Source organism: Variovorax raffinosi (assembly GCF_051216615.1).
GTDB lineage: Bacteria > Pseudomonadota > Gammaproteobacteria > Burkholderiales > Burkholderiaceae_C > Variovorax.
Map to the genome: position 1 here is coordinate 1 of NZ_JBPJZR010000013.1, position 57671 is coordinate 57671.

41 protein-coding genes and 1 pseudogene (1 of these 42 running past the window's edge) are annotated in these 57671 nt (G+C 63.4%); 27 read left to right on the forward strand and 15 right to left on the reverse strand.

The window, feature by feature from the left end:
- Nucleotides 1-93: 93 nt before the first annotated feature.
- A pseudogene (locus ACSFB7_RS30005) lies at nucleotides 94-259 on the forward strand (IS21 family transposase); the annotation flags it as partial.
- A gap of 183 nt (nucleotides 260-442) precedes the next feature.
- Here ACSFB7_RS30005 and ACSFB7_RS30010 read toward each other — a convergent pair.
- From ACSFB7_RS30010 to ACSFB7_RS30035, 6 genes are all read right to left on the reverse strand, one after another.
- Nucleotides 443-1561 carry a T6SS immunity protein Tli4 family protein gene (locus ACSFB7_RS30010; RefSeq protein ID WP_435475977.1) on the reverse strand — a complete coding sequence of 373 codons (1119 nt, stop codon included), beginning with the start codon at nucleotides 1559-1561 and terminating at the stop codon, nucleotides 443-445.
- 135 nt (nucleotides 1562-1696) lie between these two features.
- Nucleotides 1697-1873: a hypothetical protein gene (locus ACSFB7_RS30015; RefSeq protein ID WP_435475978.1), complete on the reverse strand. Its 177-nt coding sequence runs from the start codon at nucleotides 1871-1873 to the stop codon at nucleotides 1697-1699.
- An 84-nt stretch (nucleotides 1874-1957) separates the two neighbouring features.
- Entirely contained in the window at nucleotides 1958-3139 is a 1182-nt protein-coding gene (locus tag ACSFB7_RS30020; RefSeq protein ID WP_435475979.1) for a T6SS immunity protein Tli4 family protein, read from the reverse strand.
- Nucleotides 3136-5541, reverse strand: coding sequence for a phospholipase D-like domain-containing protein (locus ACSFB7_RS30025; protein WP_435475980.1), 2406 nt, complete (start codon nucleotides 5539-5541; stop codon nucleotides 3136-3138). Before ACSFB7_RS30025 ends, ACSFB7_RS30020 begins: the two co-directional genes overlap by 4 nt.
- Nucleotides 5542-5548: 7 nt before the next feature.
- On the reverse strand, nucleotides 5549-8938 hold the full coding sequence (locus tag ACSFB7_RS30030) for a type VI secretion system Vgr family protein (RefSeq protein ID WP_435475981.1): 3390 nt from the start codon (nucleotides 8936-8938) through the stop codon (nucleotides 5549-5551).
- A 27-nt stretch (nucleotides 8939-8965) separates the two neighbouring features.
- On the reverse strand, nucleotides 8966-9775 hold the full coding sequence (locus ACSFB7_RS30035; protein WP_435475982.1) for a hypothetical protein: 810 nt from the start codon (nucleotides 9773-9775) through the stop codon (nucleotides 8966-8968).
- A 156-nt stretch (nucleotides 9776-9931) separates the two neighbouring features.
- Between ACSFB7_RS30035 and ACSFB7_RS30040 the strand changes: the two genes are divergently transcribed.
- From ACSFB7_RS30040 to ACSFB7_RS30065, 6 genes are all read left to right on the forward strand, one after another.
- Entirely contained in the window at nucleotides 9932-10774 is an 843-nt protein-coding gene (locus tag ACSFB7_RS30040) for a M15 family metallopeptidase (protein ID WP_435475983.1), read from the forward strand.
- Nucleotides 10775-10830: 56 nt separating this feature from the next.
- Entirely contained in the window at nucleotides 10831-11124 is a 294-nt protein-coding gene (locus ACSFB7_RS30045; protein WP_435475984.1) for a PAAR domain-containing protein, read from the forward strand.
- A gap of 87 nt (nucleotides 11125-11211) precedes the next feature.
- A complete protein-coding gene (locus ACSFB7_RS30050) occupies nucleotides 11212-12705 on the forward strand; it encodes a hypothetical protein (protein WP_435475985.1) in 1494 nt (497 codons plus the stop codon).
- Nucleotides 12706-12729: 24 nt separating this feature from the next.
- Nucleotides 12730-16557 (forward strand): type VI secretion system membrane subunit TssM, encoded by a 3828-nt coding sequence (tssM, locus tag ACSFB7_RS30055; protein ID WP_435475986.1) that lies wholly within the window; start codon nucleotides 12730-12732, stop codon nucleotides 16555-16557.
- Entirely contained in the window at nucleotides 16554-17543 is a 990-nt protein-coding gene (tagF, locus tag ACSFB7_RS30060; protein WP_435475987.1) for a type VI secretion system-associated protein TagF, read from the forward strand. The genes tssM and tagF overlap by 4 nt, the downstream gene beginning before the upstream one ends.
- Before the next feature lie 19 nt (nucleotides 17544-17562).
- Nucleotides 17563-18375, forward strand: a complete 813-nt coding sequence (locus ACSFB7_RS30065; protein WP_435475988.1) for an OmpA family protein — start codon at nucleotides 17563-17565, stop codon at nucleotides 18373-18375.
- A gap of 37 nt (nucleotides 18376-18412) precedes the next feature.
- Here ACSFB7_RS30065 and tssA read toward each other — a convergent pair whose 3' ends face one another.
- From tssA to tssJ, 4 genes are all read right to left on the reverse strand, one after another.
- Nucleotides 18413-19555 (reverse strand): type VI secretion system protein TssA, encoded by a 1143-nt coding sequence (tssA, locus tag ACSFB7_RS30070; RefSeq protein WP_435475989.1) that lies wholly within the window; start codon nucleotides 19553-19555, stop codon nucleotides 18413-18415.
- Nucleotides 19552-20346 (reverse strand): type IVB secretion system protein IcmH/DotU, encoded by a 795-nt coding sequence (gene icmH / locus ACSFB7_RS30075; protein WP_435475990.1) that lies wholly within the window; start codon nucleotides 20344-20346, stop codon nucleotides 19552-19554. Before icmH ends, tssA begins: the two co-directional genes overlap by 4 nt.
- Before the next feature lie 5 nt (nucleotides 20347-20351).
- Nucleotides 20352-21698, reverse strand: a complete 1347-nt coding sequence (gene tssK / locus ACSFB7_RS30080; protein WP_176661955.1) for a type VI secretion system baseplate subunit TssK — start codon at nucleotides 21696-21698, stop codon at nucleotides 20352-20354.
- A gap of 63 nt (nucleotides 21699-21761) precedes the next feature.
- The gene (tssJ, locus tag ACSFB7_RS30085) at nucleotides 21762-22382 is read right to left on the reverse strand and encodes a type VI secretion system lipoprotein TssJ (protein WP_435475991.1); all 621 of its coding nucleotides are present in this window, start codon (nucleotides 22380-22382) and stop codon (nucleotides 21762-21764) included.
- Nucleotides 22383-22612: 230 nt separating this feature from the next.
- Between tssJ and ACSFB7_RS30090 the strand changes: the two genes are divergently transcribed.
- The 18 genes from ACSFB7_RS30090 to ACSFB7_RS30175 all read left to right on the forward strand — a co-directional run bounded on the left by ACSFB7_RS30090 (nucleotide 22613) and on the right by ACSFB7_RS30175 (nucleotide 49295).
- Nucleotides 22613-23302, forward strand: a complete 690-nt coding sequence (locus tag ACSFB7_RS30090; RefSeq protein ID WP_435475992.1) for a hypothetical protein — start codon at nucleotides 22613-22615, stop codon at nucleotides 23300-23302.
- 121 nt (nucleotides 23303-23423) lie between these two features.
- Nucleotides 23424-23939 (forward strand): type VI secretion system contractile sheath small subunit, encoded by a 516-nt coding sequence (tssB, locus tag ACSFB7_RS30095; RefSeq protein WP_435475993.1) that lies wholly within the window; start codon nucleotides 23424-23426, stop codon nucleotides 23937-23939.
- A 2-nt stretch (nucleotides 23940-23941) separates the two neighbouring features.
- Nucleotides 23942-25432, forward strand: a complete 1491-nt coding sequence (gene tssC, locus ACSFB7_RS30100) for a type VI secretion system contractile sheath large subunit (protein WP_187109935.1) — start codon at nucleotides 23942-23944, stop codon at nucleotides 25430-25432.
- 104 nt (nucleotides 25433-25536) lie between these two features.
- Nucleotides 25537-26049 (forward strand): Hcp family type VI secretion system effector, encoded by a 513-nt coding sequence (locus tag ACSFB7_RS30105; protein WP_062474768.1) that lies wholly within the window; start codon nucleotides 25537-25539, stop codon nucleotides 26047-26049.
- A gap of 104 nt (nucleotides 26050-26153) precedes the next feature.
- Nucleotides 26154-26645, forward strand: a complete 492-nt coding sequence (tssE, locus tag ACSFB7_RS30110; RefSeq protein ID WP_435475994.1) for a type VI secretion system baseplate subunit TssE — start codon at nucleotides 26154-26156, stop codon at nucleotides 26643-26645.
- 6 nt (nucleotides 26646-26651) lie between these two features.
- Nucleotides 26652-28502: a type VI secretion system baseplate subunit TssF gene (tssF, locus tag ACSFB7_RS30115; protein WP_435475995.1), complete on the forward strand. Its 1851-nt coding sequence runs from the start codon at nucleotides 26652-26654 to the stop codon at nucleotides 28500-28502.
- Nucleotides 28466-29587 carry a type VI secretion system baseplate subunit TssG gene (gene tssG / locus ACSFB7_RS30120; RefSeq protein WP_435475996.1) on the forward strand — a complete coding sequence of 374 codons (1122 nt, stop codon included), beginning with the start codon at nucleotides 28466-28468 and terminating at the stop codon, nucleotides 29585-29587. The genes tssF and tssG overlap by 37 nt, the downstream gene beginning before the upstream one ends.
- Nucleotides 29588-29630: 43 nt before the next feature.
- Complete coding sequence (gene tssH, locus ACSFB7_RS30125) at nucleotides 29631-32357, forward strand: type VI secretion system ATPase TssH (RefSeq protein ID WP_435475997.1); 2727 nt, start codon at nucleotides 29631-29633, stop codon at nucleotides 32355-32357.
- Nucleotides 32358-32395: 38 nt separating this feature from the next.
- A complete protein-coding gene (locus tag ACSFB7_RS30130; protein ID WP_435475998.1) occupies nucleotides 32396-35269 on the forward strand; it encodes a type VI secretion system Vgr family protein in 2874 nt (957 codons plus the stop codon).
- 12 nt (nucleotides 35270-35281) lie between these two features.
- Complete coding sequence (locus ACSFB7_RS30135; protein WP_435475999.1) at nucleotides 35282-36226, forward strand: DUF4123 domain-containing protein; 945 nt, start codon at nucleotides 35282-35284, stop codon at nucleotides 36224-36226.
- Nucleotides 36174-39626, forward strand: coding sequence for a T6SS effector BTH_I2691 family protein (locus ACSFB7_RS30140; protein WP_435476164.1), 3453 nt, complete (start codon nucleotides 36174-36176; stop codon nucleotides 39624-39626). Before ACSFB7_RS30135 ends, ACSFB7_RS30140 begins: the two co-directional genes overlap by 53 nt.
- The gene (locus ACSFB7_RS30145; protein WP_435476000.1) at nucleotides 39623-40516 is read left to right on the forward strand and encodes a DUF6708 domain-containing protein; all 894 of its coding nucleotides are present in this window, start codon (nucleotides 39623-39625) and stop codon (nucleotides 40514-40516) included. Before ACSFB7_RS30140 ends, ACSFB7_RS30145 begins: the two co-directional genes overlap by 4 nt.
- A gap of 95 nt (nucleotides 40517-40611) precedes the next feature.
- Nucleotides 40612-41490: a DUF6708 domain-containing protein gene (locus ACSFB7_RS30150; RefSeq protein WP_435476001.1), complete on the forward strand. Its 879-nt coding sequence runs from the start codon at nucleotides 40612-40614 to the stop codon at nucleotides 41488-41490.
- A gap of 74 nt (nucleotides 41491-41564) precedes the next feature.
- Nucleotides 41565-42446 carry a DUF6708 domain-containing protein gene (locus ACSFB7_RS30155; RefSeq protein WP_435476002.1) on the forward strand — a complete coding sequence of 294 codons (882 nt, stop codon included), beginning with the start codon at nucleotides 41565-41567 and terminating at the stop codon, nucleotides 42444-42446.
- Nucleotides 42447-42608: 162 nt separating this feature from the next.
- Complete coding sequence (locus ACSFB7_RS30160; protein ID WP_435476003.1) at nucleotides 42609-45602, forward strand: type VI secretion system Vgr family protein; 2994 nt, start codon at nucleotides 42609-42611, stop codon at nucleotides 45600-45602.
- Nucleotides 45599-47224 (forward strand): hypothetical protein, encoded by a 1626-nt coding sequence (locus tag ACSFB7_RS30165; RefSeq protein ID WP_435476004.1) that lies wholly within the window; start codon nucleotides 45599-45601, stop codon nucleotides 47222-47224. The genes ACSFB7_RS30160 and ACSFB7_RS30165 overlap by 4 nt, the downstream gene beginning before the upstream one ends.
- Nucleotides 47225-47259: 35 nt before the next feature.
- Nucleotides 47260-48312, forward strand: coding sequence for a PoNe immunity protein domain-containing protein (locus tag ACSFB7_RS30170; protein ID WP_435476005.1), 1053 nt, complete (start codon nucleotides 47260-47262; stop codon nucleotides 48310-48312).
- Nucleotides 48313-48458: 146 nt separating this feature from the next.
- Nucleotides 48459-49295 carry a PoNe immunity protein domain-containing protein gene (locus ACSFB7_RS30175; RefSeq protein WP_435476006.1) on the forward strand — a complete coding sequence of 279 codons (837 nt, stop codon included), beginning with the start codon at nucleotides 48459-48461 and terminating at the stop codon, nucleotides 49293-49295.
- 87 nt (nucleotides 49296-49382) lie between these two features.
- Here ACSFB7_RS30175 and ACSFB7_RS30180 read toward each other — a convergent pair whose 3' ends face one another.
- Nucleotides 49383-49904, reverse strand: coding sequence for an Lrp/AsnC family transcriptional regulator (locus ACSFB7_RS30180; protein ID WP_435476007.1), 522 nt, complete (start codon nucleotides 49902-49904; stop codon nucleotides 49383-49385).
- Nucleotides 49905-49996: 92 nt separating this feature from the next.
- On the opposite strand from ACSFB7_RS30180, the gene ACSFB7_RS30185 reads away from it, so the two are divergent.
- A complete protein-coding gene (locus ACSFB7_RS30185; RefSeq protein WP_435476008.1) occupies nucleotides 49997-53611 on the forward strand; it encodes an indolepyruvate ferredoxin oxidoreductase family protein in 3615 nt (1204 codons plus the stop codon).
- A gap of 124 nt (nucleotides 53612-53735) precedes the next feature.
- Nucleotides 53736-54173 (forward strand): DoxX family protein, encoded by a 438-nt coding sequence (locus tag ACSFB7_RS30190; RefSeq protein ID WP_435476009.1) that lies wholly within the window; start codon nucleotides 53736-53738, stop codon nucleotides 54171-54173.
- A gap of 56 nt (nucleotides 54174-54229) precedes the next feature.
- On the opposite strand, the gene ACSFB7_RS30195 is transcribed toward ACSFB7_RS30190, so the two are convergent.
- The 4 genes from ACSFB7_RS30195 to ACSFB7_RS30210 all read right to left on the reverse strand — a co-directional run.
- Complete coding sequence (locus ACSFB7_RS30195; protein ID WP_435476010.1) at nucleotides 54230-55147, reverse strand: substrate-binding periplasmic protein; 918 nt, start codon at nucleotides 55145-55147, stop codon at nucleotides 54230-54232.
- Nucleotides 55140-55967: an ABC transporter permease gene (locus ACSFB7_RS30200; protein WP_435476011.1), complete on the reverse strand. Its 828-nt coding sequence runs from the start codon at nucleotides 55965-55967 to the stop codon at nucleotides 55140-55142. The genes ACSFB7_RS30195 and ACSFB7_RS30200 overlap by 8 nt, the downstream gene beginning before the upstream one ends.
- Nucleotides 55968-56121: 154 nt before the next feature.
- Nucleotides 56122-56931 carry an ABC transporter ATP-binding protein gene (locus ACSFB7_RS30205; protein ID WP_435476012.1) on the reverse strand — a complete coding sequence of 270 codons (810 nt, stop codon included), beginning with the start codon at nucleotides 56929-56931 and terminating at the stop codon, nucleotides 56122-56124.
- A gap of 12 nt (nucleotides 56932-56943) precedes the next feature.
- On the reverse strand, nucleotides 56944-57671 hold the 3' portion of the coding sequence (locus ACSFB7_RS30210) for an ABC transporter substrate-binding protein (protein ID WP_435476013.1). The gene runs 346 nt beyond the window's last position; 728 of the gene's 1074 nt are visible here — the last part of the coding sequence; the start codon falls outside the window, past its right edge; it ends in the stop codon at nucleotides 56944-56946.

Consider the following 57671-nt stretch of genomic DNA (forward strand, 5'->3'; position numbering starts at 1 on the left):
CACCTGAACAGCCGAATTGACGATCTCCTGCCACATCGCTGGCAACCGCTCACCTGACTCTGCAGCAGGGGCAACCGCTGATCGGGACCGTCAAGATGGAGCGCCCATCCGCTTACCGAGCAGGTGTCCATTCGCGAGATAGATAGCCGCACAGGACTGTCTCGCAACACCGTAAAAAAGGACTTGTGGATGGGGAAAAAAATTGCGCTACGTCAAGCGAACAAGCTCATGCAAGCTCGATTCATATGCCGAGAAGCTAGAGTGACCTAGCTCGCGATCGAGGCAAGCAATGGATGGGAAAAGCAGCACAATCTGCGACAGATCCACATAAAAGAGAACATCAGGCACTTATCCACACCGCGAAGCCTTCAAGCTCACAAACGGGTGGGTCAGTACTCGATGGGAATCCAGGATCAGAGATCAGTGAAATCCAACAACCTTATTATTCGGCGGTTGGCCGGTGCTTCACGCTTGCCGCGATGGTTTGAGCGAGCTTGATGAATTCGTCTTTGTCTAATGGCTCGATACCCTTGGCCTTAGCGTTCTTCGCATCACGAATCACATAAAGCATGAGATTGGGTGTATCTTCCTCGGCATCTGGATCGCCCTCCGCCACGGCAAGATAACCATAATCAATTTGATCGTCCGAACGGGTGAGCTGAACAAGGCTCGCTTTACCGCTGACATTGGCCAATTTGATTGGGCGTAGAAACTGCCATATGCTTTCCATGCGTTTTGGATCCTGATAAGACTGCCGCCAGAAAAAATCAATCTGCGCTTCTGGTGTGACCTTGTCGGGATTTGTGTCGCGAGAGATCGATTCAGCCTTGCTGTCTCGAAGCATGATCGTGACGTCAGGATGCTCCATCAGTCGATATGTCGTCGAAACATATCTGCGCGCAGAGCCGCCATCTTTGATGAAGACATATGGCAAACAAATGCCAGGCAATCTTGGAACATCCCCGATTGCGCGCAGAGCGGAGCCATAAGCGAGCACTTCGAATTCACCACGCACCGACGACCAGTCCTTGCCTGGATAAGAAACGTCGGCATAAAGTAAATGCGATCCAACAGGGACTGTCAGTGAATAGCTCGCGTTGACTCGAAATGCCACGCCACCCCTTTGTACCAGTTCAAGGTCTTCGAAGCGAGGAGCATCGCTGCTCGGAGGTTTTTGCTTCTTCATGATGAAGTCGCGCGTCCGGGCCTCACCTTTTTTTGCTTGGATAAGCAGGGTTTTTATTTGAGCCTCTGAAAGCGAGTGGGTTACGCGCAGGGGTGCGTTGTAAGAGGACCCCGAATAACCAGCAACTTGCCCATCTTGAAATTCGAAATTGCCATTTTCAACAATTGGTTGAAATAGCTTCTCTAACGAGCTTGCGGAATAGGCGGCAACTTCCACCTGGCCTGGCATGCTCAATTGCATTCGGCCTACACAGTCTGTAATCCAATTGGATGGTGCAGTCTTGGCGTTTTGCGCATGGCATCCGACCGCTGACGTGGCAATGCAAAGCGATGCAGTAGCTGCGCGCAAAAGGGCGGTTTGTTGTACGGTCTTCAATCTCAAACCACCTCGGCGCCAGAGTTAGTGTTTTGTGCTATTGAAGTTGAATCGGACTTCATGCTTGGTAGCTTTTCTCTATCAGCAATCAGTGCGGCGGAGTGCTCAAATCGTATGTTCTCACCCTTGGTCCATTCAATAGGAAATGCCGCAATAAATCCCTTGATCTGATTTGGCCAAATTGCGTGAGTTAAACAGCGTGACGTACTCAAAGAATTTTTCAAGTGGGATACTCTCGTAGTCCTCGTTATCGTCGTGTCGCGCACCGCTGTAGTCGCGGCCCTGAAGCCCACCGGTGCGGTCTTTGCCCATGAGTTCGCGCGTCTTCAAGTATCGGCGTGGGCCGCTGAGCAAAATTTGAGTGCCAAACACCAAGGTCTGCGTGTTCCAAAAATGTCAACTCGCACGCCATGCTCCTGGCCTGCGCTTGATGCTTTGCGCAATGTTTTTCACCAAATCACGAAACTCATTTTCTGTCATGGACGTCTTGGCGAAGCGACCAAAACGCTCGACCTTGAAGATGAGATTGGAAGAAGTACCGGGCGGTGCGTTCTTGTCGCCTGGTATGTAAGCCAGATAGCCCCAGTCCTGGTTCTTGTTGGCTTCGTTGTGGACTGGCGGCTCACTGAGAACGTCGCGTGTGATGAGCGCCATTCCACCAAGACCCTTTCGCCCATCTACATTGACAGGGCGAAGCGGCCGCATGCGACCGTCGAGAGGCTCTGTGAGTTTGGCTCCATAGAAGTAGCCTCGCTGCACCGCTTCGTTGACGAATTTCTCCGGATCGATGCTGTCCGCGCCCGAGGCATCCTTGTCGCTCAAATACACCACGATGTCGGGACGATTTGTGAGACGGAAAGAGACGGCAACATAGGCGGGCTTCTTCTCGCCGGTCATGAAGCCATAGGGGAGACACACACCAGGTTCGGATGGAATTTCGAACGGCATGCGGGCGCGATAGAACTTCAGGAATTTTGCGATCGTTTGTTCCGGCGTGCCTTCAAGCTTCCTACTGGCAGATACCACGTGATTGCCGACCAATGTGGAAAAATTGAACTTACCTGAACCATTGATGAATCCGAAGGAATTTCCACCGTCGTACGGTTGATAAAAACGGAAGGCGGCCGCGTCATCCAGGTCTGCTTGCCTAAGCTTTCCTCCTGGATCCATATCACTATGTCTTGCGAGCATGTCGGCGTGATCAAGCACGATGTCTTTTTGCTGTTGCCGTTTTCTATTGAGTTTCAATAGTTGTGATTGGAGGCCTGCGGCGCTGTTTAAGCTGGAAGAATGAATCGATCTGGAACTTTCATCTGCGTCGAATACCCCCTCACTGTCTACCAATTGGTATGTTTTCCAGACGCCAGCGCCAGTGTCAAATCTATAGCCTCCCCCGTTCGCTGGTGAAATATTTGGGGGCAGAGTCGCGTACTCGATATCTCCCGGGACTTCAATGGTCTGATAGCCCACGCACTCAGTGCGCCGCACTCCAGCAGCATCCTGAGCGTAGACGGGCCCATGCGCCAGTGCGCAAATCAGCATGAGCGAAAGCATTGTGACCGCGTCACGCTTCTTCATGTCGTCCTTTCGCTGGTATCTCCTTGCGGTACTGAAGCTTGTCGAGCTGGAGCATCCTTCGGTTTTGTCTCGTTGTGTACAAATAGGGCACTGTGCATGCCGCTGTTATTGTTCTCGCCCTGCGTCCAGAGGTGAGGATACAAGGTGAGATAGCCCTTGATCTCGGCGAGTTGAGCAACTCCTGCGGCGTGTTGAGGGGTGTTCCAAAATGCATCATCAAACGGCATCAGACCTGAAACTCTCTTGCCGTCTTCCATCCTGATAGTGGGCCAGATCGAGACATTCGGAGGCGAGTCTTCCTCTGATTTCTTGGGTGGCGGATTGTGTGGAATGAACGGGAAAGCGGCGTCGTATATCTTGCTGTTTTTTTCGGCTTGGAGACGTACTCGTTCTCGGCTGGCCTGAGCTGCCGGCTTGTCTATTGCAGCTTGCAACTCGCTGGCCGGCCTTTCGCCACCGGTAATGCCAAATATTTTTTTCCAGACGCTTTTGCGTAACTCGCGCGCGAACTTGCGTGTGACGGTAATCCCCTCGGCAGCTCCGATATCCTCGTATGTGTAGTCAGTGTCCATTACCAGCACCGCCAACTCCGAATCTCGATTGCCCAGCAAACTGCGATCGTTGACGTTTGCGCTGCCCACAATGGCATAGCGGTCATCCACCACCATCATTTTTGTGTGGATGTAGACCTGCTCCGTCACATAACGGTCACCTAGCTTTGCCCAAGTACGCAAGTTCAGCAGCGTGATGTACGGCCAGCAATACTCTATAGGGACATCCTTGTATTCGCTGTTCTTGTCGTCGAACGCACGCAGGTAGTTGGCTTCCTTCTGGTCAAGGAGCTGCCGGGCTTTGATCGCGCGTCTCGTGCGGTTGACAAGGCTCTGACTTCCAAACACCAGCGTCTGTTGTGTGTAATGGACTTGCGTCATCACCGCGGGGTCATTCAATAGACCTTCTGAATGCACTGGAACCGTGATGTAGATATGGAAGTTGGATGTCTTGCCGTCGGGGGAGGGGTTGCCAACATTCAGGATGACATCTTTGAGTTTTGCGCCCAGTGCTTCGCAGATCTTATTGGTCGGTGGGGCACTGGCATCTCCGACAACTGCTCGCGAACCCCACTTCGCGACATAGCCAGTGACTGATGACACGGGTTGCGAGGGGTCAAGTGTGGTGGAAGCCGTATCTCCAAATCCGGGTGTTCCAAACGCAGAAGTGAAAAACTGGTTCTCGATGTAAATGAAGTGATCGGCGTGTTCGATCAGGCGAACCATGGCATGGTGATTGTGGTTGTGTCCGAAAGCCTGATGCACTCTCGACCGATCGGCTGGCTTGGCGGTCTTGGCCTCCAGATCCACCATGACGCGAGAGGCGCTGCGCAGCATCTGGACGCTGCAACTCCCTGCCTTCGAATACGTTTTGGCCTCAGCAGGTAGGGCAAGTTCGCCACTTCCTTTGGCCGTGTTCCACCGTAACACGAAGTTGCTGGCAAGGTCGCTCGCGGCTGGACCTTCAATTTTGAGATGAACGTCTTGCCACGGCATGCGTGGCTGGCGTGTGGCATCGAGCATCATCCCTCCGGTCGGGTACTCGACCTTGCCGGCCTGAAGTCCTTGCTGCGCCTGTTGTGCCAAGGCGTCGTAGGGATTGCTCGACGCCATTCCCGGGGGCGCCGGTCTGTTCCCGCCGGATGACTGCAGATACATGGTGTTGAGCCCTTGTACGTAGTCACTCTCTTTGACCGAGAGCAAGCGTGGGACACAACCGTTGTAAGCATCATTGCCCAGCCGATCCTTGGCATCGAGTGGGAATGTGTTGCCATCGCGGCGGCCGTAGCACACATCGATGCCACCAATGAAGGCAATTTGATTGTCGATAACCACCTGCTTCTGATGGTGGCTGTAGAACATGTTCATTCCTGCACTGGCGTCAGGATGCTCGACAGCAATTCGCGCGAAGACTTGCGGATTGCCCGCCAACTGGGAATTGATTGATTTCAATACCGCGACCGTTTCATCGTCGCCTGTGGTGACAGGCGCTGAATCGTCCCACGGCAATACGTACACCTTGAGCTGAGGGTTCGCGGACGTTGCCTTGAGTACTGCATCGTAGAGCCGAAGCTTCTCGGCGGGTTTGAGCATGACATCCCAGTTGATTTGCCAACCGAGCATGTAGACGGACTCTTTTGCCTGCGCAATAGCATCCGCCAGTTGTTTGTAGTAGTCCTCTCCAGTGAGCAACGGGACCACCGAATTGCCATCCGTCTTTGGATACGGGTCGGATTCGCTGACCCATACACATGAAGTTGCATAACCCTCATAGGGGGTGCCGTCAGGCATACAGACCTGATGCACGGTGCGGTCGATCTCTACTTTGGGTTCTGGCGGAGCGGATGCCATTTTTTCTTCAGCCCTTGATCTTCTTAAGTAGCTTTTCGCCAGTGGAGCTCTTGTGCTCTTCGCGAGAGAGTCCGTTCAGCACTTGATCCTTGATGTTGCGACCGGTCGGTCCCAAGGTGTCCGAATACCCCATCGCATCCAGTGCGTGATCGAAGCGCTGTTCGTCGGTCCAGTCTTCCAATTCATGCGTCAAAGCGACTTCACGCACTTTCATTCCTCCGATCAGCCATAGACGCCCTGGATTCTTGTTGTATGCCTCAAGCAGTTCCTGCTCTTCGGTAGTAGACAGCTTTACCTTTCCGTCATTGCCCGTCTTGCCCATCAAGATTTTTTCGCTCGACATCAATGCTTTTGCTGGAGCACTTGCAACTACGACACGCCAAGGCACGTTGGGCAACGGAGCTCCCAGTGGCCCTGCGGTGTCGATGATCCGTAGATCGAATTTGAAAGGTTGGCCCGGAGGTAATGCGGAGCGCGGAAATTCAGGCAATTTATAACTGCCCCGCGTTGGCCCGGCCAGCTTCCGCTGCACCGCGTGATAGGTAATCTTCCCCGGACACTCGAACGTGATGTCCCCGTTCTGCAGCGTGATCGATGCGCCTTGCGCGGTGGCGATGCGGATCTTCTTTTTCGACGCGAACTCCACTGTCTTGTCAGTACTGGCAATCTTCAACGCATCCTTGGCCTGCACCCGCAGCTCATCGTGCTGCGCCTGAAAGTCCAGATCATCACTGCCCGCGATGATCGAAAGCCCCGCTTCAGCATCCGCCTTCTGCGCGCCAGCCAGCAACCCAATAGCCTGCCCGCTGTGCACCCTCAGCACATCAGCCAGCGCGAGGTTGATGTCCCCACCGCTGGCCAACGTCGCAGTCTCACCCGCCACGATCTGCAACTGCTGCCCGGCCACCATCGCCAGCCCGCCACGCGCAGCCAGCGCGATCACCGCATCGGTCGTATGCGGTACCTTGCCATCGCCGGTTGCAACAGCCTTGCCCGACGCATCCGAATAGGCCGTATCCAGCGCATCCCCGGTCACCATGCCGCTCACCGCATGCAGCATTGCTGCATAAGGTGCGCGCTCCTTGTCCAGCCGCGAATCGTTGCTCTTGTCGGCGCCGATGTGTCCGGCCAGTTGCACGGTCTCGTGCTTCATCGAGGCTTCGCTCAGCGCTTGCCCCAACTGCTGCACCTGCTTGAGCAGCGCCATGCCGGGGGCGAAGTCACCCACAGGCTCAAGGCGCTTTCCACCCGCACCGTGGTACGTACTCAGCAGCACGCCCTTGCCACCGCGCAATGCGGCATAGCCATCGGTGCGAAGCTCCAGTCCCTGGCCTCGGAAGCTGCCGCGGAAGTTGTCGGCCTGATGAATCAGATGCCCCAGGTTCAACTGGCTGTGCGCCGTGCTTGCATGCAACTGCACGCGCAACTGCTGGTTCGAATCGTCGAACACCAACTGGCTGAATCCGTCACCGCCGAACTCCTTGGTCTTGAAGCCGCTCAGCGCAGCCGCGTTGCGATGTCCCTTGTCGTCTGCACTGGCACCGTGCCAGGCCGGCGCATGGCCGGCGGCGAGGTTGGCCTGTGCGCTGGGCGCTGCGTCGTGGGCCTGCGCAAAGACATCGGCCTCCTGGCTTTGTCCTGAGCGTTCCCGATTGCGCGATGCGCCACCGGGCGTGGGGGCGATGCCGCCGTCGCCGCGTCCGTTGTACAGCGCACCGACCACGACGGGCTGGTCGACGTCAAGGTCGACGAACTTCACCAGCACCTCCTGGCCGATGCGCGGCAGCCACTGCCAGCCCATGCCGGGGCCGGCCTGACGTTGGGCCACGCGGATCCAACGGGTGCTGCGGTTGTCCTGTGCGTTGTCGCCGCTGCCACCGGTGTTCCCGGCCGTGTTGTTCTGCCAGTGGAATCGCACGCGCACGTCGCCGCGATCGTTGCAATAGAGCTCGTCGGCGCCGCTGGGCGATGTCTCGCCCGAGGGGCCGACCACGATCGCGCTGTGCACGCCACTGGCCGTGGGCTTGGCGTGCAGCCGCGCGCCGTCGGCGGCCGCCAGCACAGGGCGCCAGGGGCGCGCCACATGCACGGCCGAGAAGCTGTTGGCGTAGCCAAGGGCCTTCGCGGCCGCGAGACTTTGCGCCTGCGGGTGGACGTCGTTCGCGTCTTCGTGTGCATTGCCCGTGGCCGCAGACACCAGCCCGAACACATCGGCCTCGGAGGTGACGGACGCACATGGCATGTCGAACACGAGGTGCTCCGACAGATCGCCCAGTTGCGCGGCAATCGATGCGGCGGTGTCCTTCGGCAGGTTGTTGATGCCCACATGCTCGACGGTGTCCAGCAGCAGCGAGGGCTTCGCCTGCAGGCCGAGCGCGGGCGCATCGTCAATGTCGATGCGGGTGCCCGCGCGCAGCGTTCGCACGGTGCTGTGGCCGAGCATCACGTCGGCGCGGCATTCGGCCGCTTCCATCATCAGGCCGGCGTAGCGCTCGAGGGTGCGGTTGCTGTCCCAGCCGCGGCTGTGGTCGTTCAGGCCGAGCACGTCGTCGTATTCGATGCGCGGTGCGTTCTTGCCGCCCACTGCGAACCGTGCGGCGGCGCTGCCCGCAAGCTGACGCTTGCCGTCGACGTTCCATGCGCTCAGGTGCACCTGCGCCACGGACTGACGCATGCGGCGCACCAGCGCCTGCACGGCGTCGCTGCTCTCCTGCGAACTCTTGCGATGAAAGCGGATGGGTGAACCCGGATCGACCGGCTGCGCATCGTTCGCGGAGAAGATCACGAGCTTGTGCCCCATGGGCGCCTTCTCGTCTTCCTCGATGCGCCAGGCCAAACCCTCTTCGGTCAGCAGGCGCGAGAAGAAATCGAAGTCGCTCTCGCGATACTGCGTGCAGTAGGTGCGAACGGGCGCATCGGCGAGAAAGCCGCTGACCTCGGAAGAGAAGGCCCAACTGCCCGCATCGGCATAAGGCGCGAGCACGCGTTCGATGATGTCGGCCACGGAGCGTTGCTGGAACACCTGGCTGCGGCCCTGCTGCGTGGCCAGCCAGATCCACGGCACGAGCGTGAGCCGATAACGCGCAAGGCCCCCATCGGAGCCCAGCGATTCCACCGCGCGGATCAGCCCGGTACGTTTGCCGAGCGAGCCGTTGGCCAGCACGGTGATCAACGTGAGGGGCTGGTCGATCATCGAAGTGAGCGCGAGGTCCGCGCGCAGGCTCAGGCAGACGATGCGCATCTCGAACGGCTGCGACACGGCCTCGCGCTGCACCCAGCCTTCGACGCGCAAGGCGTCGATGCTGGCATTCGATGAAGCGCCTGGAACCTCGAGACGGTAGAGCCGGTTGGTCTGGCTGAGTTCGGCCCAGAGCGTGCTGCGGTCAGCCGTTGGCATTGTCGTGATTCGCGTTGGCACGGGCGCTCATGGTTTGCATCGCTGGCCGGACTTGCAATCCGCCGCAACCTCGGTCAGCGCCGACGGCTGCGGCGCGGGGTCTGATGTCTTGCTGCGTTTGAGCAGGGCGGTCAGCAGGTCGGTGTCTGGATCGGGCTTGCCTGGGCGCGACGCTGCTTGCGTGCTGTCGCCGGCGCGTCGCGGTGTCTTCGATGCGTTGGCGGCGGTCTTGACGGGCTTGTTGTTGTTTGCCGCACGCGTGGGCTGCTTGGACGCAACGTGCTCCGGCTTCTTTGCCGCAGCAGTGGCCGTCTTGTCGGTGCGTGCAGTCGATTTGGCAGGCGGCTTGGCCGCAACGTGCGCGGACTTTCCGGCGGGCGGCGCGACCATGGGCTGCGCGCCGATCGCCGCGAAGGGTGTGGATTGCTGCTGCTGTGAGGACGCGTCGCTTTCGACGATACGCGCAGGCGTGGGCTCCGGCGTTGCGGGGGAGGGCGCAGTGGCGGCGGCTGCAGGTGCTTCAGGCTTCGAAGGCGCAGCCACAACGGCCGGTGCCGGATCCACCGGCGTGGCGGCTGCAACATTCACCGAAGCATCGGCGCGCCTGGATTGCTGCAAATGGTAGGTCGTTGCACCCCCAACGCCGATCAGCAGCACCAGCGTGGCCCACACGCTGGGTCTCTTGATGAAAGACCGCTTGTCGGCGTTGTGTCCACCGAGTTGCGCGAGCACACGCGTGGATTCGCCACTGGGTGCAGCAGGCGATGCCGCTGTGGTGGCTTCGTTCGAGCCGAGCAGGCTCGGCCGCCCCTTGTTGGCGTCTGGCGCGCCCATCATGGATGGGTGGTCCCGAAAGCAGGCATATCTTCTCTCCCCGCGGCTTTATGGTGTGACTGATAACGACGCAACGTTGCAACATGGATGCAGTTGTTGCGCGCAACGGGTTTGAATGCGTGAGCGACTCATACAATGAATTGCACTCTTCAAACAACGTTGATCTTCTTCACTCTCTTTTGTTATTTTGCCCTGATGGTGGCCGCGCTTGCCATCTTCTTGTTCCCTTCTTTTCGCGATCGTGTGTTGCGAACGACGGTCGCAATTGCCACTGCAATTGCAGTCTTTTTCATCAAGATTGGCCATCGATTCGGATTAGTGTCCGAAGCAAGTTTTCAGTTGGTGCGCGATGGTGGTTCGGGTGTGCGTATTTTTGCAGTACGTCATCGTTATCTGCTGCTTTCTGGCATGGGCCTGCTGATTGTTCCGGTGATGCTGAGCGTGGCCTTCGGAACCGGCCGTGTTCTCTTTTTTGACGACTGGGCGACCACGAGCGATCCGAAGATCGAGGCGCTGCTCAAGGGCGAGCAACTGGTGCCGCCGCAGCCCTTGCCCCCTGAAGTCTTTGCAACGGCCGAGGTCGAGCAGGTGCGTCCGCTCACGAAGGAGGGCAGTCGCGACTGGGCTGTTCTCGATGCGGACTTTCGCAATCGCCTGCTGCTGGTCTACAAGATCATGAAGGAGAAGCATGGCTACGACCTCGCATTGCTCGAGGGTTATCGCAGCCCCGAACGGCAGGCCAAACTCGCTGCATTGGGCAATACAGTGACATTGGCCAAGGCCAATCAAAGCTATCATCAGTACGGACTTGCGGCAGACAACGCGTTCTTTCGCAATGGCAAATTGGTGATCTCTGAAAAAGACCCATGGGCCATGGAGGGCTACCGTCTTTATGGCGAAGTCGCCGAGTCCGTGGGCTTGGTCTGGGGTGGTCGATGGTCCTTCAAGGACTACGGTCACGTGGAGTACCGCAAGCCCGGTTTCAAATTGCCACGCGATTGAATGCCAAAGGCATCTGTTGCATCGACAAACCACGAGGCAAGCAAGGGGGAGTTCGAATGGATGAGGATCAACCCGCAGCGGATGACGATCGGCCATGGATCGTGCTGCATGACAAGACCGACCACGGCGGCATCGTGATCACCGCATCCGAGAACACGAGCATCGATGAACGCCGTGTGGCGCGCATCGGTGATCTGGTGTCATGTCCGATTCCCGGCCACGGCGTCAACCCGATCGTCACGGGAAGCCGCTACGTCACGCTCGATGGCCGTCGCGTGGCACGGCACGGCGACAAGAGCGCGTGCGGCTGCACGCTGCTGTCCAGCCAGATCGCTTCCGCATCCGAATGACAAAGCCTCTCCGATCGGCTGCACGTATGGCTTGCGGCACGGCGACCGTGTGCGCCGTCGCATGACACTGGCATCCGCGAACTTCTGATGCTGACGCGACTGATCAAGCCCGTCCTCATGTTCTGCGCCGTGTTCATCACGGTGTGGGTGATCGTGGTTGTCTATTGGAACTTCACCGCGCGCATGCCGAGCACGAGCGACATCCTGCTCTACCTCATCGTGTTGCCGCTGGCATTGGTGGTGTTCTATGTGGTGCTGCGACGGATCTTCACAGGCGCGCCGGCCGCCGCAGCACTGCCTTCGGCGGCACGCGGTGCATCCGTTGCAGTGGCCGGTGCGAGCACCGGCGCATCGACCGCAAGTGCAGCCGATGCGCAGCAGGAGCGCCTGCAGATGGCCGTGCTCGCCTTCGGCCTTCACACGCCGCGCGGCAATGACGCAGAAGCGGTAGCCGTCGCTGTTGGCCAGGCGCAGATGCCCGACCTGGTCCCCGAGCTTCGCGACAACGAAGGCTTTCCGGTTCTCGCAGGCTGTGTTGCCGACATCGATGCGAACGAACTTCGCGAACACCTGCGCGAGACGCTGCTGTCAACGCCAGGTGCCCTGGATGCAGACACGCTGCCCGACGACAGGCTGCGCGCCATCCAATTGATGTCGGACGTGCTGCAGGAACTGCTGGCTTCCGCTGCCGGTGCCATCGTCAATGCGGGCGATGCACTGCTGGTGCGCGCGCCCGGGCGTTTTGTGTCGAGCGGCGAAGTCATTCCCGGCGCCGCGGCCGCGCCGGTGCTGTGCATCTCGCTGCTACTGCCTGGTGCGTGGACCGAGAGCGAGCGCACGATCGCCACGCAGTGGGTGCAGCAACAGGCCCGCGAGGCGTACCCCTCGCAGCACTGGGCTGTCGACTGCTTCAAGAGCGAGCCCGGCGTTTCGGCCATGGCGCTGCTCGACCGCATCAGCATCGCGCTTCATCGCGAGCAACGGCCCGCACTGTGGATGGCGCTGGCGGCAGACTCCGCGATTTCCGGCGAGTGCATCGCCAGGTGGGAGGTCGAAGGCCTGCTGCATTCGGCGGCGCGCCGCAATGGCCGCGTGCCCGGCGAAGCAGCCGCAGGCCTGCTGCTTGCGCGTGCCGGCGATACGCTGTTTGCACCTGCCAATCCCGACACCGTGCTGCTGTCGCGTTGCGCGAGCGGCCAGCGCGAGGAGTCGGCCGACACGGCACGCGTGCCCAACGCGGACTTGCTCGCTCTCTTCGCCCAACGCCTGCTGGCGGCCTCGGCGCTGCAGCCCGAGGCCATCGACTGGGTGGTGAGCGATGCCGACCACCGCGCCAGCCGCGTGACCGAAGTGGCCAAGCTCGTGCAGGAGCGGCTGCCCCATGTGCCCTTCGAGAGCAACCTTTCCGTCTGCGCCACCCTGGGCTACCTGGGGGCTGCGGCCGACATGACCGCCGTGGCGCTGGCATGCCATCTCGCAACGCGTGAGTCACGCCATGTGCTCGCGCTTTCCGTGCAAGACGCGCTCACGCGAACGGCCATGCTGGCCGGTCGCGCGAGCCCTGCGCCCCAAGTTACTTAAACCGGACCGATTCCAGAAACAACTATGCGGCGATTTTTCAGTTTCCTGGTCGACCCACGCACCCTGTCGGTGATCGGCGCCATCGCGCTAGGCGCATTCCTGCTGATCGGCGCACAGACGCTGGAAATCGGCGCGATCTGGGCCGTCGCGATCTTCGCGGTGCTGCTGTTGTTGTGGCTGCTGGTCTGGTTCATCCGGCGCATGCGTACCCGTGCGGCCAACCGCAAGCTTGGCGACATGCTCGAAGAGCAAGCCGATGCGGCCGTGCGCGACAGCGACCCCGAGCGCAAGGCCGAGATCGACGAGCTGCGCGCCCGCATGGTCGAGGCCGTCAAGACCATCAAGACCTCGAAGATCGGTCAGATGTCGGGCAGCGAAGCGCTGTACGAGCTGCCCTGGTACATGGTCATCGGCAATCCGGCCGCGGGCAAGAGCAGCGCCATCCTGAATTCGGGTCTGCAGTTTCCGTTTGCCGACAAGGGCAATGCGGTGATCCAAGGCATCGGCGGCACGCGCAACTGCGACTGGTTCTTCACCACCGAAGGCATCGTGCTCGACACGGCGGGCCGCTATTCCATTCACCAGGAAGACCGCAAGGAGTGGTTCGGCTTTCTGGACCTGCTCAAGAAGTACCGCCCGAAGGCGCCGATCAACGGGATCATCATCACGGCAAGCATTCCCGAGCTGATCGGCAGCCGGCCCGACTTTGCGATCCAGCTCGCAAAGAACCTGCGCCAGCGCATGCAGGAGCTGACCGAGAGGCTCGAGGTGTTTGCGCCGGTCTATGTGATGTTCACCAAGGCCGACCTGATCACCGGCTTTGCCGAGTTCTTCGGCGACAGCGACAAGATGGAGCGCGACCGCGTGTGGGGCGCCTCGCTGCCCTACGACGGCGACGAAAAGCAGGACGCGGTGGCCCTGTTCGACAAGCGCTTCGACGAGCTCTACCTGGGCCTGAAAGAGATCAGCGTTTCGCATTTCGCGACGAACCGCAGCAGCGACCCGTCGCCCGAGCTGCTGATCTTTCCGCTCGAATTCGCGGCCATCAAACCCGCGCTGCGCGCTTTCCTGGCCACGCTGTTCGAGAGCAATCCGTTCCAGCACAAGCCGGTGTTTCGCGGCTTCTACTTCACCAGCGCGCTGCAGGAAGGCACGATGCGCAGCCTGTCGACCGAGCGCATCGCCAAGCGCTTCGGGCTCACGCTGAACAACGCGGCCACCAAGTCCAAGGAGATCTATTCGCAGAACGGCTTCTTCCTGCGCGACCTGTTCTCCAAGGTGATCTTTGCCGACAAGAAGACCGTGCGGCAGTTCTCCAGCCCGGTCAAGTCGCGGCTGCGCTACCTGAGCTTCTTTGCCTTCGTCGCGGTGCTGGGGCTGCTGCTGGGTGGCTGGACCTGGTCTTATCTCGGCAACAAGCAACTGGTGGAGAACGTGCAGGCCGACCTCGACAAGGTGGTCAAGCTGCAGGCCAGCGACAACGGGCTGCGAACACGCTTCGAGGCGCTGGGCATCCTGCAGGACCGCATCGAGCAGCTAGAAAAATTCCGCAATGACCGGCCGCTGTCGCTGTCGCTGGGCCTCTACCAGGGCAACCAGCTCGAAGACAAGCTCGTGGCCGAGTACTACGGCGGCGTGAAGCAACTGATGCTGGTGCCGGTGTCCGACAACCTGCAGGCCTTTCTGCGCGAGGTCAATGCGCATCCGGAGCGCTTGAAGCGCGCCGATGCGGCGGGCAACCCCGCCGCGCCGGTGGCGGTCTCGGCCGCCACGCCGGCCGTGGCGCCGGTCGCGGAGGGCGGCGGCCTGTATGCGGGCTCTTCGCCGGCCGACGTGCAGGATGCCTACAACGCGCTCAAGACCTACCTCATGCTGTCCGACAAGCGGCAGGTGGAGACGGCACACCTGACCGACCAGATCTCGCGCTTCTGGCGCGGCTGGCTCGAAAGCAACCGCGGCGACATGCCCCGCGCGGCTGTCATTCGTGATGCCGAACGCATGATCACCTTCTACCTGCGCCGCGTGGGCGACGACAACTGGCCTGCGCTGGCCGACACCAACCTCGCGCTGGTCGAGCAGACGCGCGACAACCTGCGCCGCGTGGTGCGCGGCATGCCGGCGCGCGAGAGGGTCTACGCCGAAATCAAGGCACGCGCTTCCACGCGCTTCGCACCGATGACGGTGGCACGCATCCTGGGTGCAACCGCCGGCAGCACCGAGAGCGAAGGCTCCATTGCCGGCAGCATCGCCATCTCGGGTGCATTCACGCGCGAGGCTTGGCAGCAGTACGTGGACGATGCGATCCGCGATGCGGCCAACAAGGAAACCTCGAGCAAGGACTGGGTGCTCAACGTCGCGGGCAATGACGACCTGACGCTCGAAGGCAGCCCCGAGCAGATCCGCAAGACGCTGGCCACCATGTACAAGCTGGAGTACGCCAAGGAGTGGCAGCGCTTCCTGCAGGGCATTGCGGTCAAGGACATGGGCAGCTTCGAGCAGGCGGTGGTGGCGATGAACCTGCTGGGCGACCCGCAAAACTCGCCGATCCGCAAGGTCTTCGACACGGTCTACGACCAGACTTCCTGGGACAACCCCTCGCTGGTCAACGCCGGGTTGCAGCAGGCGCGCACGGGGGCGTTCAACTGGATCAAGAACCTCTTCAGCCGCGCCACGCCGTCGCAGATCAACGTGAACATCGACGCCAGTGGCAACCGGACGGAAATCCCGATGGGGCCGATCGGCAAGGAATTCGCGGGCGTCGCGCGCCTGGTGGTCGAGCGCGACAACACCTCGCTGCTGCGCGGCTATCTGGCCACGCTGTCCAAGCTGCGCGGTCGCTTCAACCAGATCAAGAACCAGGGCGACCCCGGACCGGGCGCGCGCCAGCTCATGCAGCAGACGCTGGAGGGCAACGGCTCCGAACTGGCCGACGCGCTCAAGTACGTGGACGAGCAGATGCTCACGGGCATGGACGCCTCGCAGCGCCAGGCCCTGCGGCCACTGCTGGTGCGCCCGCTGCTGCAGGCCTATGCGGTGACGATCCAGCCGACGGCGGTGGAGGTCAACAAGATCTGGAGTGCGCAGGTGTACCAGCCGTTCCAGCAGTCGCTTGCCACCAAGTACCCGTTTGCTGCAGGCGCGAAGATCGAAGCCTCGCCGGCGGAAATCGCGCAGTTCTTCGGGCCTGAAGGCGGCATTGGCAAGTTCGTGACGACCACACTGGGCTCGCTGGTCATCCGGCGCGGCGACCTGCTGTCGCCGCGCGCCTGGGGCGACCAGGGCCTGACGCTGAGCCCCGATTTCGTGAACGGTTTCGCGCAATGGGTGGCGCCGTTGTCGGGTGCTGCGGCCAGCGGAGGAGGTGGGGGCGCCGCACAGCCGCAGACGCTGTTCCAGATCCTGCCGCAGCCCGTCTCGGGGCTGACCGAATACATGGTCGAAATCGACGGCCAGCAACTGCGCTACCGCAACACGCCGCCGCAGTGGTCCAACTTCGTCTGGCCCAACGCGCAGGGCACGCCGGGCGCGCGCATCACCGCCGTCACCTTCGACGGGCGCACCGTCGAGCTGATCAACGAGCCCGGCAACTTCGGGCTGGAGCGTCTGCTCAGCACGGCCCAGCGCACGCGGCTGCCCGATGGAAGCTTCGAGCTGACATGGTCGAAAGACAACGCGAGCGTGACCGTCAAGCTGCGCGTGATCCAGAACACGCAGGCGGGTGCCTCGGGTGGCGATTCGCCGCAGGGCAAGGGATTGCGAGGCACCGTGCTGCCTTCGTCGGTCGCGGAGATCGGCGTACCCGCGCAAGCGCGCGCACCGGTCACCGCACCAGCATCGGGAGTCGGCAAATGAGCGGACCGCAGACACAACAGCTGTGCTACTTCGGCAAGTTGCCCGCCCGCGGCGACTTCGTGAAGGGGCTGTACAACCCGCAGCTCATCAAGGTGTTCGACAACTGGCTGTCGCAGACCATGGAGATGCTGTCGGAAGACCCGCGCTGGAAGCTCATCTACGACAACGCGGCGCCCATCGATTTCGTTTGCCTGGGCTCGCGCAGCCGCGTGGCGATTGCGGGGCACGTGAAGGCGAGCCGCGACGAATCGTCGCGCCGCTATCCGTTCCTGGCGGCCACCTCGGTGGACGTCGACGAGGCGCTCGATTTCATGCGCGGCGCGCCGATGCTGATCGGCCCCTACTGGGACCGCATGGCGCTGCAGGTCAACGCACTGGCGGCCGGCACCGACCTCGACGGCGAACTGAAGAAGTTCGAGGCCATCGATCCGGCCATCGAGACCGGCTTCAGGAAGTCGGCGGCGCGGACTGCCTATGCGGCCTTCACGCGCGACAACAGCCTGCTGCGCATCGAGCAGATGCTCAATTTCGACGGCCACAAGGTGTCGCTGCGCCGCGCCATCCTGGCGCTGGGCCTGCTGCTGCAGCCAGTGATGGCCAGCGCGGTGTCGCACCTTGAAAAAGGGCTCACGCTGCCGCTGCCGCGCAATCCGGTCGACCGCTCGCTGATTGCCACGTTCTGGCTGGAGCTGGTGTCGCAGTTCCTGGCCAAGGCCGACTTCGAACTGGTGCTGCTGGTCACCGAGATCGACGGGCGCTCGCGGCTGGTGATCGGCTTCAACGGGCTGTCGCCGCGCAGTTTGCAGAGCGTGTTGCATCCGCAGGTCTACACCGAGCACAACATCGACATCGACAATCCGGAATGGGTCGAGGAGACCATCCACAGCAACTATGCGATGTTCAAGCTGGTGAGCTACCTCGACCAGCCGCAGCTGCCGTTGGACATCGTGCTTTCCGCGTTTCGCGAAGTCTTCATCGGGGAATGACACGGCCATGAATTGTTCTTTGCGAATTCTCTCTTTGGCCGTCGGGCTTGCGCTCGCCGCGGCCGCGCAGGCCCAGCAGACGACCGGGGCCGCCGGCGCCCGTGTCGAAACCACCACCGCAGCCGTTGGCAAGGGCGAGCAGGTCGTGGCCGGCGGGCAGGTGCCCGACGAGGCCACGCGCGTCGCGGTCATCGAGGCGCTGCGCCGCATCTACGGGCCCAGCGCCGTGATCGACAAGATCGAGGTGGTCAACAGCGTCAGCATGCCGGCCAACTGGGCCGCCAACGTGCAGCGGCTGATCACGCCCTCGCTCAAGGACATCCATCGTGGCCAGTTCCAGATCGAGGGCACGCAGATGGCACTGAGCGGCGAGGTCGGCAACGAGGCGCTGCGCCAGAAGATCGTGAGCGACATGGCCAATTCGCTCAATCCGACCTACACCATCAAGAACAGCCTGCGCGTGCCCGTGTCGGAGCAGATCACGGTCGACCAGGCCCTGGCCAACCGCACCATCGAGTTCGAGCTGGGCAGCGCCACGCTCACGCGCAAGGGCCGCGACATCCTCGACGAGATGGCACCCATCCTGCAGAAGCTCACCAACAAGTCGGTGGCGGTGATCGGCCATACCGACAACGCCGGCAGCCGGGCATCGAACCTGGCGCTGAGCCAGTCGCGTGCCGAGGCGGTCAAGGGCTATCTGGTGGGCAAGGGCATCGATCCGATGAGCCTCACGACCTCGGGCGTCGGCCCTGACCAGCCGGTGGCGAGCAATGCGAACGACGAAGGCCGCTCGCGCAACCGGCGCATCGAATTCCGGGTCGGGCGCACCTGAGCGGAGCCCGGGCGGGCGGCCTGCGTACGCAGGCCGCTCAATGCGACGTGTCGTCGCTCTTGGGCAGGTCGAGCAGGTCCACCAGTTGGGCCAGTTCCTGCTCGTTCTTGATCACGTTGCGCAGCCATGCATGCAGCGGCATGTCGGCCCAGCGCGCGGCCTTGTTCGCCATGTAGGCGGCGGGGCTGGAAGGCTCGGTCTTCTCGAAATACGCCGCCACTTCCTTGAGCTGTGCGATGGCTTGCGCGCGGCTGTGGATGCCGGCCGGCAGCGCGGCGGGGGCGGCCACCGTCGCGTGATGTGGATGCGGCACCACGACGTCGAGCACCGGCTCGATGCGTGACGGCGTACCGGTGGCGGCCCGCGCGTCGGGAGTGGCCGCAGGAGCCTGCGGTGCGCCGTTGTCGATGGGCACGCCGGCCTCGCGCGCAAAGCGCTCGACCGTCTGCCGAATGGCTGCAGCCGCATCCTTCGCGGTGCGAAAGCTCGGGCCGTTCGATGCGGTGTGTTTGTCGAACACGGTTTCGAATTCGGCCAGCGCCTGTTCGCAGGCCTGCACGTCGCGGTGCGTCTTCAGCAGAAACTTGGCCGGCGTGGCGCGGCGGATGCGGTCGAATTGTTCGACGGTCACCTTGTTGCGCTGCAGCTCGTCGGCCTGCGCCGGCGTGCGGCGGATGCTCTGTTCGAGCGCCAGCGCGGTCTCCCAGACCAGTGCGCCATAGCCGGTGTTGGCATCGCTCACGATGGGCGCGCGTTGCAACAGCTCGACCGAGCGCGCGATCAGCCAGGCGACGTTGCCCACGCGCATCTCGATGTCGCTGCCTTCGGGCAGCGGATGGATGTCGCTCCAGTAGCGCTCGCACAGGCCCGTGAGCAGGCGGTAGCCGTCGGCAAGCCCTTCAAAGCCGCGCTGGCTGGCCAGCGCATCGGTGAGCCACACGGCAAGGCGCAAGTCCTTGGTGGATTCGCGCAGCAGCTTGTCGCACTCGGAAATCACGAAGGGCCAATTGGCCTCTTTCAGTTCGATGACCCACTCGCCTTGCTCCAGCGACGGGTCGTCGTGCTTACGTGCCTCCTGAATGGCGTCGAACTGGCGCGAGAACAGCATATCCTCGCCGCAGGGCGAGGTCTCGGAGATCGGTGCCAGCAGGGCAGGGAGGTCGAGCCGTGCAGTGGTCATGGCAACGAGATGGTCAGGTTGGCCTGGCGCGGACCCAGCTTGACGATGTCCTGGTAGCTCGCGAGCGTGGTCTGCGTGGTGCTGCCCAGGTGGGCCGACAGGCCGATGAAGCCGAGCAGCCCGATCAGTGCGAACAGCGCGGCCACCACCCACTGCGGTGCCTCGCGCTTGAGCGAATGTGCAATCAGGTCGGGCAGCGGCCAGTGCGGTGCGAACGGCGTGCGCTTGCCGCGCGCATTGGCAATCTCGTCGCCCACGCGTGCGGTGAGGTACGAAAGCTTTTCTGTGCCGTCGATGGTGTACTTGCCCTGGAAGCCGAGCAGCAGGCACATGTAGAACACTTCCAGCGTCTGGATGCGCGCGGCGCCGTGGGCCCGCTCGATTTCCAGCATCCTGAAGAAGTTCTCGCCGGCCAGTTGGTCACCGAACAGCGTGAGCTGCAGCGGCCTGCGTTCCCACTCGGAGCGAATGGCGAACTCGGGCGCCGCGAGCACGAACTCGTCGATGGTCGCGCAGAAGGCGTACTTGGCCGCATGGATCTGCTCGGCTGTCACGTTGAGCTTGCGCGCATTGCGCTCGAACTCGGCCAGGTAGTTGCGGATGCCGACGAGAAACTGCTCGGTGGTGGCGGGTTGCTGCTTCTTCTTCAGCAGGAACAGCATCACGAAGCCGTCGTACAGCAGGTCGAGCAGGCTCGAATCGGCGTCGGGTGCAATGCCCGCAGGAGTGAACGACGCGGCGGGTGCGTCGCCGCCCATCAGGGAAGGCGCCTTGGTTGTGGTGGTGTTCATTGCGGTCAGCCGGTCACGGCAATCAGTTCGAGCTGCATGTCGGGAATGCCGGCCGGTGCGTAGATGGTGACGCTCTGCGCCTGCAGCATGCGGTCGTAGAGCTGGCTCTTGCTGTCGATAGAGAAATAGCAGGCGCCTGCGCGAATCGGAATGGCCGGCGGCACCTGCGGCGCATAGACGATGCGCACGCCCGGCATGGCCGAGAGCACCAGCTTGTCGACGTCTTCGGGCGCGCCGATCTTGAAGCGCTGCGGCACCGCCTCGGCCAGCTCTGCGGCCGGCATGCTGGCGGTGACGGACATGTAGAACACCGTCTTCTCGTCGATCTTCCCGGAGTCCAGGCGACCGAGGTAGAAGGCATTGCGCGTCTCGGTCAGCGCGATTGCGAAGTAGCGCGTGGATATCACCGTGTCGAGCAGGTCGCGCACGATGCGGTCCAGTTCGGCGAAGGCGGGGCCCGGCTTCTCGTGGTCGTACACCGGCAGGTCGTTCAGCGAGTAGGTCTTGGCGAAGGTCATCAGCGCACCGGCCAGGCTCAGCAGCTCCTGGAACAGCCGCTCCGGATGCAGCGACGGGTGATGGAACAGGTGCGAGAGCGACGCAAAAGCCGAGTTGGCGGTGTGCAGCAGCCAGAACGAAGCGATATCGCCCGAGCGGAACTCGATGATGTTCTTGCTCGGCTCGCGGTGAATGCCGTAGAGCGAGTTGACCTTGGCCTGCAACACGTCGAGCAGGCGGCGCAATTGCTGGAAGATGGTGGCCGATGCGTCGATGGAGGTGCACGGCGGCACGAAGCTGCGATCGATCTCGAAGCCGCCCGCGGCGGTGCGCCGGATGCGGATCACCGGGATCGACACGAACTGCTCGCGCGGCTCGGTGTCGGCCAGCAGCTTCACGCTCTTGCGAAGGAACACCACCTCGGCGCTCACCGCGTTCGTGTACAGGTCCAGCGACTGCGTCGCGTCGCTGGTGTAGCGCGCGGCAAAGCCTTCTTCGTTGGGGTCGGTGTAGTTCTTGCCCAGTTCCTTCACCGGGTGCAGTACCAGGTAGAAGGTGATCTCGTTCTGTCCCGGGTTGAGCGTGTCCAGCGAGATGGGCGGGGGCAGGGCGTCTGCCTGTGGCGCCGAGTAAGGCTCGCCGTCAGGAAAGACCAGCGACAACTGCGAGGCGCGGAGCATGCCGCTGGCAAGCGCGTCCAGGTCGAAGCTGATGGAGCGCACGCCCCAGAAGTACGGATGCAGCGTCTGCGCCGTGGCGCGCAAGCGTGCCTCGTGGTAGGCGTCCTGGCGCTGGAAATGCTGGGGGCGTAGAAACAGGCCTTCCCCCCAGAGGACCTTTGCGGCATAGCTCACGTCGTATCAGCTCCCCAAATTTTTCGGCAGTATCGCATCGTAGTTTGCTGATGGACAAGCATGTCAGGCGGGCGAAGGCCGGCAGTTCACCGGCCCCAGAAGATTGAGCGCGCCACCGGTCGCCGCGCCTTGCGCGTTCTGCTGGCCGACCACCGCGCCCTGCGTCACCGTCAACGCACAGGCATGCGCGCCCATCACGATGCCGGTCTTCTCGGCCTCTGCCGCGTTGAAGGCGAAGCGCCAGCGTTGCGCGTCGGGCGAATGGAACAGCACCACCACGCCCACCGCATTGGCAGTGCGCGGCACGGTCTCGGTCCAGGTGTATTGCTGGTCGGGAATCAGCGTGATCTCGCGGCTCTCGACGAGGTCGTCGCCGAGTTGCGTCTTGTCTCTTCCGGGGGTGACGAAGGCGTCGAACGACGACTGGTAGAAGCCCGTCGTTTCCTTCAGCTTGTAGATGCGCACCACCACGGCCAGCGGCCGGTTGCGACTGTCGGCATTGAGGTTCTTGCCCGCCGCGATCGACATCGACACCTTGCGCGGCGGCTTCTGCGACTCGGGCAACTCGGGCTTCTTCAGGCCGCTCGCCTCAAGGGCAATGTTGGCGATTGCAAGGGCTGGAGAGCTGCATCCGCCGAGCATCGACGTCATCAGCAGGACGCCGAGTGTGATTAGTATTTTCATGAGACGACGGATGTAACCAAATTTCAAATAAATGCCGTTGGGCTCGAATAATTAGCTAAATAGTTTTCCGATTAAGAAGTTTGGATTACGCATCTTCTGTTAATCAATGCAATCGATATGTAGTATCGTGTATTGTCATTGGTCGTAACTTATTGAATGATTGCGACCAGCTAAAAAAGTCAGATCCAAGCGGAGGGATTGTGTTGATTCGAAATTACATGACTTGCACGATGATTGCTGGTGCCATTGCGGCCACCAGCTTGCTGTCGGCCTGTACCACCACACCAGAGGCCGCAGTGGCGCAGTCCACCGACGCCTTCAACAAGAGCCTTGCGGAGGCCGATGCGGCTGCAGCAGCAGCCACCGGCGACAAGTCCGTCGTCATCCGCCAATACCAGAAGATCGCTACCGACAACCCGACCCGCGGCGAGCCGTGGTCGCGCATCGCGCAGATCTACTTCAACGAAGGCCGCTACAGCCTCGCAATTTCGTCGGCCGAGGAAACGCTGCGGCGCGACCCCACAAGCCGCCAGGCCAAGAGCATCACCGCCGTGGGCGGCCTGCGACTGGCAGCGCGTTCCATCGAAGACCTGGGCAAGGACAGCAGCCTGAGCGGCGATGCCAACGCCGACGCCTACCGCCTGGCCGCATTGCTGCGTGAAACCCTGGGCCTCTCGGTGCTGGTGCCTGGGAGCGCAGACGGCAAGGCGCCCCCGCGCCGTCCTGTGGCGGCCAATCCGGCGGCTTCGTCATCGTCGTCGTCTTCTTCTTCCACAAGCTCGCCGGCCCCAACCCCGGTTGCCGCGGTGCGCCCGCCGCCGCGCCATCCGGCAGCCGCGCCGGCCGCCGGCGCCGCTGCTGCATCGCCCCCGCCCCCGCGCGCGGGTGGAAGCGCCAATCCATTCGACGCACTGAAGTGATTCCGCCGGTGTTCTGAATTGGTTGTTCAACCAAAACATTAATTCACATGCGTGCGGCTTGAAATAAGACGCACAAAGTATTAATTCGTCTTGCAGTTCAATTGGGAAGGTAAAGAAGCTTATGGCGACAAAAAGACAGAGTGTGCAAAAGCGCCTCCAGAAAGTGCGCCCGCCGCGCGTGCAGCTCACGTACGACGTCGAACTCGGCGATGCCATCGAGAAGAAGGAATTGCCGTTCGTCGTCGGCGTGGTCGCCGACCTGGCAGGGCAGTCGGAGGTGGAGCAGCCCAAGCTCAAGGACCGCAAGTTCGTCAGCATCGACCGCGACAACATCGACGACGTCATGAAGGGCCTGGCGCCGCGTGCGGCCTTCCAGGTGCCCAACAAGCTCGACGAGCGCGGCGGCAGCTTCGGCGTGGACCTCACCTTCAACTCGATGGACGCCTTCTCGCCTGAAGCGGTGGTCGAGCAGATCGAGCCGCTCAAGCGCCTGCTCGACGCGCGCACCAAGCTGGCCGACCTGCGCAACAAGATGGCCGGCAACAGCAAGCTCGAAGACCTGCTGGCCGACGTGCTGAACAACACCGAGCAACTCCAGCGCCTGGGCCAGGGCGCCGGCAAGAAGGACGAAAGCTGAACATGACTGCGCAAGCACTATCGGCATCGGGCGCCGCCGCTTCTCCCGAGGCTTCGGTCGACCTGCTCGACCAGATCGTCGAGAAGAGCAAGGTTGCCAAGTCCGACGCGGAACACACGCGCACCAAGGACCTCATCGGCGAACTGGTCAGCCAGGTGCTCGAAGGCTCGGTGATCGTCTCCGACAACGTATCGGCCATGATCGATGCGCGCGTGGCCGACCTCGACGCGCTCATCTCGGCCCAGCTCAGCGCGGTGATGCACGCGCCCGAGTTCCAGAAGCTCGAAAGCACGTGGCGCGGCCTCGAATACCTCGTGAAGGAAACGCCCACCGGCACGATGCTCAAGATCAAGGTCATCAACGCCACCAAGCGCGACCTGATCCGCGACTTCAAGGCCGCCGTCGAGTTCGACCAGAGCGCGATGTTCAAGAAGGTCTACGAAGAAGAGTTCGGTACCTTCGGTGGTGCGCCTTTCGGTGCGCTGGTCGGCGACTTCGCCGTCACCCGCCAGCCCGAGGACATGTACTTCCTCGACCAGATGGCGCACGTGGCCGCAGCGGCCCATGCGCCTTTCATCGGCGCCGCCTCGCCCGAGCTTCTGGGCCTGGAGAGCTTCGACGACCTGGGCAAGCCGCGCGACATGGCCAAGGTGTTCGACACCGTCGAATACGCCAAGTGGAAGTCGTTCCGCGATTCGGAAGACTCGCGCTACGTGGGCCTCACGCTGCCGCGTTTCCTTGGGCGGCTGCCGTATCACCCGCGCGATGGCACGGTGGTTGACAGCTTCAACTTCGTGGAAGACGTCGACGGCACCGACCACTCCAAGTACCTCTGGTGCAACGCGGCCTGGGCTTTCGCCACGCGGCTGACCGCTGCATTCGACGACTTCGGCTGGTGCGCCGCCATTCGCGGCGTGGAAGGCGGCGGCCTGGTCGAAGACCTGCCCACGCACACCTTCAAGACCGATGAAGGCGAGATCGCGCTCAAGTGCCCGACCGAGATCGCCATCACCGACCGGCGTGAAAAAGAGCTGAGCGACCTGGGCTTCATTCCGCTCGTGCATTGCAAGAACTCGGACTACGCGGCCTTTTTCGGCGCGCAGTCGCTGCAAAAGCCCAAGAAGTACAACACCGACAGCGCCAACGCCAACGCGGTGCTGTCGGCGCAGCTGCAGTACATCTTCTCTGTGTCCCGCATCGCGCACTACCTCAAGGCCATGATGCGCGACAAGATCGGCAGCTTTGCCTCGGCACAGAACGTCGAACAGTTCCTCAACCGCTGGATCGCGCAGTACGTGCTGCTCGACGACAACGCGACGCAGGAACAGAAGGCGCAATTCCCCCTGCGGGAAGCGGCCATCCAGGTGGGCGAAGTGCCTGGCCGGCCTGGCGTGTACCGCGCGGTTGCCTTCCTGCGGCCGCACTTTCAACTGGATGAGCTGTCGATTTCACTGCGCCTGGTCGCCGATCTGCCGAAGTCAGTGAACAAGTAAGTAGGGGCGGATCGGGAGCGCGGCCAAGCGGCCGCGCATCAACTCGTTAGTTAGTCAGTCAGTCAATTGGTCAATTAATCAATCAATCAAGTAGGGGAAGAAACATGAAAGATATCTACGTCAAGTTCGGCAGCCCGGCCATCAACGGTGAGTCGCAGGACAAGGACCACAAGGACTGGATCGAAGTCAGCTCGTGGCAGCACTCCATCGTGCAGCCGCGTTCGGCCACCGCATCGACCGCCGGTGGCCACACCGCCGAGCGCTGCGAGCATGGCGAAATGATCTTCACCAAGGACATGGACGTGGTCAGCCCGCTGCTGTACCAGCACGCTTCGGGCGGCACCACCTTCGACGAAGTGACGGTGCAGTTCTACCGCGCCGACGGCGAAGGCAAGCGCGTGCAGTACATGGAGATCAAGCTCAAGTACGTGCTGATCGCCAGCGTGAACCCGAAGGTCGTGAGCACCGACGTGGCCAGCGTGCCCAGCGAAACCTTCTCGCTGAAGTACGCCGCCGTGCAATGGAAGTACACGCAGCAAAAGATCGGCGGCAACCAGGGCGGCAATTCGCAAGGCGCCTGGAGCCTCACGAAGAACGACAAGACCTACTCGGTCTGACGCCAGTCGGGCAATGCTGACCGCGGCGAGAGGCCGCGGTTTCTTTTTGGCGCCGTGTCCACGCGCGGTGCCGTGCCCGACATCCGGACGCACGAGGGGGACCCATGACCGAATTCGAACCGGGCTTGCTCGACAAACTGTTCGATGACGACTGGCGCGGGCCGGCTTCGCCGGTGCTCAGGTATCTGTCGCTCGAAGAAGTCAAGAACATGGTCGCCCGCGACCTCGAATCCCTGCTCAACACGCGCATGGTCTTCAGCGATGCGAAGCTGCAGACCTTTCCCGAGTGCCGGCGCTCCGTCATGACCTACGGCCTGAGCGATTTCTCGGGCCTGAGCCTGGCAAGCCACTACGACCGCTCGTTCATCTGCCGCTCGCTGGAGCAGGCCATCGGCCGCCATGAGTCGCGCCTGCGCGATGTCGTGGTGTCGCTGGAAGTCGATGCGCAGACCAGCACCAACATGCTCTATTTCGGAATCAACGCCTTGCTCGTGCTGCCGGACCTGGCCGAGCCGGTGAACTTCGACGCCATGCTGCAGCCCACGACGTTGCAGTACTCGATCACGCGCGGCACCGGCAAGAGCCGGTTCGCCTAGGACACCATGGACGAGTTGCTGCCCTTCTACGAGCGAGAGCTGGCCTTTTTGCGCAGCTACTCGCAGGAGTTCGCCAAGGGCTATCCGAAGATCGCGGCGCGCCTGGCCATTTCCGCCGACAGCAGCGAAGACCCGCATGTCGAGCGAATGATCCAGTCGTTCGCGCTGCTCACGGCCCGCATCAGCAAGAAGCTGGACGACGACTACCCCGAGCTGACCGAAGCGCTGCTCGAAGTGCTCTATCCGCACTACCTGCGCCCCTTTCCCTCTTGCTCGATCGCGCAGTTCGACGCAGGCGGCGCCGCGCTCGCCAAGCTGAGCAAACCCATCACCATCGCGCGCGGCACCGAGCTGACCTCGCAACCCGTGCGCGGCGGCGCCTGCCGCTTTCGCAGCGTCTTCGACGTGACGCTGGCGGCGGTGCAGGTGTCGAACGTGGTGTTCCATTCGGTGGTGAACGCGCCCGCGCATGCCTCGCTGCCGCGCAATGCCACGGGATGCCTGTCGGTCACGCTGGAGGCCACCGGCGAGCAGAAGTCACTGGGCACCCTGGCGCTGACCATGGCGCGCCTGCGAACCTTCATCGACGCCGAGCCTTCGCTGGCCACGGCGCTGGCCGATGTCATCTTTCTCAAGACGGCCGCCGTCTTCGTGGAACCCGAGCGCAGCGGCAAATGGACGCTGGTGCAGGGCGAGGCGCTGCACCCTGTGGGCTTCGACGAGGCCGATGCGCTCATCGAGTTGCCGCCGCGCTCGCACCCGGCCTACCGCCTCCTGAGCGAGTACTTCGCGTTCCCCGAGAAGTTCAACTTCGTCGACATCGACCTGGCGAATGCCATGCGCCACATCGGCTCGTGCCGCTCGATCACGCTGCATCTGGTGATGACCGGCGTGCGCGCCGACTCGCCCACGGCGCGGCTGCTCGAAGGCGTTTCCAGCCGCAACCTGCGGCTGGGCTGCACGCCCGTCATCAATCTCTTCAAGCAGCGCAGCGATCCAATCCGCGTGACGCATGCGGCTGCCGCCTATCCGGTGGTGGCCGATGCGCGCCGGGCCTTCGGCTTCGAGGTCTACAGCATCGACTCGGTCAAGCTCGTCAAGCAGACCGCCGAGGGCGACGCCTACATCGAGTTCAGGCCCTTCTATTCGCTGCATCACGGCGAGCATCCGAAGGAGGCCGAGCACTACTGGTTTGCGCGGCGCAACGAGCTGGTGGCGCAGCGCAGCCCGGGCTACGAGACGGAACTCTCCATCGTCGACATCGACTTCCAGCCCTCGCTGCCGCAGACCGAAACACTGAGCATCGACCTCACCTGCACCAACCGCGACCTGCCGCATTCGCTGGCCTTCGGCCTGCCCGGCGGGGACCTGTTCATCGAGGGCAATTCGGTCGCGCGCTCGATCCGCATGCTGCGCCGCCCCACGCAGACGTTGCGCATGCCGCGCGGCAAGGGCGTGCAATGGCGGCTGGTGTCGCATCTGTCGCTCAACCACCTGTCGCTGGCCACCAGCGGGCTGCCGGCGTTGAAAGAGATGCTGCGCCTGTACGACCTCGGCCGTTCGGCCGTGTCGGCGCGGCAGATCGAGGCCATCACTGCCATCGACCAGAAGGCCACCACGCAGTGGTTGCCGGGCAAGCCCTTTGCCACCTTCGTGCGCGGCATCGAGCTCACGCTCACGGTGGACGAGGCCGGCTTCGTGGGCAGCAGCCTGCAGGCCTTTGCCCGCGTGATGGATCATTTCTTCGGTCTCTATGTGCACCTGAACAGCTTCACCCAGCTGGTGATCGTTTCGGCGCGCGACAAGGAGGAGCTGGTGCGATGCAAACCCCGCAGCGGCGAATCGATCCTGCTGTAGCCGAGCGGCTGCTGCGCGAACCGTACCGCTTCGAGTTCTTCCAGGCGGTGCGGCTGATCGAGCTCGTGCTGCTGCGGCGGCAGGAGCGCGATGTGCACCATCGCCTGGTGCCCGGCGAGCGCATGGTGCCGCGCTGGGTGCGCTTTCGCAGCTCCACGAGCCTGAACTTTCCGCCCAGCGAGATCGAGGCGCTGGCGGTGCGCGACGCAGTGGGCCAGCTGGTGTCGGCCGCCGAATGGTGCGAGCCCTCGGCGCTGCCGGATGACGACGGCGCGCTCGGCCGCATTGAATTGACGCCGGCCTCTTTCGGCATGCTGGGTGTGTCGGGCGCCTTGCCGATCGTCTACACCGAAATGCTGATGCGGCGCGAGAAGCACCTGCGCGACAGCTCGGCGCGCGCCTTTCTCGACGTGTTCAGCAACCGCGCCGCCGCGCTGTTCTATGCAGCCTGGCGCAAGTACCGCCTGCCGCTGCACTACGAGCATGAGCGCAGCCGCGCCTACCTGCCGGTGCTGCTGTCGATGGCCGGCCTGGAGCACACGGCCCAGCGCGATCCGTTGACCGATGGCACGGGCACGGTGTTCGACGAAACCGTGGCCGGCTATGCGGCGGCCGTGCGGCACCGGCCGATGTCGGCCGCCTACCTGCAGCGCGTGCTGTCCGATTACTTCCGCAGCACGATCCGCATCGAACAGTTTTTGGGCAAGTGGTACGACATGCCCGAGCAGCAGCGCTCCAAGCTGGGCGAGGGCAACGTGAGCCTCGGGCAGAACGCGATGGCGGGCGAACGCATCTGGCAGCGCGACCTGCGCATCCGCCTGTGGATCGGCCCGCTCAAGCGCAGCGCGCTGCGCGAATTCTTTCCGGGCCGCGCGCACGCGAAGGCCCTCGAAAAAATGCTGGCGCTGCTTGCCGGCGTGACCTGCGAATACGAGGTGCGGCTGATCCTGGCGCGCGAGGAAGTCGGCGCCGTGCAGCTCAGCGACGGCGGCGGCAGCCACCTGGGGTGGGACAGCTTCATCAGCACCAGCGAGGCCGAGAGCGACCGCAGCGACACCCAGTACGAACTCCAGCCCCTGCAGTGACCGACCGTTCAACGAAGAAGACCGACAGAAGACACCACAGTACATGAGCACATCGCTGAAAACACTGATCACCAAGCTCAACGGCAGCGCACGCATTGCAACGCAGCGCGCCGCCAACCTGTGCCTGGCCAATGGCCACTATGAAGTGGACCTGGAGCACCTGTTCCTGGCCCTGCTGGAGCAGACCGACAACGACCTCGCGCGCGTGCTGCGCGCCAACCGCATCAGCGCCACCGCGATCCAGTCCGATCTTGAACGCGAGATCCAGACTTTCAAGAACGGCAACACCCGCACGCCGGTGTTCTCGCAGCACCTGCAGCAACTGTTTCAGCAAGCGTGGCTGCTGGCCTCGCTCGATGCGCATGTGGCGCAGATCCGCTCCGGCCATCTGCTGCTGGCGCTGCTGACAGAGCCCGACCTCGCGCAGCTCGCGCAACGCAGCTCGCCGCTGTTCGCGAAGATCCGCCTCGAAGATTTGAAGCACGACTTCGACAAGCTCACCGATGGTTCGAGCGAGGCGGTGGACGCCGGTGCATCGGGTGCTGCCAGTGGCGATGAACCGCAGCCGTCGGCGGATGCGCCGGCCGCGGGCGCACCCGCCAAGACGCCCGCACTCGACCAGTTCACCACCAACCTCACGCAGCGCGCGAAAGACGGTGCGCTCGACCCCGTGATCGGCCGCGACACCGAGATCCGCCAGGTCATCGACATCCTGATGCGTCGGCGCCAGAACAACCCCATCCTCACCGGCGAGGCCGGCGTGGGCAAGACGGCGGTGGTCGAAGGGCTGGCGCTGCGCATCGCGGCGCAGGACGTGCCCGAGTCGCTGCGCGCCGTGGCGCTGCACACGCTCGACATGGGGCTGCTGCAAGCCGGTGCGAGCGTGAAGGGCGAGTTCGAGAACCGCTTGAAGAACGTCATCGCCGAAGTCAAGAAGAGCCCGCACCCGATCGTGCTCTTCATCGATGAGGCCCACACCATGATCGGCGCGGGCGGCCAGGCCGGGCAGAGCGATGCGGCCAACCTGCTCAAGCCCGCGCTCGCGCGCGGCGAGCTGCGCACCATCGCCGCCACCACCTGGGGCGAGTACAAGAAATACTTCGAGAAAGATGCGGCGCTCGCGCGGCGCTTCCAGGTCGTGAAGGTCGAGGAGCCCAGCGAAACCCTGGCCGCGGCCATGCTGCGCGGCATGGTGCCGCTGATGGAAAAGCACTTCAACATCCGCGTGCTCGACGAAGCCATCACCGAGGCCGTGCGCCTCTCGCACCGCTACATCAGCGGCCGCCAGTTGCCCGACAAGGCGGTGAGTGTGCTCGACACCGCGTGCGCGAAGGTCGCGCTCGGGCAGAGTGCGACGCCTGCGTTGATCGAGGAAGCCAATCGCGGGCTTGAGCGCATCGAGGCCGAGAGCGCCGCGCTGGTGCGTGACACCGCAGCCGGTGGACGCCACGAAGCGCGCCAGGCCGAGCTGGCCGAACAGAGGGCCGCACTGCAGGCTGAGCTGGCCGCTAGCCAGCAGCGTCTGGCGGAGGAGGGCGCGCTGGTCGAACGCATTCGCACGCTCCGCGCGCAACGCGATGCGCCTGCAGCAACCGACGCAACGACGGAGCCACCGCCTGCAGAAAAAGCTGCACCGGCCCGCGCCGCCGGCCGCAAGAAAGCGGCTGCCGCCGCAGACCCCGAGCGCGATCAACTCGACGCCCTGCTGGCCGAATTGCGCGCACTGCAAGGCAGCACGCCGATGGTGCCGCTGCAAGTCGACGGCCTCGTCGTTGCGGAGATCGTCTCTGCGTGGACCGGCGTGCCGCTGGGCCGCATGGTCAAGGACGAAATCAAGACCGTGCGCAGCCTCGACACGCTGCTCGGCGAGCGCGTGATCGGCCAGGACCACGCACTCGCCGCAGTCGCCCAGCGCGTGCGCACCGCCAGCGCCCGCCTCGAAGACCCCAACAAGCCACGCGGCGTGTTCATGTTCGTCGGCCCCTCAGGCGTCGGCAAGACCGAGACCGCGCTCGCGCTGGCCGACATCCTCTACGGTGGCGAGAAGAAGCTCATCACCATCAACATGAGCGAGTACCAGGAGGCGCACAGCGTCTCGGGCCTGAAGGGCTCGCCGCCCGGCTACGTGGGGTACGGCGAAGGGGGCGTGCTCACCGAAGCCGTGCGCCGCCAGCCCTACAGCGTGGTGCTGCTCGACGAGGTCGAGAAGGCGCACCCCGATGTGCTGGAGATGTTCTTCCAGGTGTTCGACAAGGGCATGATGGACGACGCCGAGGGCCGCGAGATCGACTTTCGCAACACGCTGATCATCCTCACGTCGAACATCGGTTCGTCGCAGATCATGCAGGCCTGCCTGAACAAGGCCGATGAAGAGCGCCCCGAGCCCGATGCGCTGGCCGATGCCTTGCGCCCCGTGCTCATGAAGTCCTTCAAGCCCGCCTTTCTCGGCCGCATGAAGGTGGTGCCGTTCTATCCGATCACCGATGCGGTGCTGGAGCAGATCATCGCGCTCAAGCTCGGCCGCATCCGCGACCGCATTGCGAACAACCACAAGGCCGTGTTCGAGTGGGACGACGCGCTGGTGGAGGCCGTGCTCGCGCGCTGCACCGAAGTCGATTCGGGCGCGCGCAATGTCGATCACATCCTCAACGGCACGCTGCTGCCCGAGATTGCAGAGGTCGTGCTCACGCGCATGGCCGACGAGGCGCCGCTCGCCAGGATCAAGGCCGGCTGCAGCAAAGGCGGCGAGTTCCGCTACCGGGTCACCTAGGCGCGGCAGCGGTTCGGGGCAAAGGGAGAACTAAAAACATGACGGACTTCAACTCGGCTTCGCTCGGTGCGCTGTTGCGCGCTGGCACCACGCAGCGCGACCGGCTGCTGGTTCTGCACACGCCGCTGGGCGACAACAAGCTTCTGGCCGAACGCCTTGACGGCGTGGAGTCCATCGACGGCGGAGGCTTTCGCTTCGAACTCACCGCGCTGAGCGACGACGCCCACATCGAACTCAAGACCCTGATCGGCCAGGGCGTGCGCCTCGATCTTCAGACCGCACAGAGCCGCACCGAGCTGCGCCCCTTCCACGGGCACGTGACCGAGGCCGAATGCGTGGCCAGCAACGGCGGCATGGCGCGCTACAGGATCGTCATCGAGCCTTGGCTCGCGTTCCTGCGGTATCGCCAGGACAGTTGCCTGTTCCAGCACCAGGGCGTGGTCGAGATCGTCGATGCCGTGTTCGCCCGCTATCAGCAGCAAGGAAAGCTGGCCGTGCAATGGCGCTGGGAGATTGCGCAGCGCGACATCTACCCCGTGCGCGGCATCACCACCCAGTACCACGAGAGCGACTTCGACTTTGTCGCGCGGCTGCTGGCCGAAGAAGGGCTTTATTACTGGTTCGAGCACGCCACCGGCAAGGACGGCGCGCTCGGCAGCCATGTGCTGGTCATCGCCGACCATGCCAGCGCCTTTCGCGCCAACGCGCAGCCCACCATCCGCTTTCACCGTGCCGATGCGAGCGAAAGCGAAGACACCATCCAGCAATGGCGCGGCCACCGCCGGCTGCAGACCAACAGCCTCGACCAGCAGAGCTGGGACTACAAGAGCGTGAGCGCGCGGCCCGTGCAGCAGCAAAACCGCAGCACGGGCGCCGACAACAGCGGCTCGGGCGCATCGTCGCGCGGCCACCGCGTGCTGCAGTGGAGCGACGACCCCGGCGCCTACGGCTGGGAGACCTCCGCGCAGGGCGAACGCCTCGTGGCCAATGCCCTGCAGGCGCTGGAGCTGCGCAACAAGACCTTCGAAGGTCGCAGCGCCGTGCGCACCCTCGCGCCCGCAACAACCTTCACGCTGAGCGGCCACGAACAGCACGACAAGGACAGCGAGCAGGACAAGCGCTTTGCCTTGCTTGCTGTGCGCCATATCGCGCGCAACAACTTCGACGAAGACGTGAAGGCCGGAGTCGGTGAACGCCTGGGCCTGCCCGACGTGGCCACGGAGTTCGATGTACCAGCCGACAGCGGCAGCGGCAATGCGGATGCGAAACCCGACACCGTCACGCACTACCGCAACGAATTCAGCACCGTGCGCGCGGCCATCCCCTACCGGCCCCTGAGCATCGACGGCCACGGCCAGCGCATCCACCCCAAGCCCAGCGTGCACGGCAGCCAGAGCGCCATCGTCATCGGTGTGGGCGGCAATGCGCCGGTACACACCGACCGCGACCACCGCATCAAGGTGCAATTCCACTGGCAGCGTGGCAGCGGTTCCAGCGCGCGACAGCCTCGCAACGACGGGCAAGACAACGCCCCCGCTTCCGACAGCCTGGGCGCCTGGGTGCGCGTGGCCGCCAGCGCAGCCGGCGACAACTGGGGCCAGGTCACCTTGCCGCGGGTGGGGCAGGAAGTGCTCGTCGAGTTCCATCATGGCGACATCGATCGGCCCGTGGTCGTCGCGGCGCTGTACAACGGTGCCGGCCAGACCGACGCGCAACACAACCAGAAGCCCGCCGGCGCGGCGCAGTCCACCGGCAACGCACCCGCCTGGTTTGCCGGTGAAGGCAAGGAGGCGAAGGAACACGCGCACAACGCAGTGTTCTCCGGCATCAAGACCCAGGAGCTGAGCGCCAGCCAGAGCGGCGATGGTGGCTACAACCAGCTCGTGTTCGACGACACGCCCGGGCAGGGCAGCACGAGCCTGGCCACCACGCAGGCGCAGAGCCGGTTGCACCTGGGGCACCACAAGCAGCAGGACGACAACGCACGCGGCAAGGGACGGGGGCACGGGGCCGAGCTGGCGACCACCGCGCAGGGAGCCATCCGTGCAGGGGCGGGCCTGCTTGTCAGCGCGCATGCCCAGTCGAACGCCAAAGGTGCCTTCATGGCGAGCCAGGAAGCACAGCAGCAGACGAAGCAGGCGGAAGAGCTCGCCACGTCGCTGGCCCAGAGCGCGCAGACCCAGAAGGCGCAGATCAAGGGCGAAGGCGCCCCCGACAAGCTGCCAGCCATCGACGGGCTGAAACACGTGGCGGAAGTGCTGGGCGCGAAGCAGGAAGGAAACGCAGCGACCGGCGGTGCTGCGGGCTCGGGGGGCGGCATCAAGGCGACTGAGGGCGGGCAAGGCAGCGTCACCGCGTACAGCGAGCCGCACCTGCAGTTCAGTGCGCCGATGGGCATTGGCTTCGTCACGCCGAAGGAGGCGATTGCAGTGAGTGGAAAGAACACCGCGATCGTCGCCAACCAGGACATCGACCTGCCCGCGCAGGGCCAGATTGCAATGAGCGTGGCCAAGGGCGTGAGCCTGTACACGCTCGGCGCCAAGGCCGGCGCAGGACAGGAGCCGAACCAGGAGCGCGGCATCGCGCTGCATGCGGCCAGCGGCAAGGTGGCGCTGCAAAGCCAGAAGGGCGCCACGAAGATTGCGGCCGACAAGAGGGTGACGATTGCCAGCACGACGAAGGACGTGAACGTCGAGGCCCCGACGCACGTGCTGCTGACAGTGGCCGGTGCGTACATCAAGCTCGAAGGCGCGAGCATCAAGATTCATGCGCCGGGGAAGGTGACGTTCAGGGGGGCGCATAACTTCGTGGGGCCGCAGGGGGACAGCGCGAGCAACAGCGTGGGCAAAGCGCAAGCACAGCCGTGCCCCAAACAGAACGATGCCGCTGCCAGCGGTGCCGTAACCCTTTGAGGCGGAAGTCAGATGCTTCAACGCCTTGTTAGACAGTTGGGCGAGGCGCTGCAGGCGGACGAAACGCTTTCGGCGTACTTGCTGGTCGATCCGATGCTCAGGGAGCCTTTCGCCGTGGACTGGCTGCAGGAAGAGTCGCGCGATGTGTGGCCCGTTCCTGTTCGGCATCCGCTGCTCAAGGACCAGCAACGCCCCCGACTGATCCATCTGGATCCTCACGACACTCATTTGCTCGAGGCTTCCATTGCCTTGGCCATCACCGAGCAATCCGATCCCGATGAGGAAAGCCAACAGGGATTCGCGCTTGGTGGATGGCTGTTGACGAATGCATCCGGGGACGCGCTTGCGCGCCACCTCGCGCAGTGCATGCAACCCGCGTTCATGCCCAAAGCCAGCACTACGCTGCTGCGCTGGGCCGATCGACGGGTGCTCGAATGGATGTGGCCTGTGCTCACAGCACGCCAACAGGCGGGGCTGTTGAAAGCCATACCGCGCTGGTACGTTCTTGATCGTTGTGGCGAACTGGTGTGCTACGAGGCGCCGGCTGATGTGCTGCCGCAAGCACTCTCATTCAGTGCAGACCAATGGGCGCATGCGCAACAGAACGAAGCGGTTCAAGACCTGCTGCGAGGCTGGCTTCGGTTTGCCGGCGCATTGCCTGCCGACTATTTGCGAAGGGCGGCGCAGGCTGCAGGCGCAGTCATCGCAACCGGGCTGACGAATCGCCAAGACCGGGTTCTGCTGGGCGCTTACATCCTGCAGGTGCATCCGCAACTCACAAGCCATCCGGCATTGCACTCGGCCGTCGATCGCGCCTTGAGCGGGGGAGCCACCCTCGCGCAAGCGCTCGAAGGCATCCCCGACCCGGAGGGCTGGGACACCATCCGGGCCGAACTTGAGCGAGATGCCGCATTCGCCCCCACGCGACAAATCGAACAGAGAGAACAACTTGGCTAGTACACCGCCCCCCAGCTACTCGGCAGGCGCGCAGAAAGCGGCTGCCAATACTCCCGCATGCACCGCCGGCGGGTGCCCCGCGTGCGTCAAGGCGGGGCTGCCCGTGCTGCTCGTGCGCCCCGGTCTTGCCGAAGCTGGTTATGCACAGGCCAGGCAGGATGCGGCGCGTCCCATGCTCGACATGCACACGGCCGAAGTGGCGTTGAGCTTCAGCCGCTACACGATGCGAACCTTGCGGACGGGGTTTGTCATGGTCTATTACGAAAAGCCCCACACGGCTCAACTGAAGGCCGACAAGGGATGGGCGTTCTACCGTGTCAGCAATGGGGGTTATCTCAGTCCATTCCCATTGGGGGCGGCGCCGCTCACCAACAGCACCAGTGCCAATGGTGGCTTTGTGTGCCAGCGCTCGGACGCCTATGCCATGGCCATGCTGCTGGTGATTCCAGAAGCCAAGAAGGCCGGCTCGGTCTGGGTCGGCTACAGCGACCATCCCTGGTCCGAGCCCGTTCGCAATACCTACGCGTCGAAGGCGGATCTGCGCAGCAGGCGCATGACGCAGATACAAGCTTCGAGCGGCACGGCCAAGCGCTCCATGCCGTTGACCGCCGGGGCGGTGTTGTCGCTGGTTGCCGACTACGACGAAAAGTTGCCACCGGGTGCCTTGTTGGGCTCGCCATATCCGCCCTTGCAAGTGAAGGCGGGTGTTGCGGGAGATACCACTGTGCGGCCGGAGACGGCGGTGCAAGTCGTGCAGGCTGCACAGCGCCTGGTGGATGCTTCGCAGGGCCAATACACCATGGGCAACGTCCACATGGTCTGCGTACCTGACGCCATTGGAGTGACTTCCGAGTCGGCCTACATGCGAATGGCCCGTTGCAACACCGCGGCCGAGTGGTTGAACAAGGAAGGTCAAGGCCAGTGGAAGTTGCAGACCGCGCTCACCATCGAGGGTTTACTCAAGGAAGTGGATTCAAGCGGCGAGGCGGCCAAGCAGCGCGTGGCGGGGGCGGTGCAACTCAAAGGCAAACCCATCACCAACGAGGAATTTCAGGCCCAGCAGAAGGCGGGCACCTTGCCGCCCGAAGCGCGTTACCAGGGCGTGCGCCGAGGCATCGCCACGGGGCGCGGCGGCACTTACCCGGACCCGGTCAACGGCACGATCACCTTTCCTGACGACAAGGAACTCGACCACGAGACCGCGAACCGCAAGGCCGATCTGCTCAAGAAACTCGGATCTGGCGGACAGTACCCGTTCAGGGATTTCCTGCAGAATTTCAGTACGCGCGCAGAGGCGGACAAAAAGCTTTTGGCCAAAGTCGAGCCCGATCACGGTCATTGGCTCAAGTCGAATGCCCGCAAGCTGGTGACCGGCAACGACTTCGGCCCCAACGAACGCATCGACGGCCTGCACTACGCCTATGCCGTGGCACAGAGCACGCTCGGCGGCCACATGAGCACCACCGGCCTCGAGTGGTACCAGCCCTTCGTGGGAAGCAACCCGCACGACAGCGAAGCGCTGCTCACGCGTGCGCTTCTGGGCAACCAGGTGGCGTTCTTCGATGCCTTCAAGCCCACCAAGGTCCACAAGGAAACCAAGAACATCTTCAAGTTGTTCGAGGAAACGGCGCAGGCCATGAAAGACGCTGGCGCGGGCAAGGGCGCTCCCTTGGCCAGTCAGGTCCTGCTTGCCAGCTATCCGTTCTACGACAAGGTCGTCAGCAGCCTGCCAGCGTTGAAAAACGCCGCCTCGGGTCTGGTGCATCCGCTCATCACCATCGCCGGCGGGATCAGCATGGCCACGACGGGCACCGACCCGGTGTCGGTCAAGACACGGGAATTCCTCACCTCCGTTATCCAGAGCATTACCGCCACGGCAGGCCCGGACGGGGCTATGGCGCAAACGGTCAAGATGACCCTGTCCGAGGCTGTGCAGTACTGGGAGAGCCTGCGCGGCGAATTGGGGCGCCGCGCGGCGCAGGGCGTAGGCGCTGTGGCGGGTGCGGCCAACAAGGCCGGTGCCGCCGCTACAGGCAAGCTCAAGAACGTGGTACTGGCGGGCGGCCTGAGCCTGGCGCTGGCGGGTCATTCGCGCGGTCTCAACACGCTGATCGACGTGTGGGTCTTCACGACTGAATCGGCAGACGACCTGGCGAGAAAGGCCTCCGCCGCAGGGCGCTCCGCGACCGGTGCCGCAGCCCAGGCGGGTCGCTCCGCGGCCAACGCGGCCACCGCCGCAGGGCGGGCAGTCGGCAGTGCCACCGCTCCGGCGGCGCAAGCAGCCACCCGTGCGGCCGGCTGGACCGCTGGACAGCTCTCCGGCTTTGCCAAGGGTTCGGCCGCCGTCATGAGCGGCGGCGCAGCCTCTTTTTCGGCGGCCGGCGCGGTGCTGCATGGATTCTCGATTGCCAAGTCCGTCAAGACACTGGAGCACGGCACGCAAGACCAGCGCACTGCCGCGTGGTTCGGGCTGGCCGGCTCGGGTATGGGCATCACGGCGGCCACCCTCGAGGTCGCAGAGCAGGTGGCCAAGGCGAACAGTGCGTGGGCTTCGAGGGCGACCATGTTGAAGCTGATGGCGAGCAGGCTGTCGGCTGCGGGGTTGCTTGTCGATGCGGGGTTGGCAGGGGTCAATTCCTCGAGACGTTTGGATAACGACGACGTAGATTCAGGGGTGGCATATGGAGTTTCTGCAACGTTTTTTCTAGCGGCTTCTGCAGCCGGATGGATGGCCGCTGCGCAAATCAGCGGGTCCGCCGCGAGCGCGGGCCTGCTAGGCCTGTCTTGGACCGGCTGGGGCCTGATCCTGATCGGCCTGGCCATCGGTGTCGGTTACATCGCCATGCTGCTGCAAGACACGCCCACCGAAGAATGGGTCGCCAAGACCATTTGGGGCAAGGCCAAGGACAAATGGGGTAGTTTGGAATTCGAGCAGCAGGAACTCAACAAACTGCTCATGGGCATCCGCGTCGAATTCGACTACGGCATGAACACCATGGCCACGACCGGGGCCGGTATGGCGCGTGGCAATTCTGGCTTGGGCTCTTTATTCATGAAAGACCCGTTCGGAGACCACAGCGGCGTGTTCAAGTCGGTCGAGTTGCGCCTGTGGATGCCCAAGGCATTGCGTGACAGCCTCGAATGGACCGTCGGCATCACGTTGAGTGGCCGCGACGGCATCTCGACATTGGTCTATCTGCTGGGTCGCAGCGTGCCGCCTGCGGCACCGTTGAGCTTGAAGGGTGCGGAGAACCCGAAGCGCAGCGACGAGGGCGACTTCACTCACATCACCATCGACACCGATGGGTTGCTGTACCCACAAGCCCAGGTCCAGGTCCAGGTACTGGTCGATGCCACCAGCGGGGACTATGTGGTCGACCAAACCATGGTTGCGTCATGAGCAAAAAACCCGCCCCCGAATACAAGGTGCTGTTGCCAGAGTGGCAAGGGCCAGAAAGCCAATTCGACGACATCAGTGACGCGTTGCGCGCGATGCTCAACGGAACGATCACACGCGTGGCGCCCGAAGACAAGAAGCAGCCGGTCCACGAGAGTGCGAGCACCTGCGATTCACTGCTGGCGGTGCACCCGGACGCGATTCAGATCGGTGCGCCGTTCGGAACCGGGGAGACAGTGGGCAATGGGAATACCTTTGTGGTTTTCTTTTTGGCAGGAATGGCAATGGGAGGGTGGTTCCTTCTTGAAGCGCTGCTTCGACCAGACATCGTTCGCTTTCTTTTGGGAAGTCTTTTCTTTGTGGTTAGCTTTTTCCCTTTCTCCCACGTCATCCGCGCCACCTATCTAAGCCCTCGGGATATCCCCGTGGTCTTCAACCGCAAGACCCGAGAAGTCAGCATCAGCGTGTTGGGGCGCTTGCGCTTCTGGCGTTTCTGGGAGCGCGTGAGCATCGACAAGGTGGTCACCACGTCGTGGGACGAGTTGCAGGCCCGCAGCTACAAGATCATGCAACTCACCGGCGAAGCAGCACGCGACACCCATGTGCTGCGCCTGCTCTGGGGCGAGAGCCGCAACCCGCGCAAGCTGGAAGGCATCGCCTTGATCGGCTACCTCGGCTGGTACGAAGACGCCGCGCTTTGGCGACTGTGGGAGCACATCCGGCGCTACATGGAAGAGGGCGGCCTGGCCATCCAGCCGGGCGAGAGCTTGCGCACCAGCGGTGCGGGCAAGTTGCCGGAGTTGCCGGCGGAGGTCATTGCAGCGGCAGGCGGTCCGGCGTTGAGTGTGGAAGAGGTTGCCCGGCTGGCGAGTGTGACCGGTGTGGCGGCGTAGGTTGCAAGCCGAAGTGCTCCAGGCCCCCGTCAATCGGACGCACATGGCCATCAAAACTCAATCGGCGCTGGCAGTGCTGGAGATGACGGAATGACATGAAGAAATTATCTGAATACAACGTGCTGCTGCCGGACTGGCAAGGGCCGGAGACGAGGTTTGACGACATCGATGAGGCGCTGCGGCCGATGCTCAATGGAACGATCACGCGTGTGGCGCCCGTAGACAAGAAGCAGCCCGTTCACGAGGGTGCGAGCACCTGCGATTCGCTGTTGACTGTGCACCCGCATGCGATTGAGATTGGTGCGCCTATGGGTACGGGGGAGGTGATCGGAACGGGAAATACCTACGTTTTCTTCTCAATGGGACTTATGGGCTTGGGGGCATGGATGGCATCAAAAGATACTGATGTCGCGGGATGGACGCTGAGCGCAGTAATGTTTTTGCTTGGTTTTTTTGCGTTTTCTTTCGCCCTTCGCATGTCTCACTTCGCCCCGCGCGACATCCCCGTGGTCTTCAACCGAAAGACCAGAGAAGTCAGCATCAGCGTGTTGGGGCGCTTGCGCTTCTGGCGCTTCTGGGAGCGCGTGGGCATCGACAAGGTGATCACTACGTCGTGGGAAGAATTGCAAGTCCGTAGCTACAAGATCATGCAACTCACCGGCGAGTCGGCACGCGACACTCATGTGCTTCGCCTGCTCTGGGGCGAGGCCCAAAACCCGCGCAAGTTGGAAGGCATCGCCTTGATCGGCTATCTCGGCTGGTATGAAGATGCTGCACTCTGGCGGCTGTGGGAGCACATCCGGCGCTACATGGAAGAAGACGGCCCGCCTATCCAGCCAGGCGAGAGCTTGCGCACGAGCGGTGCGGGCAAGCTACCGGAGTTGCCGGCGGAGGTCATTGCAGCGGCTGGCGGTCCAGCGTTGAGTGTGGAAGAGGTTGCCCGGCTTGCGAGTGTGGCCGGTGTGGCAGCGTAGGTTGCGTGTCAATCGAATGCAAAAATCCATCAAAACTCAATCGGTGCCGACAGTGCTGGAGATGACGGAGTGACATGAAGAAACTACCCGAATACAACGTGCTGCTGCCGGACTGGCAGGGACCGGAGACGCAGTTTGACGACATTGGCGAGGCGCTGCGGCCAATGCTCAATGGAACGATCACGCGTGTGGCGCCCGAAGACAAGAAGCAGCCCGTTCACGAGAGTGCGAGCACCTGCGATTCGTTGCTGGCGGTGCATCCGCATGCGATTGAGATTGGCGCGCCTATGGGTACGGGGGAAGTGGTTGGGAATGGGAATACCTTTATTGCGTTTTCGCTCGGAATAATGGGTATCGGGATTGCCGCGTCCTGGGTCGCTTTGGGGGCTTCAGATTTCTGGACACCACTGCTCCTCGGGGTTTTCATGTTTGGGATGGGATTCCTGTTCGGTTCTTTTGCCCTTCGCATGTCTCACCTTGCCCCCCGGGACATCCCCGTCGTCTTCAACCGAGAGACCCGAGAAGTCAGCATCTGCGTGTTGGGGCGGTTGCGCTTTTGGCGCTTCTGGGAGCGCGTGGGCATCGACAAGGTGGTCACCACTTCGTGGGACGAGTTGCAAGCCCGCAGCTACAAGATCATGCAACTCACCGGCGAGTCGGCACGCGACACCCATGTACTGCGTCTGCTTTGGGGCGAGAGCCGGAACCCGCGCAAGCTGGAAGGCATCGCCTTGATCGGCTACCTCGGCTGGTATGAAGATGCCGCACTCTGGCGGCTGTGGGAGCACATCCGGCGCTACATGGAACAGGGCGGCCCGGCCATCCAGCCGGGCGAGAGCTTGCGTACCAGCGGAGCGGGCAAGCTGCCGGAGCTGCCAGCAGAGGTCATTGCAGCGGCTGGCGGGCCGGCGTGGAGTGAGCAAGAGGTCGCTCGGGTGGCCGGTGTGGCGGCGTAGGTTGCAAACCCAAACACCGCTTGCACCGGCTGGGGCCATGGCGAACAGATTCAACATTGTCGGCAGCGGTAACGAGAGCCTCAGGGATGAAGACGTGATCAATATCGAGTCGGACAAAGACCAGACGTACCGGTCGTGAAACCAGGGAAGGGGGAAGAATCCATGTCAGACACTTCAAACAGCTTCATGCCGACCTATGGCGCAACGCCATGGAAGTCCGACGGCCTGAACGTCGCGCGGCTCTCCGAGCAGGCACGCCTCATCAAGCTGCAACTGCCTGCGTCAGCGCCGCAGAACGCCGTTGTCGTCGAGCGCTTCACCGGCATCGAAGCCATCAACGAGCTCTTCGACTTCACCATCGACACCCTCGCCACGTCGAGCGAGTTCGATCCCTTCGCGTTGATCGGCGAAGAGTTGAGCCTGCGGCTGCTGTTGGTCAATGGCAATTTCCGCACTTGGCACGGCTGCCTCACGGCTGTCGACGCGCTCGGTGGCGACGGCGGCCTTGCGCGCTACCGGCTGCACCTGCAGCCCTGGCTTGCCACGCTGGGCCTGCGCCGCGACAGCTTCGTGTATGCCGCCAAGAACGTGCAGGATATCGTCAGCGAGGTGTTCGCCGACCACACCGCCGCCAGCTTCGGCTTTGAGGTCACGCAGGAGCTGCCCGTGCGGTCCACGTGCGTGCAGTACCGCGAGTCGGACCTCGCCTTTGTGCTGCGCCTGCTCGCGCAGGAGGGCCTGAGCTTTCGTTTCGAGCACGAGCAATCGAAAGGCGGCGAGGGCGGCATCAGCAGTGGCGGCAGCGCCAACAACAACGCCGCGCCCTCGCACCATCGCCTGGTGATCTTCGACCGCGAGGCCAAAGCGCCCGACTGCGCCTTGCCCGAGATCCGCTTTCACCGCGTCGACGCCACCGAGCAGCAGGACGCCATCACCACATGGAGCAGCCGGCGCCAGGTCGCCACCAACTCCGTGACGCTGAACGCCTGGGATGCCAGCGTGTTGCAGGCGCCCACCGGCTCAGTGCAGAGCGCGCTCGAGATGGGCGACGTGCCCGTGCTGGAGCACTACGACGGCGCCGGCGCGCAGCGCTACGCGGACAGCGCCGCTGCAGGCCGTCGCGCCGAGCAGCAACTGGTGGCCTTCGAGTCGCGCATCAAGCGCTACGGTGCCGCGGGCAGCGTGCGGCAACTGGGCGCCGGCGAGCGTTTCACGCTCACGCAGCACGACCGCTTCGAAGGCCAGAAATTCCTCGTGCTGCGCGTGCGGCACGAAGCCGCCAACAACCTGGGCGCGCAGGCCGCGCAGGTGCTCGAAGCCGGCGAGCTTGAAAAGGGCAGCTACCGCAACAGCTTCGAGGCGCAGCCGGCCGAAGCGCAGGTGGTGCCGCACTGGCGCCCGAAGCCCACGGCGCCCGAGGCGATGGTCGCGCTCGTGGTCGGCGCGGATGACGAAGAGGCGCCGACGGCAGTCCACACGGAGCGCGACCACCGCGTACAGGTGCGCTTTCATTGGCAGGCCCAGCGTGCAACGCAGCAACAGCAGCAGTCGTCGTCGTCGTCATCAGATCAGCCGGGCCGCAGCGGACAAGGCAGCCTGGTCGCAGCCGGCCGCCATGCCGGCAACCGCCAGTCGGTCTGGCTGCGCGTGGCCGCGCCTGTGGCTGGCCCGAACTGGGGCGCGCACCATCTGCCGCGCGTCGGCTCCGAGGTGCTGGTGTCGTTCATCGAGGGCGACATCGACCGGCCGGTGGTCGGCCAGCAGCTCTACAACGGACAAGACCTGCCGCCCTGGTCGGCGGGCACCGATTCGTCGGCCAACCATGCGGGCGTGCTCTCGGGCTGGCACAGCCGCGCGCTCGACGGCAGCGGCTACAACCAGTGGATTGCCGACGACGCACCCGGCCAGGTGCGCACGCGCCTGGCCAGCTCGCATGCGGCGAGCCAGCTGAACCTGGGCCACCTCAACGCACAGTCGCCCGACGAAAGCAATCGCGGCGCCTGGCGCGGCACCGGTGCCGAACTGCGCTCGGATGCATGGGTGGTCACGCGTGCGGGCGAAGGCCTGCTGATCTCGACGCTGGCGCAGGAGCGGGCGGCAGGCAGCGTGCAGGACACCCTCAGCGTGCGCGGCCAACTCGCAGGCGCCTTGCGCGAAGCGCAGAACCTGTCGGATGCGGCCGGTGGTGCGAAGGCGCTGGCGCTGGGTGCGACGGCGCTGCTGCAACCGCTCATCGACGACATCGATCCGCAGAAGAACGGTCACTACCCCGACAGCGTCAACGGCCAGGATGCGCGTGAGCCGAAAGGCGGCGAGGGGGCGGGCTCGCGCGAAGGGCAAGAGCCCGTGCCCGCCTTCGCACGGCCGCTGATGGTGCTCGACGCGAACATGAGCCTGAACATGGCCACGCCCGCAAGTGCCACGGTGTATGCGGGCGAGGCGATCCACTGGACTGCGCAGGAACAGGCGCACATGGCCGCGGGCAAGACCGTGAGCTTCGCGGCAGGCAAGTCCGTGGGGCTCTACAGCCATGAAGGTGGCATCCAGGTCATTGCGCAAGAAGGGCCGGTGAGCGTGCGGGCACATACCGATGGGCTCGAATGGCTGGCGAAGGAAGGCTTCACGGTCACCAGCAGCAATGACGAGATCCACGTGCTGGCCAAGCAGAAGATCACGCTCAAGGGGGGGCAGACGAGTATTGAGCTGGATGGGGCGAACATCACGCTGAAGATGCCAGGGCTGCTGGATGTGAAGGGAACGAGCAAGAGTTTTGTGGGGCCGAAGGGGAGTCCGGCGGAGCTGCCGCAATTGCCCATTGGAACGTTCACAGAAACGCCGCCGGACCTTGAGTTGCACTACACCTACGACGACCTGACCCCGGTGGTGCAAGCCACCTACAGGGTGACGTTCGACAGCGGCGCCGTGCTGGAAGGCACGCTGGACCAGGAGGGCTACAAGCTGTTGCGCGGCGTGCCCAAAGGCGGCTACCGCGTCGAGTACGGAGAGGATGCGCGCGATTGGAAGGCGCCCCCGCTGATCAAAGATGAAGCCGACTTTCAGAAGAAGGACGTGAAAGACCAAGGCGTTGCCCTGATTGAAAAAGCCGTGGCCACAGAGCCGCCCATTGATGGCTCGATGCCGGGAGAATTTCTATGAGCGGAACGCGTGGGGAAGTCGAGCGCTTCTTTCGCACCTTGCTGTTGGGCGACTTCGAAGAGGATCAGCATTTCGGCGCGCAGATCGTGGGCGGCCTGATCTCCTTGATTCCCATACTGGATCAGGTGATGGATGCACGCGACATCACCGGCACACTGTTCAAGATCAATCAGCACGGCGGCTTCGACAAGGCCAATGCGGATCAACTGGTCAACCTGGGATTCGCCGCTTTCGGCGCCATTCCCGAGATAGGCAGTGCCTTCAAGACCGTCTTCAAGCCGCTGTGGAGAGAGCGCCGTGTAGTCAAAGGCGCGGTTCACAGCGGCATGCATGCCGTCGAAGGGCTTTTGGGCCTGGGCAAGGGCGGCACCATCAAATGGATACGTCACGAACTCCTGGGCAAATGGGTTGCGCGCAGCAACTCGGCGATCCAGCAAGTCGACGTTGCCATGGCCTCCTGCATCGAGTTGCTGGAGTTCGTCTCCACGGCAAGTGGATGGAAGGGCTGGCTGATCCCCGACTCGGTGCAAAGACTGGCCAAGGAACTGCTGCCAAGCTTGAAGAATATGCGTGGCCAGATTCGGGCTCCGCTGCAGCGTGCCAGCAGGGAGATACGCGAGTTTCTGGAAGACCTGCTGGGTGAGCAGGCCGCGGCCATCGTCATGGCCGCGGGGGAGCGCGCGGTGGCTGCATCTGCCACGGCCGGTACACGGCCCAAGGCGGGGCACAACGCGGCAGAACTTCACCCCAAGGGCACGGTACAGCTGCGCCAGACAGGGAAAAAGGTCGGCGGCCGTCCTGAAACCGATATCAAAAAGGGCGGCGGGCCGCTTCATGTGGCCATGCAACTCACGCGCAAGGCCTTCAAGAGCCTTGCCAACCAGGAGAAGGGCTTGGTGGGCGAGCACATGGCCGACTACAGCGAGCTCAAACGCCTGAAAGGCAGTTGGCCGCACGACAAGCCCAAGGGCACCTGGAAACCGGAGACCATCAGAAAGCTCAACGTGGACAAGCGCCCGGTGAATCTGAGCCTGATCGATCTGCCCAAGGTGAACCATTCCGGGATCGACGCGGTATGGCAACACGGCACCAGCTACACGGTCACCGAGGCCAAGGCCCGCGAGAGTGTCATCGCCGTGTTGGCCGGCGCTCGGGCAAGGGTGAAGAAGGAGTCGGTTGCCCGGTTGAGCGAAGACCAGGAACTGCTGTACTACCTGCTGAGCGATAGCAGTGACAAGCGAGGGGTTGAGTTCCGGATGGTGCAGATGTCAGTCGATTGGGTGAGGGATCGCTCGGAAAAGGAAGGGATACCGGCCGCGGCGGTTGCCGCTCTTCAAAAGGCGAAAAATCGCCGTGTGTTGCTCATCACTATTGAATCCGACGGCATGTTCGATCACATCAAAGCTCTGGCCGACATCCACATGGGCAAGCCAGAGGCCGAGGTTCACCCGCACCCTGAGCACGGCTTCACGCGACAGTGGGAGGCTGCGGCAATTGACACGGTGGTTGAGGCGCGTGATGCGGCTCGCAAGAAAGCCAACGAAGCCAAGAAGGCCGCTTCCGAAGAGAAGGAAGCTACGAAGGCAAGAAGGTCAACCCCACCTCCTCGCAGAGGCAAATGAGCGCGCCTTGAGAACATTCGAAAAAAGAGCACACCATGACCGCTGAAGCATTCCGCGCCAAGCGCCGGCAGAAGTTTCTGACCGAGCAATATTTCAAGCTCAATCAGACTTTCCTGCAACTGCTGCTGGACACCTCCAATGAGACGATGAAAGAGAGCATCCTCGCTCACGAACCAGATCCCTCGAGCGCGGGCGGCATCTTCAAGGACAAGCTGAAGCTCCTCAAGCTTCACTACACCGCCGGTCGCCCCATCGAGGAGTTGAAGCCTTTGTATAGCGATGTGATGAACGCGCTGGGCGAGTGGCATGCTGCTGAGCACGAATATTCGAAGTGGCTTGCAAAAAAACGCAACGAAGATCTTCGGCTCGACATGACGCCTCTCGAACTCGAGGACTTGTATCACTACCAACTTGCCATCGACGTCGTGAGCTTGGGTGTGCTCTTTGGCGAGGGGGATGCGTTGCGCCAATGCGCCCTTTGGATGCAAAGCGCACGCGGCACCGATCTGCTGTTCGAATTCCTGCTTGAGCCCGCCGTGCTCGATCCGCGCGAAAGCACGGAATACTTTCACACCAGTCCGTACGACCCGTTGATCGACGCGATCTACGCGTTGGAAACGCCGCGGGAAGCGAGTGCCAAGGTCAAGGAATACCTCGAAGGCTGGTACAGGAGCTTCGATGGCGCCCCCTGGCACGATGGCCATCTGCATGCGGTCGAAGGCGAGTACATGCCCTATTACGGCTATTGGTCCTTCGAAGCGGCCGCCGTTTGCGTGATCAACGGCATCGACGACAGCACCTTCCGCGACCATCTTCTGTACCCCAAGGATCTTGCGGACTGGGCGCGAGCCAATCACTCGCTGGCAAACCTCAAGCCCGGCGCGTCGAAAGTGCAGGGCATCGACTCACGTCCGACCCGAGTGCCCGGCGGTGAATATTGCCCTCAGGCGGGTTGGTGGTTCACTCCTGCCTCAACGGGCAGTCGCCGTTATTTCAAACAAGGTGAGGTGATGCCGATCATCGAGGGTAGTGACTACGGATCGACGTTCTGGCAGTGGGATTTTGATCAATCTGCTCCTGCACTTTGAGTTCTCGGGTTTCTCGACTCGCTGGCGATGCGGATCAAAGCGATTCCGCAACGCTGCCATTGATTTGAAGGACCGTGGGAAGTACGCGATTGCAGGAAAGCTTGGCGATGGCCTGCTCATTGCCTGAAGAATGCAAGAGTGACGGCATGAGCACATCCGAAATCAAACCCTTCCATCGGCGCCAGCAGTTTCTCGACGAAAAGTATTGTCTTTTTGTGCAGGACTGGGTTCCCATGCATACGCTGAAGGACATCGAGAAGACGCTTCAACATGGCAATCTTTCGAGTGAGATGCGCTGGCTCGAGCACCTTCGCAAGGCTGGGCAGCTCTTTGAGCTGCTGTCGCTGGACTACACCGCGGGACAGCCGATCGAAGGGTTGCACGAGCGATTCGGCGTTGTTATCAAGGCATATGAAGAGGCGGCTTTTTTCAATCGAGCGCATGAAAAAGAACCGACGATGCCGCTCTTCGACTTCAAGTACAAGGACGACTATGTGCGAGTGGTGGCACTGCTGTCACTGGCCATTCTTCTGCATCGTGAAGACCTGATCCCTGCCGTGCATTCGCTGTTCAAGGGCGGAGGCCCCGACGAAAGCGACGCACTGGTCGAGGATTTTCTTGGCAAGTATTTGCCCAATCGGCCCTTCCTCGAGACCAGTTACCAACAAGTGCATTACGGGATCTTGCTGGATGCCACGGCTGAAACGCCCATGGACGAGAAGCAGGAAGACATCGGGCTATTTCTTAAAGCGTGGTATTTCGGGATGAAAGGGACTGGTTGGTACAACAGCCACAAGAACCAGTCGGCCCGAGGTGCCGGGGGCTACTTCGGCTATTGGGCATTCGAGGCGGCAGCCGTCGCGTACCTCTACGACGTGGACGACACGCCGTTCCGTGAGCATTGGGTCTACCCAAAAGATCTTGCGGACTTCGCACGCTCGATGCCACGGTTGCGGATCGACCTTCTGGCAATGGGACGTTGATCAGTCTTCATTAGGGCTTTGAGATTTCGCGCCAAAGCCCTGTTGACATCCGCATGGGTAACCCTCCGCGCGCTGCCGCAGATGCGCTCAGCGGCGCCGCCCCCCCACCGCACGAGGCTTGTCAGGCAGCAGATGATCCAGCGGCAACGCCGTCTCCGACTTGATCTCGCGCAACACGATGCTCGAACGCACATGTGTGACACCAGGCAGGCTGAACAGCACTTCGTGCAAGAAGCGTTCGTAGTGCTTCATGTCCGGCACCGTCACGTTCAGGATGTAGTCCGCCGGTCCGGTGGCTGATACGCAGCGGATGATCTGCGGGCTCGCGGCCACGGCCTCTTCGAAGCGCTGCACCATCGCTTCGCTGTGCCGGTCGAGGTTCACCTCGGCCACGGCCGAGACATGCAGGCCGACCAGTTCGGGATCGACCAGCGCGGTGTAGCCGCGAATGACGCCGGCCGCTTCCATGTCCTTGATGCGCTTCCAGCAGGGCGTGGGCGACAGCCCCACGGCCTCGGAAATCTGCTGCACCGTCTGCCGGCCGTCATGCTGCAGCGCAGAAAGAATCTTGAGGCAATGCTCGTCAAGAGAAACAGAATCGACGTTCATGGCGAATTTCGAGGGGATTATTCTTCAAACAAGGGTCTGCGCTAGTGTATTGAAGAAGCACTTCCGCAGGGCATCGCAGAACAATTCTGCGCATGAACGCCCCACAACCACATGACACGGCCGCACTCAGACGGCCCGGCTACCAGCTTTCCGACAACCTCTGGGCTCCTTCGGGCTCGGTCTTCATCACCGGCACGCAGGCGCTGATCCGCGTGCTGGTAATGCAGGGCCGGCGCGACGCGACGCGGGGCCTGCACACGCAGGGCTTCGTCAGCGGCTACCGCGGCTCGCCGCTGGGCATGGTCGACCAGGCGATCTGGAAGGCGGGCGAACGCTTCAAGGAAACAGGCATCCGCTTCGTGCCGGCCGTCAACGAAGAGCTGGCGGCCACGCAGGTGCTGGGCACGCAGCGCGTCGAGTCGGACCCGGAGCGCACGGTCGAGGGCGTGTACGCCATGTGGTACGGCAAGGGGCCCGGCGTGGACCGCGCGGGCGATGCGCTCAAGCACGGCAACGCGTACGGCTCGTCGCCGCACGGCGGCGTGCTGGTGGTGGCCGGCGATGACCACGGTTGCGTGTCGTCGTCTATGCCGCATCAGAGCGACCATGCCTTCATGGCCTGGCGCATGCCGGTCATGCAGCCCTCGTGCGTGGCCGAATACCTGGAGTTCGGCCTCTACGGCTACGAGCTGTCGCGCTACTCGGGCGCCTGGGTCGGCATGGCGGCGCTGTCCGAGATCGTGGAGAGCGCGGGCACGGTGGACCTCGACGCGGTCAACGCGCGCGTCATGGCCTGGGAAGACGCCGACACCGTGAGCGCCGCCACCGGCCATCGCGCACCACCGGATGGGCTGCACTACCGCTGGCCCGACCTGCCGTCGCTGCGCATCGAATCGCGGCTCGAAGACAAGCTCGCGGCCGTGGCCGCCTTCACCCGTCGCAACAGCATCGACCGCCATGTGATCGTGAGCGAGCGCGCCAAGGTGGGCATCGTCACCTGCGGCAAGGCGCACCACGACCTGATGGAAGTGCTGCGCCGGCTTGAACTCTCACCGGAGCAACTGGCCCGTGCCGGTGTGCGGCTGTACAAGATCGGCTTGAGCTTTCCCCTCGAGCAGACGCGCATCAAGGCCTTTGCGCAAGGGCTCGAAGAAATCCTCATCGTCGAAGAGAAGGGCGCGGTCGTCGAGACGCAGCTGCGCGACATCTTCTACAACGCACCGCCGCACGAGCGGCCCGTGCTCGTCGGCAAGCACGACCGCAACGGCCAGCCGCTGGTGTCCGCGCTCGGCGAGCTGCGTCCCTCGCGGCTGATCGAGCTGGTCGCGCACTGGCTGGCCGCGCATTTTCCCGACAACCACGACCTGGGCGATCACCTGCAGCATGTGCGCGACTTCACGCCGCCCGAGCTGCTCGGCAATGCGAGCGACTCGGTCAAGCGGTTGCCGTATTTCTGCGCGGGCTGTCCGCACAACACCAGCACCAAGGTGCCCGAAGGTTCCACCGCGCGTGCCGGCATCGGCTGCCATTTCATGGCCAACTGGATGGACCGCAGCACGGCGGGGCTGATACAGATGGGCGGGGAGGGCGTCGACTGGATCTCGCATGCGATGTTCACGAAGACGCCACACGTGTTCCAGAACCTGGGCGACGGCACCTACTACCACTCGGGCTACCTCGCGATCCGGCAGGCAGTGGCCGCCAAGGCGACGCTCACCTACAAGATCCTGTTCAACGACGCGGTCGCGATGACTGGCGGCCAGCCCGTCGACGGCGTGATCAGCGTCGATGCGATCGCGCGGCAGGTCGAATCCGAGGGCGTGAGCAAGGTGGTCGTCGTCAGCGATGCCATCGACAAGTACGACGCCATCAAGAACCGCTTTCCGCAAGGCACCGAGTTCCACGACCGCGCCGCGCTCGACGATGTGCAGCGCTGCCTGCGCGAGATGGCGGGCGTCACGGTGCTCATCTACGAACAGACCTGCGCCGCCGAAAAGCGTCGGCGCCGCAAGAAGGGCGAGCTGGCCGATCCGCCCAAACGCCTGTTCATCAACGAAGCCGTGTGCGAAGGATGCGGCGACTGCACCGTGCAAAGCAACTGCGTGGCCGTGCTGCCGCAGGAAACGCCGATGGGGCGCAAGCGCAAGATCGACCAGACCAGTTGCAACAAGGACTACTCCTGCGCCAAGGGCTTCTGCCCCAGCTTCGTGGGCGTGACCGGCGGCAAGCTGCGCCGCAAGAGCGGTGCGCTGGCTGCGGGGCGCGACGCGTTCCTGCACCGCGTGGCCGCATTGCCGCACCCCACGGCGCACGTGTGGACCGCGCCGTACGACCTGCTCGTGACCGGCGTCGGCGGCACCGGCGTGGTGACGGTCGGGGCCGTCATCGCGATGGCCGCGCACCTGGAAGGCAAGGCTGCCAGCGTGCTCGACTTCATGGGCTTCGCGCAGAAGGGCGGCTCGGTGCTGAGCTTCGTGCGGCTGGCCGATTCGCGCGAGCGGCTGCACCAGGTGCGCATCGACACGCAGCAGGCCGACGCGATCCTGGCCTGTGACGTGGTGGTGGGCGCATCGGCCGATGCGTTGCAAACCGTTCGGCATGGCCGCACACGCATCCTGGCGAACATCCACGAGATTCCGGTGGCCGAATCGCTGCGCAACCCGGATGCCGATCTGCATGTGGACCTGCTGCTGGAAAAGATGCGCTTCGTCGCCGGCGAAGCGCAGGTCGAGACCTTCGATGCACAGAGCCTCGCGGAAGAATTCCTGGGTGACACGCTGGCGGCGAACATCGTCGCGGCCGGCTATGCGTGGCAGCGCGGGCTGGTGCCGCTCAGCCTCGAAGCGCTGATGCATGCGATCGAACTCAACGGCGTGGCGGTGGCCGCGAACCAGTCGGCGTTCTCTTTGGGGCGGCTTGCAGCGGGCGATCCTGCGGCGCTCGATCAGTTGCGCGCAGCGCCCATGGGCATGCAGGCGCAACAGGCGGACGAACGCCCGCTGGAAGCCCTGTTGGCGGATGCGCGCCAGCACCTCACTGGCTACCAGAACGCCGCCTGGGCCGACCGCTACGAAGCACGCGTCCGCGCCCTGCAGACGCGCGAAGCGGCCCTGTCCGGTGGCGACGCCTCGTTGCCCTTCACGCGCAACGCGGCGCGCAGCCTGCTGAAGCTCATGAGCTACAAGGACGAATACGAAGTGGCGCGGCTCTACACCGACGGCGCGTTCCTGCAGAAGCTGCACGATCAGTTCGAAGGCGAGCTGAAGCTCGAATTCCACATGGCGCCGCCGCTGATCGCGCGCAGTGTGAACGGACAGGCACCCGCCAAGATCCGACTCGGTGCATGGATGCTTCCGGCCATGAAGTGGCTGGCGCTGGGCAAGCACCTGCGCGGCACCGCGCTGGATGTCTTCGGCTACACGCAGGAGCGCAGGCTGGAGCGCTCGCTCATTGACCGGTTCGATGCACGTCTCGATGAACTGGCGGCCGAGCTTTCAGCCGACAACCAAAGGCTCGCGGCGCACATCGCCGCCGTGCCGCTCGCGATTCGCGGCTATGGCCATGTGAAGCACGCCAACTTCGAACTGGCGACGGTTCGAGAGGCCGAGCTGATGCACCGCTTTTCGCCGGAGCGCTATCCAAGGACAACCGCGCCGGAAAAAGCAGGGCAGTTCAAGGGGATCGCGGTCGTCGCATCTGGAGGATGAGGCTGGCAGGGCTGAAGAAAACGAGGGTCGAAGTACGAATTTCGAACTTTGAATGCGAGTGGCAGCACCACAGAATTTCAAAGCCTTTCCTTTCTTCAACCAACCTTCCAAGGCTCTCATCGCCATGACCATTCCCAACACAGACCGCCTGGTTCCGCCCGCCCTCTCGGTGCTGCGCATCGTCTCGGCCTACCTGTTGATCCAGCACGGCTCGGCCAAGCTCTTCGGCTTTCCGCACGTAGCGTTCTTCGACAACCTCCAGCTTGTCTCGCTGCTGGGCGCGGCGGGCATCATCGAGTTCTTCGGCGGCATCCTGCTGCTGATCGGCCTGTTCACGCGGCCGGTCGCCTTCGTGCTCTCAGGCCAGTTGGCCTTTGCGTACTTCATCGGCCATGCGTCCAAGGGCTTCGTGCTGGCCCCTTCGCTCAACCAGGGAGAGGCAGCGGTGCTGTTCTCGTTCGTCTTCCTGTTCATCGCTGCAGCCGGTGCAGGCCCCTGGAGCATCGATGCCTGGCGTCGTCGCCCGGTGCATGCACCAACCCCGGCCGATGCGGCCGCATAAGCCTGCGACCAAGCGGCGTTGCGCACGCCGCCTGAGCAGCAGAAAGAACCCGCAGCTCAGGAGTGGCAGACCAGCCCGTCCTTGAGCAGCGTGATCTCGAACTGGAGATTGCCCGCACGCGCGCTGCGTGCCTGCGCCAGCGTGCCGTCCGCACGCCATTGGCGCAGCGCGGCGGCGATGTAGTCGCGCGAAGCGGTGTCGCCATCGGACAGCCGGATGGTCGCGTCCGATGGCGGGCGCAGATCGCTGGCCAGTGGCTTGTAGAAGCGCCATTCCTCGTTCTGCATGAGCCTTTCCAGCACCTCGCCGTCTTCGGCCAACGCCGTGCATTCGCCGGCCATGAAGGCCGATGCCGCATGCACCGACGAGGGGTAGCTGCGCGGCTGCGCACCGTACCGTTGCGACACCGCATCGGCATAGCCCGAGCCTTCGGCCACGCAGACCGGGGCACCGCGCAGTGCCGAGGCTTCCTGCACCGCACCCCGGCGCAAGACCACCACCAGGCCGCGCCCCGCGTCATAGCTGCCCGGGGCTGCGGCGATGTCCGGCATCGACGCGGCGGGCACGCCGGCGATCAGCACGTCGACGCGGCCGTTGCGCAGCGCAGCCTCTTGGTCGGCGGCGTCCAGCCCGACCAGTTCCAGCGGCACGCCAAGTGATTTCGCCAGTTGCCGGGCGAAGGTGGCGTCGAAGGCATCGGGTTCGGGCGGCGTCGGCGCTTGCGGCGGAGCAGGGCGCGGATAGTGGCGCACACCCACGATCAGCCGGCCGCGCTCGATGGCATGGGCGAGCACCGGTCCTTTGGGCAAACCAGCCAGCGAAGCCGATGGTGCATCGAAGACGCGCAAGAAGCCGTTGTGATTCGCGGCGGAGAACCACAGGCCGCCCAGGCTAGCCAGCGCCGCCGTCACTGCCAGCGCCGCGCCCGCCATTGCCAGGGTGCGCGGCGCCACCTTCCGCCACTCATCAGTCATCGAGACTCAGGCCCTTGCGCCAGCGCAACAGGTGCCGCTCCAGCAACGCGAGCAGGTAGTTGAGCAGCAGCCCGAGCACGGCCAGCAGCAGGATGCCGGCGTACATCGTCGGAATCTGGAAGGTCTCTTGCGAATTCAGCGTGAGAAAGCCCAGGCCCGAGTGCGCGCCGATCATCTCGGCCGCCACCAGCGCGGTGATGCTGTACGCGCCCGCGAGCCGCACGCCGGTGAAGATCGACGGCAGCGACGCCGGCAGCACCACCTTGAAGAAGATGAAACGGCGCGAGGCGCCCATCGACAGTGCCGAGTTGACCAGCAGCCGGTCGACCTGCTTCACGCCGCTCACCGTGCTCAGCAGCACCGGCCAGAACGAGGCCCAGAAAATGATCGCGACCTTCGACAGCTCGCCGATGCCCAGGAACAGGATGAACACCGGAAACAGCGCGAAGGCCGAGGTCTGGCGAAACAACTGCAGCACCGGATCGACGATGGTGGCCAACCGCCTGAATCCGCCGATCAGCAGGCCCAGCACCACGCCCGCCGTGCTGGCGAGCAGCAGGCCCCACAGCGAACGCTGCAGGCTTGCCGCCACATGCTTCCAGAGCTGGCCGTTGTCGATCAGTTGGCCGATGCTGGCCAGCACCGCGGAAGGCGGGCTCAGGTAGGCGTCGCTCACGATGCCCAGGCGCGGCAGCGCTTCCCACAGCGCCAGGAAGAGCACGATGCCGATGCCGCGCTCGGCCACGCGGCCCAGGCCACGCGCCAGCTTGATGAAGCGGCTGGCTGGGCGAACCACGGGTGCGTCGAGCACGGCGCTCATCGTTCCACCCCCGCCCTTGGCTGTTGCTCCCTCCCCTTACGGGGGAGGGTTGGGGTGGGGGCAAGCGGCGTATCAATCCCCAGCGGCTTTTCACAGGCCGCTTGCCCCCATCCCAGCCTTCCCCCGGAAGGGGAAGGAGGAAGACGGAGCGCGCTCATGACACCACCCCTTCGAGCGACCGGGGCCGCAGGCCGGCCTGTACCTCGTCCTTCAACACCTCCCAGGCGCGGTGGCGCAGGGCGGCGAATTCGGCCGAATGCCGCAGCTCGGCCGAGCGCGGGCGGGCCAGCGGAATGTCGATGATGTCCTTGATGCGGCCGGGCCGCAGCGTCATCACCGCCACGCGGTCCGAGAGGTACACCGCTTCTTCGATGCTGTGCGTGATGAAGACGATGGTCTTGCGGTACTGCTCCCAGATGCGCAGCAGTTCGCCCTGAAGAATCTCGCGTGTCTGCGCATCGAGTGCTGCAAAAGGCTCGTCCATCAGCAGCACGTCGGGCTTGTAGGCCAGCGATCGTGCAATGGCCACGCGCTGCTTCATGCCGCCCGAAATCTCGTGCGGATAGCGGTCGGCGAAACCATGCAGCCCGACCAGCTCCAGGTATTCATGCGCCGTGCGGCGACGCTCGGTCTTGCCCACGCCGCGAATCTCCAGCCCGACCGCGATGTTGTCCAGCACCGAGAGCCACGGAAACAGCGCATAGCCCTGGAACACCACGCCCTGGTTGCGGTTGATGCCCGCGAGCGGCTGGCCGTTGATGGCAATGCGCCCGCCGGTGCGTTCGGTCAGCCCGGCCAGGATGCCCAGAAAGGTCGACTTGCCGCAGCCCGACGGGCCCAGCACCGAGAGAAATTCGCCTTCGCGCACGTCGAGGTCGAAGCCTTCGAGCACGCGCACGCGTTCGCTCGCGCCGCGTGCGGCGTAGTCCATCCGCACATCGCGCGCCGAGATCTTGATGCTCATGGGCGTGCCGGCTCAGGTCTTCGCGGGCTGCTGCTGCGCAAAGGGGTTGAATTCGTTGGTGTAGACGTCCTTCACCGCCACCTTGCCGGCGGCGAGCTTGCCTTCGGACTGCAGGATGTCGATGTAGTACTGGATCGGCGGCTCGGTCACCACCAGGTCGTCGACGTAGGCGTAGCGGTCCACGTTCTTCAGGTCCATGTTGATGCGCCTGGCCACCAGCTTGCGGGCTTCCTCGGTGTTGGCATTGACCCAGTTGCCGGCCTTGGCCAGTGCCACCACCACGTCGCGCACCGCTTCGGGGTGCTGGCGGATGAACTGGCCGTGCGCGCTGTACGGCGCCATGCCGCCCAGGCCGCCGTCCAGGTCGAAGTCGCTCCACAGCCGCACGAGCTGCTCCGCGTTGTCGGCGCGGCCCGAGAAGGGCGCATGGATGATCGCCAGGTCGGTGTTGCCGGTCACCAGCGTCTGCTCGGCCTGCTCATCGGGGATGACGACGAAGTTGATCTTGTTCACGTCCACGCCGTTCTGGCGCAGGTACTTCTTGGTCACGAACTCGGCGCAGGCGCCGAAGCTGTTGAAGCCGATGGTCTTGCCTTCCAGGTCCTTGGGCGCGCGGATGCCGGAGTCCTTGCGCACGAAGTACTTCATGTGCGGCGCTTCCTGCAGCGTCTTGCCGCCGGCGGCCACCACCTTGAGGTCTGCACCCGATGCAATGGCCGAGATCACCAGCGGCACCATGC

What these genes read in the sequence shown, in the direction of transcription:
- ACSFB7_RS30035 (WP_435475982.1), bottom strand. Translation starts at nt 9,775, where the DNA reads ATGATGGGCGCGCCAGACGCCAACAAGGGGCGGCCGAGCCTGCTCGGC.
- ACSFB7_RS30150 (WP_435476001.1), top strand. Translation starts at nt 40,612, where the DNA reads ATGAAGAAATTATCTGAATACAACGTGCTGCTGCCGGACTGGCAAGGG.
- tssJ (WP_435475991.1), bottom strand. Translation starts at nt 22,382, where the DNA reads ATGAAAATACTAATCACACTCGGCGTCCTGCTGATGACGTCGATGCTC.
- ACSFB7_RS30170 (WP_435476005.1), top strand. Translation starts at nt 47,260, where the DNA reads ATGACCGCTGAAGCATTCCGCGCCAAGCGCCGGCAGAAGTTTCTGACC.
- ACSFB7_RS30175 (WP_435476006.1), top strand. Translation starts at nt 48,459, where the DNA reads ATGAGCACATCCGAAATCAAACCCTTCCATCGGCGCCAGCAGTTTCTC.
- ACSFB7_RS30165 (WP_435476004.1), top strand. Translation starts at nt 45,599, where the DNA reads ATGAGCGGAACGCGTGGGGAAGTCGAGCGCTTCTTTCGCACCTTGCTG.
- ACSFB7_RS30145 (WP_435476000.1), top strand. Translation starts at nt 39,623, where the DNA reads ATGAGCAAAAAACCCGCCCCCGAATACAAGGTGCTGTTGCCAGAGTGG.
- ACSFB7_RS30020 (WP_435475979.1), bottom strand. Translation starts at nt 3,139, where the DNA reads ATGAAGAAGCGTGACGCGGTCACAATGCTTTCGCTCATGCTGATTTGC.
- ACSFB7_RS30140 (WP_435476164.1), top strand. Translation starts at nt 36,174, where the DNA reads ATGCCGCATTCGCCCCCACGCGACAAATCGAACAGAGAGAACAACTTG.
- ACSFB7_RS30015 (WP_435475978.1), bottom strand. Translation starts at nt 1,873, where the DNA reads ATGGGCAAAGACCGCACCGGTGGGCTTCAGGGCCGCGACTACAGCGGT.
- ACSFB7_RS30050 (WP_435475985.1), top strand. Translation starts at nt 11,212, where the DNA reads ATGCTGACGCGACTGATCAAGCCCGTCCTCATGTTCTGCGCCGTGTTC.
- icmH (WP_435475990.1), bottom strand. Translation starts at nt 20,346, where the DNA reads ATGAACACCACCACAACCAAGGCGCCTTCCCTGATGGGCGGCGACGCA.
- tssG (WP_435475996.1), top strand. Translation starts at nt 28,466, where the DNA reads ATGCAAACCCCGCAGCGGCGAATCGATCCTGCTGTAGCCGAGCGGCTG.
- ACSFB7_RS30205 (WP_435476012.1), bottom strand. Translation starts at nt 56,931, where the DNA reads ATGAGCATCAAGATCTCGGCGCGCGATGTGCGGATGGACTACGCCGCA.
- ACSFB7_RS30180 (WP_435476007.1), bottom strand. Translation starts at nt 49,904, where the DNA reads ATGAACGTCGATTCTGTTTCTCTTGACGAGCATTGCCTCAAGATTCTT.
- ACSFB7_RS30160 (WP_435476003.1), top strand. Translation starts at nt 42,609, where the DNA reads ATGTCAGACACTTCAAACAGCTTCATGCCGACCTATGGCGCAACGCCA.
- tssF (WP_435475995.1), top strand. Translation starts at nt 26,652, where the DNA reads ATGGACGAGTTGCTGCCCTTCTACGAGCGAGAGCTGGCCTTTTTGCGC.
- ACSFB7_RS30190 (WP_435476009.1), top strand. Translation starts at nt 53,736, where the DNA reads ATGACCATTCCCAACACAGACCGCCTGGTTCCGCCCGCCCTCTCGGTG.
- ACSFB7_RS30030 (WP_435475981.1), bottom strand. Translation starts at nt 8,938, where the DNA reads ATGCCAACGGCTGACCGCAGCACGCTCTGGGCCGAACTCAGCCAGACC.
- ACSFB7_RS30185 (WP_435476008.1), top strand. Translation starts at nt 49,997, where the DNA reads ATGAACGCCCCACAACCACATGACACGGCCGCACTCAGACGGCCCGGC.
- tssA (WP_435475989.1), bottom strand. Translation starts at nt 19,555, where the DNA reads ATGACCACTGCACGGCTCGACCTCCCTGCCCTGCTGGCACCGATCTCC.
- ACSFB7_RS30105 (WP_062474768.1), top strand. Translation starts at nt 25,537, where the DNA reads ATGAAAGATATCTACGTCAAGTTCGGCAGCCCGGCCATCAACGGTGAG.
- ACSFB7_RS30130 (WP_435475998.1), top strand. Translation starts at nt 32,396, where the DNA reads ATGACGGACTTCAACTCGGCTTCGCTCGGTGCGCTGTTGCGCGCTGGC.
- tssM (WP_435475986.1), top strand. Translation starts at nt 12,730, where the DNA reads ATGCGGCGATTTTTCAGTTTCCTGGTCGACCCACGCACCCTGTCGGTG.
- ACSFB7_RS30025 (WP_435475980.1), bottom strand. Translation starts at nt 5,541, where the DNA reads ATGGCATCCGCTCCGCCAGAACCCAAAGTAGAGATCGACCGCACCGTG.
- ACSFB7_RS30135 (WP_435475999.1), top strand. Translation starts at nt 35,282, where the DNA reads ATGCTTCAACGCCTTGTTAGACAGTTGGGCGAGGCGCTGCAGGCGGAC.
- ACSFB7_RS30045 (WP_435475984.1), top strand. Translation starts at nt 10,831, where the DNA reads ATGGATGAGGATCAACCCGCAGCGGATGACGATCGGCCATGGATCGTG.
- ACSFB7_RS30200 (WP_435476011.1), bottom strand. Translation starts at nt 55,967, where the DNA reads ATGAGCGCCGTGCTCGACGCACCCGTGGTTCGCCCAGCCAGCCGCTTC.
- tssC (WP_187109935.1), top strand. Translation starts at nt 23,942, where the DNA reads ATGACTGCGCAAGCACTATCGGCATCGGGCGCCGCCGCTTCTCCCGAG.
- ACSFB7_RS30090 (WP_435475992.1), top strand. Translation starts at nt 22,613, where the DNA reads ATGATTGCTGGTGCCATTGCGGCCACCAGCTTGCTGTCGGCCTGTACC.
- tagF (WP_435475987.1), top strand. Translation starts at nt 16,554, where the DNA reads ATGAGCGGACCGCAGACACAACAGCTGTGCTACTTCGGCAAGTTGCCC.
- ACSFB7_RS30155 (WP_435476002.1), top strand. Translation starts at nt 41,565, where the DNA reads ATGAAGAAACTACCCGAATACAACGTGCTGCTGCCGGACTGGCAGGGA.
- tssB (WP_435475993.1), top strand. Translation starts at nt 23,424, where the DNA reads ATGGCGACAAAAAGACAGAGTGTGCAAAAGCGCCTCCAGAAAGTGCGC.
- tssE (WP_435475994.1), top strand. Translation starts at nt 26,154, where the DNA reads ATGACCGAATTCGAACCGGGCTTGCTCGACAAACTGTTCGATGACGAC.
- ACSFB7_RS30195 (WP_435476010.1), bottom strand. Translation starts at nt 55,147, where the DNA reads ATGACTGATGAGTGGCGGAAGGTGGCGCCGCGCACCCTGGCAATGGCG.
- tssH (WP_435475997.1), top strand. Translation starts at nt 29,631, where the DNA reads ATGAGCACATCGCTGAAAACACTGATCACCAAGCTCAACGGCAGCGCA.